The 55,082-nt window shown below is 47.0% G+C and carries 28 protein-coding genes and 2 pseudogenes; 15 read left to right on the forward strand and 15 right to left on the reverse strand.

Annotation, left to right across the window (positions count from 1 at the left end):
- Positions 1 to 301 precede the first annotated feature (301 nt).
- The 3 genes from H6F98_RS31905 to H6F98_RS31915 all read right to left on the reverse strand — a co-directional run bounded on the left by H6F98_RS31905 (position 302) and on the right by H6F98_RS31915 (position 4,703).
- A complete protein-coding gene (locus tag H6F98_RS31905) occupies positions 302 to 4,201 on the reverse strand; it encodes a filamentous hemagglutinin N-terminal domain-containing protein (protein WP_313929980.1) in 3,900 nt (1,299 codons plus the stop codon).
- 199 nt (positions 4,202 to 4,400) lie between these two features.
- The gene (locus H6F98_RS31910) at positions 4,401 to 4,562 is read right to left on the reverse strand and encodes a hypothetical protein (protein WP_192222768.1); all 162 of its coding nucleotides are present in this window, start codon (positions 4,560 to 4,562) and stop codon (positions 4,401 to 4,403) included.
- On the reverse strand, positions 4,563 to 4,703 hold the full coding sequence (locus tag H6F98_RS31915; protein WP_192222769.1) for a hypothetical protein: 141 nt from the start codon (positions 4,701 to 4,703) through the stop codon (positions 4,563 to 4,565).
- A 314-nt stretch (positions 4,704 to 5,017) separates the two neighbouring features.
- Here H6F98_RS31915 and H6F98_RS31920 point away from each other — a divergent pair, with 314 nt between their 5' ends.
- Positions 5,018 to 5,503: a DUF1622 domain-containing protein gene (locus tag H6F98_RS31920; protein WP_192222770.1), complete on the forward strand. Its 486-nt coding sequence runs from the start codon at positions 5,018 to 5,020 to the stop codon at positions 5,501 to 5,503.
- A gap of 251 nt (positions 5,504 to 5,754) precedes the next feature.
- Here the strand turns inward: H6F98_RS31920 and H6F98_RS31925 are convergent, their stop codons facing one another.
- The 7 genes from H6F98_RS31925 to H6F98_RS31955 all read right to left on the reverse strand — a co-directional run bounded on the left by H6F98_RS31925 (position 5,755) and on the right by H6F98_RS31955 (position 23,492).
- Positions 5,755 to 6,897 carry an IS4 family transposase gene (locus H6F98_RS31925; protein WP_192222793.1) on the reverse strand — a complete coding sequence of 381 codons (1,143 nt, stop codon included), beginning with the start codon at positions 6,895 to 6,897 and terminating at the stop codon, positions 5,755 to 5,757.
- Between the two features lie 402 nt (positions 6,898 to 7,299).
- Complete coding sequence (locus H6F98_RS31930; RefSeq protein ID WP_192222771.1) at positions 7,300 to 7,929, reverse strand: response regulator; 630 nt, start codon at positions 7,927 to 7,929, stop codon at positions 7,300 to 7,302.
- A 6-nt stretch (positions 7,930 to 7,935) separates the two neighbouring features.
- Positions 7,936 to 9,357 carry a response regulator gene (locus H6F98_RS33840; protein ID WP_192222772.1) on the reverse strand — a complete coding sequence of 474 codons (1,422 nt, stop codon included), beginning with the start codon at positions 9,355 to 9,357 and terminating at the stop codon, positions 7,936 to 7,938.
- Entirely contained in the window at positions 9,354 to 15,347 is a 5,994-nt protein-coding gene (locus H6F98_RS31940) for a hybrid sensor histidine kinase/response regulator (protein ID WP_192222773.1), read from the reverse strand. The genes H6F98_RS33840 and H6F98_RS31940 overlap by 4 nt, the downstream gene beginning before the upstream one ends.
- Positions 15,348 to 15,449: 102 nt before the next feature.
- On the reverse strand, positions 15,450 to 16,088 hold the full coding sequence (locus H6F98_RS31945) for a response regulator transcription factor (RefSeq protein WP_192222774.1): 639 nt from the start codon (positions 16,086 to 16,088) through the stop codon (positions 15,450 to 15,452).
- A 16-nt stretch (positions 16,089 to 16,104) separates the two neighbouring features.
- On the reverse strand, positions 16,105 to 17,595 hold the full coding sequence (locus H6F98_RS31950) for a response regulator (RefSeq protein WP_192222775.1): 1,491 nt from the start codon (positions 17,593 to 17,595) through the stop codon (positions 16,105 to 16,107).
- 2 nt (positions 17,596 to 17,597) lie between these two features.
- Positions 17,598 to 23,492, reverse strand: coding sequence for an AAA family ATPase (locus H6F98_RS31955; protein ID WP_192222776.1), 5,895 nt, complete (start codon positions 23,490 to 23,492; stop codon positions 17,598 to 17,600).
- Between the two features lie 475 nt (positions 23,493 to 23,967).
- Between H6F98_RS31955 and H6F98_RS31960 the strand changes: the two are divergent.
- From H6F98_RS31960 to H6F98_RS31975, 4 genes and pseudogenes are all read left to right on the forward strand, one after another.
- A pseudogene (locus tag H6F98_RS31960) lies at positions 23,968 to 24,924 on the forward strand (IS630 family transposase).
- A gap of 394 nt (positions 24,925 to 25,318) precedes the next feature.
- Positions 25,319 to 25,864, forward strand: coding sequence for a DsbA family protein (locus H6F98_RS31965; RefSeq protein ID WP_192222777.1), 546 nt, complete (start codon positions 25,319 to 25,321; stop codon positions 25,862 to 25,864).
- A gap of 195 nt (positions 25,865 to 26,059) precedes the next feature.
- The gene (locus tag H6F98_RS31970; RefSeq protein ID WP_192222778.1) at positions 26,060 to 26,503 is read left to right on the forward strand and encodes a hypothetical protein; all 444 of its coding nucleotides are present in this window, start codon (positions 26,060 to 26,062) and stop codon (positions 26,501 to 26,503) included.
- A gap of 146 nt (positions 26,504 to 26,649) precedes the next feature.
- A complete protein-coding gene (locus H6F98_RS31975) occupies positions 26,650 to 28,659 on the forward strand; it encodes an amylo-alpha-1,6-glucosidase (RefSeq protein ID WP_192222779.1) in 2,010 nt (669 codons plus the stop codon).
- Positions 28,660 to 28,807: 148 nt separating this feature from the next.
- Here the strand turns inward: H6F98_RS31975 and H6F98_RS31980 are convergent, their stop codons facing one another.
- On the reverse strand, positions 28,808 to 31,180 hold the full coding sequence (locus H6F98_RS31980; protein ID WP_192222780.1) for an NB-ARC domain-containing protein: 2,373 nt from the start codon (positions 31,178 to 31,180) through the stop codon (positions 28,808 to 28,810).
- A 255-nt stretch (positions 31,181 to 31,435) separates the two neighbouring features.
- Between H6F98_RS31980 and H6F98_RS31985 the strand changes: the two genes are divergently transcribed.
- The 6 genes from H6F98_RS31985 (at position 31,436) to H6F98_RS32010 (ending at position 45,084) form a co-directional block, all read left to right on the forward strand.
- The gene (locus H6F98_RS31985) at positions 31,436 to 32,950 is read left to right on the forward strand and encodes an NB-ARC domain-containing protein (RefSeq protein WP_192222781.1); all 1,515 of its coding nucleotides are present in this window, start codon (positions 31,436 to 31,438) and stop codon (positions 32,948 to 32,950) included.
- A gap of 189 nt (positions 32,951 to 33,139) precedes the next feature.
- Positions 33,140 to 36,988 carry a filamentous hemagglutinin N-terminal domain-containing protein gene (locus H6F98_RS31990; protein WP_192222782.1) on the forward strand — a complete coding sequence of 1,283 codons (3,849 nt, stop codon included), beginning with the start codon at positions 33,140 to 33,142 and terminating at the stop codon, positions 36,986 to 36,988.
- Between the two features lie 27 nt (positions 36,989 to 37,015).
- The gene (locus tag H6F98_RS31995) at positions 37,016 to 39,808 is read left to right on the forward strand and encodes a CHAT domain-containing protein (RefSeq protein ID WP_199349147.1); all 2,793 of its coding nucleotides are present in this window, start codon (positions 37,016 to 37,018) and stop codon (positions 39,806 to 39,808) included.
- 124 nt (positions 39,809 to 39,932) lie between these two features.
- Positions 39,933 to 40,736 (forward strand): DUF928 domain-containing protein, encoded by an 804-nt coding sequence (locus tag H6F98_RS32000; RefSeq protein ID WP_192222783.1) that lies wholly within the window; start codon positions 39,933 to 39,935, stop codon positions 40,734 to 40,736.
- A 74-nt stretch (positions 40,737 to 40,810) separates the two neighbouring features.
- Positions 40,811 to 43,597 carry a CHASE2 domain-containing protein gene (locus H6F98_RS33845; RefSeq protein WP_242058794.1) on the forward strand — a complete coding sequence of 929 codons (2,787 nt, stop codon included), beginning with the start codon at positions 40,811 to 40,813 and terminating at the stop codon, positions 43,595 to 43,597.
- 89 nt (positions 43,598 to 43,686) lie between these two features.
- A complete protein-coding gene (locus H6F98_RS32010; protein ID WP_192222784.1) occupies positions 43,687 to 45,084 on the forward strand; it encodes an ATP-binding protein in 1,398 nt (465 codons plus the stop codon).
- Between the two features lie 57 nt (positions 45,085 to 45,141).
- Here the strand turns inward: H6F98_RS32010 and H6F98_RS32015 are convergent.
- A pseudogene (locus H6F98_RS32015) lies at positions 45,142 to 46,202 on the reverse strand (IS630 family transposase).
- A gap of 532 nt (positions 46,203 to 46,734) precedes the next feature.
- Here H6F98_RS32015 and H6F98_RS32020 point away from each other — a divergent pair.
- Positions 46,735 to 47,106: a hypothetical protein gene (locus H6F98_RS32020; protein WP_192222785.1), complete on the forward strand. Its 372-nt coding sequence runs from the start codon at positions 46,735 to 46,737 to the stop codon at positions 47,104 to 47,106.
- A gap of 663 nt (positions 47,107 to 47,769) precedes the next feature.
- On the opposite strand, the gene H6F98_RS32025 is transcribed toward H6F98_RS32020, so the two are convergent.
- A complete protein-coding gene (locus H6F98_RS32025) occupies positions 47,770 to 51,234 on the reverse strand; it encodes a hypothetical protein (RefSeq protein ID WP_192222786.1) in 3,465 nt (1,154 codons plus the stop codon).
- A 557-nt stretch (positions 51,235 to 51,791) separates the two neighbouring features.
- Here H6F98_RS32025 and H6F98_RS32030 point away from each other — a divergent pair.
- Positions 51,792 to 52,061, forward strand: a complete 270-nt coding sequence (locus H6F98_RS32030) for a hypothetical protein (protein ID WP_192222787.1) — start codon at positions 51,792 to 51,794, stop codon at positions 52,059 to 52,061.
- Here H6F98_RS32030 and H6F98_RS32035 read toward each other — a convergent pair.
- Positions 52,047 to 53,672: a helix-turn-helix domain-containing protein gene (locus H6F98_RS32035; RefSeq protein ID WP_192222788.1), complete on the reverse strand. Its 1,626-nt coding sequence runs from the start codon at positions 53,670 to 53,672 to the stop codon at positions 52,047 to 52,049. The two genes, H6F98_RS32030 and H6F98_RS32035, sit on opposite strands and share 15 nt — an antisense overlap.
- A gap of 174 nt (positions 53,673 to 53,846) precedes the next feature.
- Here H6F98_RS32035 and H6F98_RS32040 point away from each other — a divergent pair, with 174 nt between their 5' ends.
- Positions 53,847 to 54,236, forward strand: a complete 390-nt coding sequence (locus H6F98_RS32040; RefSeq protein WP_192222789.1) for a helix-turn-helix domain-containing protein — start codon at positions 53,847 to 53,849, stop codon at positions 54,234 to 54,236.
- Between the two features lie 21 nt (positions 54,237 to 54,257).
- On the opposite strand, the gene H6F98_RS32045 is transcribed toward H6F98_RS32040, so the two are convergent.
- Positions 54,258 to 54,659, reverse strand: a complete 402-nt coding sequence (locus tag H6F98_RS32045) for a helix-turn-helix transcriptional regulator (RefSeq protein ID WP_192222790.1) — start codon at positions 54,657 to 54,659, stop codon at positions 54,258 to 54,260.
- A 109-nt stretch (positions 54,660 to 54,768) separates the two neighbouring features.
- On the opposite strand from H6F98_RS32045, the gene H6F98_RS32050 reads away from it, so the two are divergent.
- Positions 54,769 to 54,975 (forward strand): DNA cytosine methyltransferase, encoded by a 207-nt coding sequence (locus H6F98_RS32050; protein ID WP_192222791.1) that lies wholly within the window; start codon positions 54,769 to 54,771, stop codon positions 54,973 to 54,975.
- Positions 54,976 to 55,082 lie beyond the last annotated feature (107 nt).

The raw sequence follows: 55,082 nt of genomic DNA on the forward strand, positions 1-55,082 counted from the left end.
GAGTTCAACAGCTCATTCTCAACAATCCTGTCAATAAGCTGACATCTTGGCGTAGGTTAATGGGGTAGAAATCTTGACTTATCAAGCTTCCAGCTTACTCGTCACCCCTTCAGGGCTATATTTCTTGAGATCGATTGTGGTGTTCCTGGGAGAGGAACCCCTGTGATTACTTGTTTAATTCTTCAACCAACTGCACTGCCGATGAGCGAATAACGAGGCGAGCGCTTTCCCCATCGCTTTGTTGGTCTGATACCTTTTCATTACCGACTTTGCCAGACAGACTCGCTAAAACAAGGGAAGTTTACGAACCATCGCAATTAACTGGCTGTCCCCAGTGATTGGAGGATGTCACATTAGCCGCACTTGCCGTGAGAATGACCTGACCATCAGGTAAGGTCACCCACCCAGTCGCTTCCACTAATGCTGATTTAGTGCTGGCTGGGTTAGCTGAAGGCGGTAAGGTTCCATACTGAGGAGTATTCGGCTGGCGGCTAACTCCAGCCGGAGTGCGCCAGTCACGCCAACGTGGGTCATCGCCTAAGGCTTGTTGAGGAGTAGGTGGCAACCCCCCACGACCCGTGACTATGAAAGAACTGCCTTGAACATCTCGACAGCCAGTAGAGATCGCACCCGTTGCATCGACTACCTCTGTCGGCAATTCGGCTAGCCCTCTTGAGGGGTCAATCCCTGGTGTGATGATGGCGACTGTGCCACTAAACTCCGAAGTGATTCCCGTGGCAGTAATGTCGCTCAAGGGAGTCAGTTGCTCTTGAAACTCGATGCCAAAGATGCCATCCGCTCTCACAGTTACATTACCGCCCCGGAAGTTAGCGGAATTGGCGCTGATGTCACTATTTTCCGAAGGCACAGCAACCAAGTTGTCTGTATAGATGCTGATGTCGCCACCGGGAATGTTGCTGCCAGTGGCGTTGGTCGTGATGCTACTGCCATTTCGTAAGAGTATTAGGGACGAGCGTAAATTGATATCTCCCCCACCTCCCGAAGTGTCTGCCCGAATTTTGCCCCCGTTGTCGAGATAGATTTGATTAGCATCCACGAATAAGGAACCAGCACTGCCTGCGCCGGAACTGCTGACTGTCACTTGTGCCTGGTTTTGAATGTTCAGGATTCCGGTTTGTAGATTTAAGTTTCCACCCATACCACTGCCACCCGTCTCGGCGGCAATAACGGAACCATTACCTGTGAGAGTAATGGACTCTGGAGCAGTAATCGTTAGCTCTCCACCATTACCACCGGCCTCTGTAGAGGCAGAAATTTGTGCCCCATCCTGAAGGTTTACCCTCACACTTTGCCCGTTTCCGAGTGGCTGAATGGTCAAGTTGCCTGCATTGGCATCACTGGTGGTTTCGGCAAATAGACCACTGGTTGCCCCTGATAGCTGTAGGTCGGGAGTATTCACTGTGATGTCACCAGCACGACTGCCACTCGAAGTCGTGGTCAGCAGTCGTCCGCCACTGCTCAAACCCACTGTGTCGGCACTGACGGTAATATTGCCCGCGTCTCCCTCTCCAGAGGTGGAACCCGACAGTTGAGCGTTATTGAGGAGTGAGAGAGATCGCGCTGTGATTTCAATATCGCCGCCCTTGCCGACTCCCGTTGTCGAGAGCGTGCTAGTCGCTTCTGCGCCATCAAACGAGACGCTATCACTTGCCTGAATCTGGATATTCCCTGCCTCGCCTTGTCCTTGAGCGGTCGTGTTGATTCTCCCAGAGTCGAAAACCGAGAGAGAGCCTGTGGTGATGATTACATCCCCCCCGCTTCCGACCGAGCTTGACTCCGCAGAGGTAGTCACCCCACTAGGCAGCCTATTAATAACTTCACCCAAGCCATTGATATAACTAGAGGCTGTTCCACTAATTTGTATAGAGTCACGAGCATTAATGGTGACGCGACCGGCATTTCCCTGCCCTTGGGTGGAGGTATTCACGGCTCCCCCGTTAGTCAGAGACAGCGAGCCAGTTGTAATATTAACATCTCCTCCTTGACCAACAGTGCTTGCACCAAACACTCGTGTAAAGATAGTGCTGGGGTTATAGCTGAAACGGGTAGGGATAGGGGATGTACCGTCTAGGGAAACGCGATCGCGAGCATTGATATTCACACTGCCTGCATTTCCCTGTCGAAAGGTGTCGGAATACAGGCTAGAGCCATTGGTGAGGGAAAGCGATCCTGTAGTGATGTTGATACCGCCTGTGAGATTGATTACATTACTGTTATCCAAAGAAATGGTATTGTAGGCATTAATGTTCACACTGCCTGCATTCCCCTGCTCCAGCGTGTAGGAAGACAGTTGAGAATTCGTGAGCGAAACGATATCGCGGGCATTAATGTTCACACTGCCTGCATTCCCCTGCTCCAGCGTGTAGGAAGACAGTTCAACATTGCTGAGCGAAAGAGCCCCCGTGGTGATGTTGATGTTGCCAGCGTTACCGATGCCCCCTCTATATACGAGACTGCGTATCTCACTACCACTGCTAGGAAAAGTACCGCTGCTATCCAAAGAAATGGTATCGCGGGCATTAATATTCACGCTGCCTGCATTTCCTTGTCCATACGTGTCGGCATATATGCGAGAAATAAGACCCGTGAGAAAAAGAGAACCCGTGGTGATGTTAATATCACCAGCATTACCGACACCCGTTGAACCTACAATATTGGCTACAAAACTGTCATCCAAAGAAACGAGATCGCCCGCTGTTAGGTTGATGCTGCCGAGACTTCCCTGTCCAAATAATATGTTTCGCAAGATGCTATTATCGCTGATTGTGATAGAGCCAGTTGCATTCAGCTCCAGATCTTCCGAACGGGTACCAGGTAATCTCGAAGGGCTGGGAATTGCCATCTCAAGTACACTTCTGGAGATATCAATGTTTCGAGCCAACATTTTAATACTGCCATTAGCTCCTATAGCGTAAATACCACTACCATTCCTCAAGGAGACATCGGCTCGCGCTAGCTGCTCGGAAAAACTCAAAGCTATGTTGTTGCCATCGACATTCAGCCCAACCATTCCTGACCCGGCTACTCCTCCTAACTCGACTCGACCACCCAGAGCCTGCAAATTTGACTCTTGGATAGTGACATTACCGCCCACAAGCGCTAGAGTTTTGCCCGGTTGAACCTGAAGCGGGGCTTGGGGAGCGAGAGTAATCGTATAAGTACCGCTGCCAGAGCCGTTATTCGCATCCCACTCACTCAAGGGTAACCCTGAACCGGGTCCCTTAGCCCCTGATGCGTCAAAGATGGAACCCTGTGGACTACGGGGGTTGTTATAGTAACTGGAAATGCCTAAGTAATAGGTACCAGAGACAGCTGGCGTGAAGGGTGTGATCGAGGGTGAGGGTACAGTAGATTGCCGACTGAGGAGACGGGCGCCGTTGGCGGAAACAGTGTCATCGTTACTCTCTAAGCCCAAACTACTGTCATCAAACAAGAACAACTGGGTATCCACATTGGAGCCATTCACTGTACTCGCCCTGAAAGGCACACCTTCTGTTAGGAACAGTTGGTACAGGTCAATATCATTGGCATTGTCCAAATTACCAGATATAGCGTTAAAGCTTGTTCCATCAGTCGCGCTGTTGACAGCTTGGGCTGTATCGGGCAGCTGACCGGCATCGCCCACTTCAGTAAACGCCTTCTCAGTAACAGGAGTCTGCACAACGATATCTCCTTGCGTACCATTGAACTGCAAGCCTATCGGTACACTGATGGTCAGCAGGGGAGGAGCCGAGGGATTTGTTGCACTAAACTCTGTACCATCAGCGAACTTGATGCTACTGGCTGTACTCGCCACAAATGAGCCACCAAGCTCCAATCTGGCATTGAGTCCAAAGATAATCCCATTCGGGTTAATCAGAAAGAGGTTGGCATTGCCGCCAGTGCTACCGAGCGTTCCCAGGATGTTGGACGGGTTAGCTCCCGTCACCCGCGTTAGGATATTCACTATCCCCACGGGGTTAGTGAAATAAACTGAGCGTCCACTACCAATGTTGAATTCCTGAAAACTGTGGAAGAGATTAGCGCCCCTGGTTGCTCCACCATCAATCTGGTCAATTGTCGGAGTCAGCGGTGTGACTGTAGAATTTTCACTCCCTAATGTTGTGTCCGGGACAAGCTGGGCAAAAGCACTTTCTCCCAAGGAGCCAATGAGCGCTGCTCCCATCACCAGAGAACTCACCCGTATAAGCTGGCATCTTACTTGTATCAAAATAGAAGTCACGTTGGTTTACTTCTTGAAAAATGTAGCACTATAAAACCCACGTTTCATCGGTGATAACATCGAAGGTTTTGCCGAAGTTAAGAACTTTAAACAGAAAAATTACGACGGCACTGGTCAAAGCCAAAGCTCACTCATATTGAGCGCACACTAGCATCTGCTAACGCCTGTTGTAATAGGCGAATATCACTAAAGTTTTGTACTCTTGGTAGCTCAAGACAAAGCCAGCATCAAGGCTTACCTGTCCATCGCGTGCATTGCCTAACTCAATTCGCCCTTGCTCTGCCGTCAGCGTGCCACCATCAATGTCTATATCCTCCAATCAAGTCAAGGCAAAGGTCTGACCTACTGGTACCCGCAAGCCTGCTGAACTACCACGCCTTGCACCTCCGTCAATCTGAAAATTGAGATTGCCCGTGACTTGCGATCGCACTCTGGGATTTTTGTTTGCATTGGGATGCACTACTCTTAAATTGCATCTTAACTTGAAAAACTTGACTGTTCTAAATCAAATGAAAGTTGAAGAATAAAGACAACTGATTTAAAGCCTTGTGAACTACATAGGCAACTCATCAGACCATCAAGAAGAATAATTAAAAACTCTCCTGAGTCGGGATGTAAGTTAACTCTATACTCTTCAACTGTCCACAATCCGAATGCTCTTAATGTGCCAAGGGTAAGGAACAAAAATGTGCCAAAGTCCTGACTGACACAGAACATGGGTCAGAGTGTCTGATGAAATTTGAGTCTGTTGTTAGATAGAAGTCATAACTACCAATGAAACAAGAGCGTTTCCTCGAATCACTCGTTGACCTGTTGCTACCTCTGGGACTGATTTTTGGACTGGTACTTCTGTTAAGTCTTAATGTTGGAGCAGGTACGTCAGGAGAAAATGTAGCTAGTCTTTTGGAACCATCGCTCAAACTGATCGCAGGTTATTTGTCAGCAGGAGCAGAAATTGCAGCGGCAGTTGTGATTGGGATGGGTGTGATTCGGGGAATCTGGGACTACCTGCGGCAATTATTATCGCGTTCCAGACACCATGTAGATGCGACTGAAGATATTCGTCTGAAACTAGGACGAGTGCTGTCATTGGGGCTGGAATTTACAGTAGCCAGCGATATCCTCCGCACCGCAGTTGCACCAACCCGCCAGGAGATTTTGAATTTAGGAGCGATCGTAATGCTGCGAACACTGTTGAACTATTTCTTAGAGCGTGAAATCAGGCAGGGAGAGCTGCTGGCTCATTACAGTAAGCGATAACCCAGGCACTGTGATCGCTCCCGCTCCTTCTCTATTTTCCTGAAGGGGTGACGAATAAACTGAAGGCTTAATGAAGCAAGCTTTCTACCGCCTTGACCTTCAAAAAGATATCAGCTTATTGACAGGGTTATTGAGAATGAGCGATTGCACTCCCTGTTCTTGATAATGATAATCATCGCCAAGGAGAGGGTGGGCGAGGTATACCTCGCCCACCCTGAGAGACTTATTTTCCTCTTCAAAAAATCGGGGAATTAGAAAGCTGTTTGAATTAGAGCCATCGCCCTCAAACCTTTTTGAAAGAACGCTCGCTTATTCGGTCGAATCATCATCAAATCCCTCACCCAATCGCTACAAGATTCTAGGGCAGCAATCCACATCTGTCCGTACAAACCCACCCAGAAATTGCTGTGCCGTCGAGTAATTCTTTTCAATTCTTTCAGACGACCTATATATTTTTGCTGTCCTTTGGACTTAATTGATTGCCCTTGTAATCCAGCACAAGTATAAGCGAGTGCAATTAAAAGAACTAGGCTCGTCAACCGTTCAACAGAAGCCTTTGAATCTTCTAGATTGTAACCACCACTTTTACAATCCTTGAACATAGCTTCAATGCCACTCCGAGCTTGATAAACCTTTATTGCCACTTCTAAACTCTTCAGGTTAGTGAGGATATACCATCCCTCATGTGAACCTTGACCTCGATACGTTCGCTTCCAGTAGGCGGCAAGAGAAAACTGACCGAATCCCTTCTTTTTTGTAAAGTTGACTCCCGTCAAAAACAGCTTCATCCCTGGGGCTAAACCCAGCTCACTCAATTTTTGGTAGTCTTGACCCTTGCGCTTAATATAATTCCCCTGCTTTTGGCGTAGGGCAAAGTATACCTTCTTGTGATTGAGCCAATAAGCCAGCTCAACCGAGCGAAATTCTCTGTCCCCAACGACGACAATTTCATAATCCTTGAGCAAGCGTAACACGGGACGTAGTAGCGCTTGCTGAGTAGCTAAGTTGCTACTGCCTATGTGTGGGAGAAACTGCCAATAAATAGGCCAAGCTCGCTTATCCCAAATAATGCTGACAACAAATAAATTGTTTTGCTTCCATTGCGTTCTATCTACGGGAAGGATGACTTGAGTTCCCGGTTGAATTTGTGTTAAAAGAATACTCTTAATTAGAGGAAACCATAACAAGGGAATACTTAGCTGTGGTAAAGCTAGAAACCTTTGTACATGACGACGGCGGCTTTCATACAGAATGGGCAAAGGTAAACAGGCGGCTAATCTTTCAATTCGTACCTGTTTATGAAATTGCAACAGCCACACTAGCATTTCTAAGCTGAGCAGCTGAGATGCTGAAAGTTGAGACTTGAGACAGTCGAGATACAATTCGGGAAGCATTTTTTGTTGAGCGGTCTTGTTAAAAACAAAGAACCGCTCTTTTTTACCATGAAAGTTAAAGCGGCATTCTAAAAATATCCAGGGAGGGCGAGGTACACCTCGCCCTCCCACCCCCTCCGACATGATTATCATTATCAAGAACAGGGCGTTCAACAGCTCATTCGCAACAAGCCTGTCAATAAGCTGATATCTTTCCGTAGGTTAATGGGGTAGAAATCCTGATAAATCAAGCTTTCAGCTTGTTTGTCACCCCTTCAGGGGTGCGATCGCTCACCTATCAAGCACCAACACCCATTTTTATCAGAGGCGAACCTAATACCTCAAGTCCATCAGAAATTAAAAGAGGCAATTGCTTCTTTCCAAGAAGCTTTCATCTGAATTTTTTCTCGCTTGCTCTCCTCACTAGATACTAACTATCCCTCGCTTCAGCGCCACGACGATTGCTTGGGTGCGATCGCTAACTCCCAATTTACTCAAGATATTGTTGATATGGTACTTGACGGTACTCTCAGCAATACACAAAGCAGCACCAATCTCTTGAGTACTCTTGCCAGCTACCATCAGACGGACGACTTCCAACTCGCGATCGCTTAACTGGGGGTTGCTCAATCGCTCCGCCAGCTTGGCTCCTATATCAGGCGGGATGTATTTTTTACCACTGTGAACCGTGCGAATCGCTACCAGAAGTTCGTCAGGTTCAGCATCCTTGAGCAGATAACCCTTTGCGCCTGCCCGAAGCCCCCGATAAATGTCTTCATCACTATCGTAGGTGGTCAGCACGATAATCCGAGCATCGTCAAATTCAGTGCAGATAGCAGTAATAGCAGCAACACCATCCATTTGAGGCATCCGCAAATCCATTAACGTTACATCGGGCTGATGTTGGTGGAACAGTTCCACGGCTTGGCACCCATCATGGGCTTGTCCGACAACAGTAATATCTGCCTCGCATTCGAGCAACGCCACCAACCCCTGCGCTACGACGGGATGATCGTCGGCAACCAAGGCGCGAATGATATTTGACTGATTCACCTTCCCCTACTCCCTGTTGATCGATAGGACAACTTCCGTTCCTCGTCCGGGTTGACTTTGGATTGTTAGCTTTGCGCCGATGCGATCGGCACGTTCTGTCATTCCCATTAGACCAAAACCGTTTTCGACAGAAAAACTGTCGATTTCAAACCCCTGCCCATTGTCTTTGATTCGCAAAATAAACTGCGTTGTCTCATACACCAGTTCAATTCGGATTTCACTAGCTCTGGCGTACTTAAAGGCATTGGTCAATGCTTCTTGTCCAATTCGGAGTACATTATTTTCTACCTCTTGAGGCAGGGGATATGCCTCGCCCACCACTTCGCAGATGGTGTGCGTACTGGAATGGGAAAACATCTGTGATGACAGGCGACGCAGAGCGCTGCATAAGTCACCATCCTCCAACAACTTCGGACGCAGTGCTTCCACTGAACGGCGGGCTTCGGTGAGTCCAGAGCGAGCTAAATCGCGCCCCACCTTTATATGTTCTTGTGCTACTACCGGATCTACCGTAATTTTGCGTGAGGCGGTTCCCAAGTGAACGATGATGCCTGTGAAGGCTTGCGCTAGGGTGTCGTGAATCTCTTGTGCAATGCGGTTGCGTTCTTCTAGCAAAGATGCTTCTTGTGCCTGTTTGCGGTCGCGTAGCGCAGCAGCAAGCCGTTCGCTGATGTCCTGACCAATCCCAATACTCATACCATTAGAAAGCCGAATATTTGCCCAAGATGTGTCCAGATGACTTCCATCGCGAATCCTGGCTTTCAAGTCTTTCCATTTCCCAGTAGCGGGAAACATATGTTCCAAAACTGAGGCACGATACTCTGGGTCAGGAAACCATTCTGCTACCAGATCGATGTTTTCTAGTTCTGCATGAGACCATCCCGATACACGTTCTAACTCTCGATTGACCCATCGAACCCGCCCGTTGGCATCATAAAGAGTTACCATTACCGGAATATGGTCAAAGATCGTTTGCAAGAGTTCTTTCTGCTCAGTTAACCGTGCATTTTGCTCTAAAAGTTGCTTAGAGAGCCGACTAATCCGCAATTGAGTCTCGATACGAGCCAACACTTCTTTGGCTTCAAAAGGTTTTGTGATGTAATCTACTCCACCCAAGGAAAATGCTTTCACTTTGTCGAACACTTCATGCACGGCGCTGACGAAGATAACTGGAATATCTCTAGTTCGTTCATCGGCTTTTAGCTTTTCACAGACTTGATAGCCATCCATTTCTGGCATCAGAATGTCCAGCAAAATCAGGTCAGGCAAGGTTGATTGAACAGACATCAAAGCCAGTTGACCGTCCGGTATGAGGCGTACTTTATACCCTTGCTCAGACAAAATTCCGCTTAAAAGATCCAAATTTGCAGGGTTATCATCAACGATTAAAATATTCCCTTTTAGAGAAGGATTTTGAGGATTACTCATTTTAAATCGGCGGCAGATTGAGTTAAATGTAACAACTGCTTGTATCGGAAATTGTTAACCAATGCAGCGAGGGCATTAGCTAGAGGTTTATTTGAAGAGCGGATTTGGTCGATGAGAGTCAACATTAAATCTTTATCACCATCGATTATGGCTTGGTAGAGATTAGCTACTAGAGCGGGAGGCAAGGCAGCTATGGCATCGGGAGTTATAGCATCCGTATCGTTTTGGGTTGAAGTGGGTGGGGCGGCGGGTTCATCGTAGATAAAGCTCACTCCGAGATGTTTTCGTAGGGCATCAAAGATATCGGCGTCTCTAAAGGGTTTGCGGATAAAATCATCACAACCCGTGGAAAGGATAATCGCTCGTTGTTCCTCGAAGCTACTAGCCGTCACAGCAACTATTGCTGTAGCTTGACCTTTAGTTGTGGCTTTAATGCATTTGGTTGCTTCATAGCCATCCATCACAGGCATCCGCATATCCATTAAGATGATGTGCGGTGAGCAGTTTTCCCAAATTTCCATCCCCTGTTGACCGTTAGTCGCTTCGAGTAGTTCAAAGCCGAGGGGGGAAAGCAGCCTGATTAGCAGTTGTCGATTGTCCCAGCGATCATCCACAATCAGAATGCGATAGGTTGGCTGGTTGGGTTCGAGACCAACGACGCGGCGGGTCGGTTGCTGGTTGTTGCTCTGAGCTGTTTCAACTACGCTAACAGTAATGTCAAATTTGAAAAGGCTACCATGCCCGACTTGGGAGCTAACCGTCATTTCACCTCCCATCAGTTGCACGAACGAGCGTGCGATCGGCAATCCTAAACCCGTCCCTTCTTGCGATTGTTGACCTGTTGTTGTTTGCATGAAGGCTTCAAACAAGCTATCTAGCTCTTCTTTTGCAATACCAGCTCCGCTATCCTCTACTTCAAACTGCAATTGGTATTTGGCATTTGGTAATTGGTCATTGGAGCTATCTTCCCCATTACCGATTACTGACCTTACCCTTACTGATACGCCCCCTTCACAGGTAAACTTAATCGCATTATTGAGCAGGTTAATTAATACTTGACGCAACTTGACTTCATCCGTGCGTACAAATTGGGGTACGTCTGGAGTCCGCTCAAACAGCAACTGTAACCCCTGATCCTCAGCCTTGAGTTGGAACATATCTTCCAAATCATCTAAGAGGCGATGGAGGTCGAAAGATGTTTCGTTGAGCGTCGTGCGTCCAGCCTCGATTTTGGATAAATCTAAGACTTGGTTAATCAGGCTGAGCAGGTGTTCTCCACTGCGGGTGATGATACCCAGGTTTTCTTGGTGTTCGGAGGGTAAGCTTCGCGAGCGACTGATTAATTGAGAAAAGCCCAGAATTGCATTGAGAGGAGTACGCAGTTCGTGGCTCATGTTTGCTAGGAAAGTACTTTTGGCTTGGTTTGCTGCCTCCGCTAGTCGAGTGGCTTCGGAAAGTTCGGCAGTACGTTGAGATACCTTTTGTTCCAACGAACGGCTGTATTCCCCTAACTGGGTATAGAGGTTGGCATTTTCAATTGAAATGGCGGCTTGTGAAGATAACAGATTCAAGACTTCCAATCGCTCTGGTGTAAAGGCTCTAGCACTCAGATTATTTTCCAAGTAAAAAAGTCCGACCAGTTTGCCTTGATTGAGTAGTGGCGCACACAAGATAGATTTGGTTTGATGCTCTTTAATGTAAGGCTCATCAGTAAAGCTGCCTTCACGGGTGGCATCATTCAAGACTAAACTTTCTTTCGTGCGAACGACATAGTTAATGATTGATGCGGGTAGGTGGTTGTCAATCGGAATTGACTGCAAAACTTTGGTGGTATAGTCATCTACACTTGCTGAAGAATCCACCTCACTCCTAGCTTCAATCACCCATTCGCCGTCTTTGTGCAAAATTAAACAGCCTGTTTGCGCCCCAGCATTCTCGATTAGTATCTGGATTAATGAACTGAGTAACTGCTCTAGCACAATTTCACCAGAAATCGCTTGGGAAGCTTTCATCACCGTCGCTAAATCCAAGGCGTCTCCCGAACTATTACCAGTGGTCGTTCTAGGATTGGTCGTGCGCGTGGAAGTTGTGCGAGTCAGACTCGGAGATTGAGTCATTAACTGCGGGTATTTGGTTTCTAAATCTTTGACCTTTGCCGTCGCTCCCCAGCGTTCATAGCAATAGTGAGCTTCCTTCATGTAAGTTTGGGCAATCTTTTCTCTACCCCGAAATAAGTAAAATTTGGCAGCTAATTCATAGGCTAAGGCTTCTTCTTGAAGATACTCATTGTCTTTTGCACCAAGAATTGCTTGTTCGTAGAATTCTTCTGCCTCAAAAAAATTACCTAAAATTCGCGCTTTTTCAGCTTCCACTAAATCATATTTGTGTTGAAAATTAGTTGGAGCATGGCATGACCATTTCTGCATCTTTTCCTGGTTGCTTATTATTCTTAGCAGCAGACAATCTCGTTCTGAGGAAGAAACAGACTGACATGATTGCATCTGAACTAAAGAGTCGTAGAAATAGAATACAGGTACTGAAAAAGCTCCTACTACTCCATCTAAATAAAGTTCAGCTTGAGAAGCATACTTTACGGCTTGTGAGCCATCTTCAAATAAATAACTTAAAATAAGCTTGTATAAGTATACATAATAGAGATGAGATCTATCATTCGCTTTAATATGAATTGGTATAAATTGGTCTTCATTATAATAGCTACCAAGTAAACAATCTGGATCTTCAACCTGCTCTATTAAATTGCAGATAAATTGCTGCAATCTAAAAAGATAATTCAGAATATTTTGCTGTTTAATTTGAGTCAGAATATCAGTGTAAAGTTTTACTTCTGATTCAAGTTCAGTTAATTCTAAACCAGCAAAATGTGAAAACAGACACTTAAACACTATAGAATATACACCCCATTCTAAATCGCCGGTTTCCAGCCCAGTCTCAAATGCCTCCTGTAGTAAGGGTAAGGTTTGTCTAACATGATCTTTACAATGCACGATAAACGCTCCAAGTATCTCTAAGACCTTACACTTGAGTTCTTGACTATCTAACCGCTCAATCAAGCTAAGTGCTAGTTTTCCAAATTGATAAGCTCCTTCAAAATCTCGCATTAATCCATTGAGAATTAGCCCACCATAAGCAGCATAGGCAAAAGTTGAGAAGGAAGTATTTCCATATCGGACAGATAAATTTAGCTGTTCTAACACAATCAGCGGTAGCAATGTAGGAGCGGCTTGAAAGGTAGCTCCAACTAAGCTTGATAAGATTTGCATAGCAGCTAGTTTATCTGGCTCTCTCATCAATGGCAACTCCAGCAACTCTTCTATATTGATGCCACTAAAGTATTGTGCTGTTTCTTCTAATTGCCTTTGAACATCAATTTCTGTTGGTGTTTCTGGCAGAGCTATCCCCAGCAACTCTAAAACTTCTAAGCCAATTTTAATTGCCTCTTTTTGCCTGCCTTGCGCCATGCAAGTTTGAATTTTAGTTTCATAAACTTTTATTTTATCCAGAACAGTTGTTGCATATTTTAGAACAACAATCGCCCATGGCTCCACTTGTTTAAAGTCTCCAGACAAGTATGCTGCTTCTGTTGCTTCCTCGTGCAGTGTCAAGGTTAGAGCATACTGAAAATGCCAGCTATTGGCAGCTAGTAATTCTATTCCTATAGTTAAATATTGTAGCGCAGCACTAGGAGCTGATGCTTTTTTAGCTTTTTGACCTGCGATTAGATTCAGCCTGGCTACTTTATCTCGCTCCTGTTGCTCCGTGATTAGATTACGACCTAGATTAAGGTGATCGACTACCTTAAATAAGTTATGAGGTAGGGTTTCAGGTTCGCCACTTTGCAGTAAGAGATAACCAATTTGTAAATGGACAGGTTGTTGTTGCTCCTCTGCAATTAGCGCATAAGCCGCTTGCTGCACTCGGTCGTGGAGGAATTTATAATCCTGAACTACTAGCTGTTCATCCAATTCGGATATAGTCAATATCAAGCCAGACTGCACTGCTACCACTAGCTCAGAAAAAACTTCTTCTGGTGTTTTTTTACTAATAATAGAGAGAGTATTTAAGTCAAATTCAGCCCCAATACAAGCGGCTAGTTTTAAAATTTTCTGCGTGAAATATGGGAGATCTTTCAATTTCCCAATCATCAACTCCACCACATTTTCAGTGATATTTTTGTCCTCAATTTGAGTGATATCCCATCCCCAGCTTAGAAGTTCAAAATCAAAAGTCAGTAAGTTTTCGGTGTACAGTGTTTTGAGAAACTCATTAACAAAAAAGGGATTCCCTCCGGTTTTACGAAGTACCAATTCTGCCAAGGGTTTGACCGTACTGATTTCACTGTGCAATGTGTCGGCAATCAGTTGTGCGATCGCCCCTAGCCCTAGAGGTGCTAACGTAATCCGACTAATTGTTGCTCCCTCTTTTGTTAGTCCCTCCAGCATCATCATCAAGGGATGCGATGGGTTAACCTCGTTATCCCGATACGCTCCAATCACAAATAGGTATTGCGTATCTGCATCTGTCATCATCAACTCGATCAACTTTAGTGTTGCCGAGTCTGCCCACTGTAAATCATCGAGAAAGATAACTAAGGGATGTTCTTTTGAACAGAACACCCTGATGAACTTTTGAAAAACTCGATTAAAACGATTGAGAGCTTCAGTTGCTCCCACTTCTGGTACAGGTGGCTGCTTACCAATAATCAGTTCTACTTCCGGTATGACATTGATAATAATCTGCCCATTCGTTCCCAAGGCTGTTAGGAGTTTGTTGTGCCATTGTTGGAGTTGGTCTTCCGGTTCGCTCAAGAGTTGCCGTACTAATCCGGCAAAGGCATTGACGACAGCCGAGTAGGGAATATTGCGCTGGAATTGGTCAAATTTACCAGCAATGAAATAACCGCGCTTTTGGGTAATCGGTTTATAAATTTCTTGGACTAGTGCTGACTTGCCGATACCGGAATAGCCGGCAACCAACAGCAATTCTGCTTGCTTTGCCTCTCCTGTAGCTATTCGCTCAAATGCAGTTATTAACGTCTCAACTTCTGCTTCTCGTCCATACAGTCTTTGCGGGATTTGAAACTTGTCAGCGATATCTTGATTACCCAATCCAAACGTGGCAATCTGGCCCGTTGTTTCTAACTGCCGTAAACATTCCGACAAATCCGCTTTGAGTCCCCAAGCACTCTGATAACGCTGTTCGGCATTCTTTGCCATCAACTTCATGATGAGGTCTGAAACGACTCGTGGTATGTCTGCATTTACCTGATGCGGTGGAATCGGCTGTTTGGCAATATGACAATGCACCAATTCCAGAATATCCGTTGTCGTAAACGGCAGTTGTCCTGTGAGCAGTTCGTAGAAGGTGACACCCAGAGAGTAAAAGTCCGTGCGATAATCCAGGGTTCGGTTCATCCTTCCGGTTTGCTCGGGCGACATATAGGCTAAGGTGCCTTCTAAAACATTGGGATTCTTAAATGTCGGGTTGGTGCGAGTTAATTGGGTGGAAATGCCAAAGTCAATGATTTTGACAATCCCAGTTTCTTCTTTGAGGACGATATTGCCTGGGTTAATGTCTTTGTGGATGACGTTGACAGCATGAATCCTCCCCAGAATCTCTGTAATCTTGTTCGCGAGGCTCAAGAATTGGGCTAAGGGAACAGGACAATACACTTGGGGTGATTCCTGCATCCATTTGGCTAAGGACTCCCCGCCAAAGTCCTCTAACAGCATCACTAGACTTCGCTGATAATTTTGTTGACTGTAAACCTTAATGGCTCCTTCTATGTTGAGCGAGCGCGTAATTTCATATTCCTGCTTGTAGCGGGTGAGTTCGGTTGGGCTAGGATAATCTTCTTTGAGTATCTTGAGGATGACAGGTGTGCGATCGCCTTCTCGTATCCCTCGATAAACCAGCGAATTAGCGCTTTCGTAGATTTTGGCTTTTACAGCAACTTGAGGTAGGGAAATCATTCGTATCACTGTGTAAGTGGGCAAGGGGAACTTTCGATATCTTGCTGGCAACTGAGAATCACTACTTCGGCGTTTCTCTAACTTGTAATCGAGTTGTATCTCCTACGGCAGAGTGACAATCCCTCGCTTCAGGGCTGTGATTACTGCCTGTGCGCGATCATTAACATTTAACTTGCTGAAGATATTGTTGATGTGAGACTTGACTGTACCCTCTGCAATAGTTAGCGCTTCACCAATTTCCAGATTACTCATGCCAGCCGTCATTAGCTGTAGAATTTCGCTCTCTCGTTTACTGAGTTCTGGGCTGTTCATCCGCTCTGCTAGTCTGGCACCTACTTCCATTGGAATGAACGATCGCCCTGCATGGACAGCCTGAATGCAAGCTAGCAGTTCCTCACGGGGTGTATCTTTGAGCAAATAGGCTTTAGCACCGGCTTGCAGTCCTCGATAAATATCCTCATCGCGATCGTAGGTTGTTAACACGATCAGGCGAGCAGTAGGAAACTTTTTGCGAATTGCTACGATCGCTGTTACACCATCCATCTGGGGCATCTGCAAGTCCATTAAGGTAATATCAGGTTGGAGTTGGGCAAACAGTTCAACCGCCTCACACCCGTTGTTTGCCTGACCCACAGCGGTGATGTTCGCCTTGGGATCGATTTCAAGCATGGCAGCGATTCCAGCTCGTACAATGGGATGGTCATCTGCAATCAAGATGCGAATCGGTTGTTTCTGGCTCATGATGCATCTTATTATCTTATTCTCTACTGATTGTTTGGTAGGGCATATCAATCGCAAGAGGCACAATAGCTATCACCTCTGTCCCTTGTCCCGGTTGGCTAGCGATCGTTAACTGACCACCCAGACTCTGGATGCGCTCGTGCATTCCTAAGAGACCAAAGCCTTTCCCGCTTTGCAGTTCAGGATTAAAACCCTGACCATCGTCCCGCACGCATAGACTGACGGCTTGAGAACCGAACGTTAATTCAACTTGAACAGCATTGGCATGGGCGTGTTTGAGGGCATTGACGAACGCTTCCTGAGCAATACGCAGCAGATTAATTTCTACGTCGGAAGGTAGCGGGTATGGTGTCTCCTCAATAGTACACTCACCTTTAATCGATGTACCTGCGGTTAATCCGTGAACTAAACTTTCCAGCGCCTGCGAGAGGCTACCTTGTTCTAGCACCTGAGGGCGTAGCGCCCAAACTGATCGCCGTGCCTCTGCCAAACCATCACGGGCTAAGTTGTGTGCCTGGATAAGGTGGTTTCGTGCCTTCGAGTCCTCTGGTACGACGACTTTAGCGACTTCTATGTGTACGATGACACCCGTTAATGCCTGGGCGAGGGTGTCGTGGATCTCGCGAGCCATACGGTTGCGTTCTTCCAGAATTGATGCTTCTTCGGCGCGTTTGCGATCACTGATATCCCGTGCCAACCACATGACTAAATCTTGCGAGATAGGCGAAATGCGGGCAGCAAACCAAATTTCTCGCCCTCCCATAGTCAGGCTGTACTCAACATTAAGTATTTGTTGGGTACTGAGAGCTTGTTGGATGTAGCAAAGAAAGATACCGGCTTGCGGTTGCTCGAAAATCTCGTGCAACGTCCTACCAATTTGCTCGTCAGCAGGTTTGTATAATTGCTCCGGCGCAAGCGGTACAAGCTTTAAAACACGTCCTACCGAATTAATGACGAAGAGAGGATCGGGTATTGCTGCAAAGAGCGCCCGGAGTTCCGCTTCGGAGGCTTGCAGCGCTTCTTGTGCCTGTTTCCGCTCATGTTCTATTCGCTTGCGCTCTTCAATCTCTTTACTAAGCTGTGCATTTTGCTCCAAAAGTTGTTTAGAGAACTGACTGAGGCGTAATTGGTTCTCTACACGCGCTAAAACCTCTCGAACCTCAAAGGGTTTGGTAATGTAGTCTACTCCACCCACAGAAAAGGCTTTCACCTTATCGAACACTTCATGCAAGGCGCTGATAAAAATAACTGGAATGTCCTGAGTCGCTGGAGACATTTTTAGCTCTTTGCAGACTTCATAGCCATCCATATCTGGCATCAGGATATCCAACAAAATCAAATCAGGTGGATTTGACTGGACAAATTGAAGAGCCAGTTGACCGTCTGGTGCAAGGCGCACAATATACCCTTGGTCTGATAACATCCCGGCTAAAAGCTGCAAATTTTCAGGAATATCATCAACAATTAAAATAGTTTCTTTTGAGGCAGAGTTTTGAGCATTACTCATATTTAATCAGTTGCGGGTTGCATGAAAGCCAATAACTGCTTGTACTTAAACCCTTTGGTTAAAAGTGCGATCGCTCCTGCCACAGGGGCATTGAGTTCCCGGATTTGAGTAATGCAGGTTTCAATCCGCTCGATATCGAGTGCGAGGATGGCTTGGTGGAGGTTAGCCACTAAATCAGGGGGCAATGCAGCAAGAGCAGCAGGTGTCAAGACATCGGCACTCGAAAGGCGATCGCTCTGCGGGCTTGGTTCTGGGGCAAGCGCTCTGCTGGTTAGTTGTTGGCTATTAATATCAACAGTTTCAATCCTGCTAACAGCAATATCAAACTTGAAGACTGTCCCCTTGCCAACCTGGGAATTGACACTGATATCTCCTCCCATCAGTTGCACAAAGGAACGGGCAATGGTTAACCCTAGACCCGTCCCTTCCTGGAACTTGCGATCAGCTTTGGCTTGCACGAAGGCTTTAAAGATGCTGTCTAACTCCTCAGGGACAATCCCAACTCCGGTATCTTCAATTTCAAAATGTAATTGGTAATTGGTAATTGGTAATTGATGATTGGTACTTTCTTGCCCATTACCCTCTACCAATGACCCATTGTCCATTACTGAAATTACTCTTACCAAGACTCTGCCTGCTGTTGTAAATTTAATGGCATTAGAAAGTAGATTAATTAGCACTTGCCGCAGCTTGACCTCATCAGTACGGACATATTGAGGCACTTCTACAGTCCGCTCAAAGAGCAAGTGTAACCCCTTATTGTTCGCCTTAAGTTGAAACAAATTTTCTAAGTCGTTTAGAAGGCGATAGAGGTCAAAGTTTGCTTCGTTGAGCGTCATCCGTCCTGCTTCAATTTTGGATAAATCTAAGACTTGGTTAATTAAGGTGAGCAGGTGTTCTCCGCTACGGGCAATAACGTTCAGATTTTCTTGGTGTTCTGGAGGGAGATAAGACGAGTTACCCATCAGTTGGGCAAAGCCAAGAATGGCGTTGAGAGGAGTTCGCAATTCGTGGCTCATCTGTGCTATGAACGTACTTTTGGCTATTTCCGCTTGCCTGCGTTTCGTGATGTCAGTAAAAGCAGCGATCGCATAAGCAATGTTACCGTTTTCATCAAAGATTGGAGTACCACGACTCTCAATCGGGATAATTTTGTTGCCTTGATGAATTTCCATATCATCCACGGCTGAGCGATCACCCTGCAAAGCTCGCAGCAGGGGAATTTGTTCTTTTGGGTACGGTTGATTGGTTCCCGCTCGATGGAGTTGATAAACTTCTGATAACTGCTCTGTTGTCGCAGACGGAACAATGCTTTCACCGAAAAGCTGTTGGGCAACAAGATTGGCGTAGCAATGTTTACCATTGGCATTGAGGATTGTCACACCCACTGGCATCGCCTCTAGGAATTGAGTTAGCCTACTTTCGTTAGCACTCACTTCAGCGTAGAGTTTAGCAAGATCAATGGAGATTGCAGCTTGGGAGGATAAGAGCTTTAACACTTCCAAGCGAGCGGGTGTAAAGGCTCCTGTGGTGAGATTATTTTCTAGATATACGATACTAACGAGTTTGCCTTGATTGATAAGCGGCGCACAGAGAATTGATTTGGGTTGATGCACTTGAATGTAAGGGTCATTGATAAATTTTCCCTCTCTACTTGCATTATTTAAAACGACACTTTCCTTGGTTCGAGCAACATAATTGGCGATCGCTGTAGAAACATCTCCGCTATCAATAGGTATTGACTGCAATACCGCAACCTGATCTTGCTCCACTGTGCCTGAGGCTTCAATCAAAAGTCTGCCTTGCGTTTCCAAAATCAGAAATCCTTTTTGCGCCCCAGCATTCTCGATGAGAATTTTCATCAACGATACCAGTAACTTATCCAGGACAATTTTGCTAGAAATTGCCTGAGACGCTTTCATCACGGTTGCTAAATCCAACGATGAGCCTAAGCTATTGCCAGTAGTGGTTGTAGAATTGTTCTTATCCGTATCTGTCGTGTGAGTCACAGTCTGAGATTGAGTCAGTAACTGCGGATATCTAGCTTCCAAATCTGCAACCTTAGCTAAAGCTCCCCAACGTCCATAGCAATAGTGCGCCTCTTTCATGTAGGTTTGGGCAAACTTTTCCCTATCCCGAAATAGGTGAAATTTAGCGGCTAATTCATAGGCTAATGCCTCTTCTTGAAGATAGCCATTGTCACTTGCACCAGATATGGCTCGTTCATAAAAATCCTCGGCTTCCAGAACTTGCCCTAAAACTCGTGCTTTCTCAGCCTCGACTAGATAAAATTTGTGCAGATAATTCATGGGGGCATGATCCGCCCATTTCTGTATCTTCTCTTGGTTGATGTCAACGCGATTTAGCAAAGCCTCTTTTTCGGAGTTTGAAGCATTACCCAATACGCTCAAAAGCACCAGAGAATCATAGAAATGGAATAGGGGTACAGAAATCAATGCTGTTACCCCATCTAAATACTGCTCTGCTCTAGTAGCCGTTTGTGCAGCTTGATGATACTCCCCAAACAGATAACATAAGATAAGCTTATTCAGATAAAAGTGGTGAATTCCAGTTCCGTCTTTTACTGCAATAGCACGCGATAGCGCTTGCTCTTCATTGTATACACAACCAATTAAACGACTCGGATTTTCAGACCGACCTAGCAAGTTAAGGATTGTCTGTCGCAATACTGCAAGCCAATTAAAGGGGTTTTCCCGTCTAATTTGACTGGCAGCCTTACTGTAGAGCGCCGTTTTTTGTTCCAGTTCCGTAAGTTCCTGACCGACAAAGTATGAGTGATAACACAGGTTAAATGCACAATAAGCAGCAAACTCAAAGTCTCCGGTTTCCACTCCACTTTGATAACCATCAGTCAGAATTGGTAGTGTTTCTCTGAGATGTTCTTTCCAGTGCATGACGTGAGAACCCAATACCAAGAATGCCTTAGCATTAGCTTTCTTGTCATTTAATCGCTCCACCAAACTTAAAGCCAATTTGCCAAATTTATAACCAAGTTCAATGTCTTGCACTACTCCACACTGAATCAGTCCATAGGCGGCATAGCCAAGGGGTGACCAGGTCGCATTACCATCCTTGAGCGATAAATTCACCATTTTGCACATAATCAGCACCATCAATACTGGTGACACCATAAAAGCAGCACCACCAATACTCGCCAGGATATAAATTGCTGCCAGCGGTTCTGGTTCGGTCATCTCCGGCAGATCAATCAAGTCTTCGACTTCCCGTCCAGCTAATAGTGAAGCCGTTTCCTCCAATCCTCTTTGAACATCCAACTGGCTGGGAGTTTCTACTACGATTACTTCCAAGAGTTTCAGCACTTCCAGCCCGATTGGAAGTGCCTCTTTGGGATTGCCCTGTGACAAACACGCTTGAATTCTGCTATCGTAAGCTTTCACTTTGTCAAGCACTGTAGAGGCATGGTTTAGTACCACATCTACTAATTGCTCCATCTCACCGAAGTGACCACTGAGGTACGCTGCCCCTGCTGCTTCTGAGTACAAAGCTAAGGTTAAGTCATACTCACTCTGCCAACTCTCTGCACTAAGGAGTTTTAGCCCCGCATTGAAATACTTGAGAGCCGCTTCATAAGCCGTTGCTGCCAAAGCTTTCTGACCTGCCATCAAATTCAATTTGACAATTTCATCTCGTTCTTGTTGATAGGTGACAAGTTCAATACCAAGATTGAGATGATCGACGATTTCAAATATCTCCTCTAATACCAACTCTGATGGAGTATTTTGCAATAGCAGGCGACCTATTTGTAAATGAACCAACTGCTTTTGTGATTCATCGATCAATGCATAAGCCGCTTGTTGAACTCGGTCATGTAGGAATTTATAATCCTGAACCAATAGTTGTTCATCTAACTCAGATGTAGGCACAACTAGACCAGACTGAACTGCTGCCACTAGATTTGGGAAAATTGCGCTATGGGAGCTTTCACAGATGATAGAGAGGGTGCTTAAGTCAAAATCAGCGCCTACACAAGCGGCGAATCGTAGAACCTGTTGTGTCGCTGGAGGCAGCTTTTTCAGTTTGCCAAGCATCAACTCCACCACATTATCAGTGATGCCCTCGCCTTCAATATGAGTGATATCCCATCGCCAACTGAGATGCTCAAAATCAAAAGTCACTAAGTTTTCGATGTACAACGTTTTAAGAAATTCATTGGCGAAGAAGGGATTCCCGCCTGTTTTGTGCAGCACTAATTCTGCCAATGGGCTGACTGTACTGATGTCACTGTGCAATGTGTCGGCAATCAGTTGTGCGATCGCTTTGGGTCTTAGAGATGCTAACGTAATCCGATTGATTGTTGCTCCCTCTTTTGTTAGTCCCTCCAGCGTCATCATCAAGGGATGCGATGAGTTAACCTCGTTATCTCGATATGCCCCAATCACAAACAGGTATTGCGTATCTGCATCCGTCATCATCAACTCGATCAACTTTAGGGTTGCCAAGTCTGCCCACTGTAGATCGTCGAGAAAGATAACTAAGGGATGTTCTTGTGAACAGAACACCCTGATGAACTTTTGAAAGACTAGATTAAAACGATTTTGAGCCTCAGTTGCTCCAACTTCTGGTACGGGTGCCTGCTTGCCAATAATCAGTTCTATTTCGGGAATCACATCAACTATGACCTGACCATTAATTCCCAGCGCGGCTAAAAGTTTGTCTCCCCATTGTTGTAGTTGGTGTTCCGGTTCGCTCAAGAGTTGCCGCACTAATCCGATAAAGGCGCTGACGACAGCCGAGTAGGGAATATTGCGCCCAAACTGGTCAAATTTACCAGAGATAAAATAGCCCCGTTTCTCAGTAATCGGTTTATAAATCTCTTGCACCAAGACTGACTTCCCGATGCCGGAATAGCCTGCAACCAACAGCAATTCTGCTTGCTTTGCCTCTCCTGCGGCTATTCGCTCAAATGCAGTTAGTAACGTCTCAACTTCCGCTTCCCGTCCATACAGCCTTTGCGGGATTTGAAACTTGTTAGAGATATCTCGATTACCTAATCCAAACGTGGCAATCTCACCCGTTGTTTCTAACTGTCGTAAACATTCGGACAAATCAGCTTTGAGTCCCCAGGCACTCTGATAGCGCTGTTCGGCATTCTTTGCCATCAACTTCATGATGATGTCTGAAACAACCTTTGGTATGTCTGCATTCACCTCATGTGGTGCAATAGGCTGTTTGGCAATATGACAATGCACCAGTTCTAGAATATCCGTCGTCGTAAACGGCAACTTCCCAGTGAGCAGTTCGTAGAAGGTGACACCTAGGGAATAAAAGTCTGTTCGGTAATCTAGGAAGCGATTCATCCTTCCGGTTTGCTCCGGTGATATGTAGGCTAGAGTACCTTCTAAGACATTGGGATTTCTAAACGTAGGATTTGTGTGACTTAAGCGGGTAGCAATGCCAAAGTCGATGAGTTTGATTATCCCAGTGTTTGGATTCAGGACAATATTGCCTGGGTTAATGTCTTTATGAATGATATTGCTGCTGTGAATCCTCCCCAGAATCTCTGTAATCTTGATCGCGAGGCTCAAGAATTGGGCTAAGGGAACAGGACAATACGCTTGGGGTGATTCCTGCATCCATTTGGCTAAGGACTCCCCGCCAAAATCCTCTAAGAGCATCATGAGCGATCGCTGATAATCTTTTTGACTGTAAGCCTTAATGACTCCTTCTATGTTGAGCGATCGCGTAATTTCATATTCCTGCTTGTAGCGGGTAAGTTCGGCTGGGGTAGGATAATCTTCTTTGAGTACCTTGAGAATGACTGGGGTGCGATCACCTTCTCGTATCCCTCGATAAACCAGCGAATTAGCGCTTTCGTAGATTTTGGCTGTGACAGCAACCTGAGGCAGGTTCATCATAGATATCACTCTGTAAGTGGGCAAGGAGAACTTCCGATGTTTTGCTGGCAACCGAGAATCGCTACTTTGGTATTTCTATAACTTGCAATCGAGATCTGCAATCAAGATGCGAATCAGTTGTTTCTGGCTAATGATGCATCTTTTTCTACAACAGTTGTTTTGGAGAGCATATCAAGCGCAAGAGGCACACGGAGCTGTCACTTCTATTCCTTGTCCGGGTTGGGTAGCTATTATTAACTGGTGCAAAGGCTCTGGATACGTTCATGCATTCCTACAATACCAAAGCCGTTCCCGCTTTGCAGTTCAGGATTAAAACACCGGTCACCGTCATAAATCAGCTTGCTCGGCATTCAAGTTGCATCCTTAAGTACTCGGTATAATTTACAAATAAAATCTCAAGAAAATTCTACAGCCTTTTTCAGGCTAGTGAGGTACAGATGCTATGATTTTGATATTCAATTCTATGTGAATTAGGATGCAACCCTACTCGCTGGATTTTCGCCAGAAGATAATCGATACTTACGCTGAGGAAAATATATCACAACGCAAGCTGGCTCAAAGATTTCGAGTTGCCCCTAGCTTCGTTCAAAAGATACTCAAGCAATATCGAGAAACAGGTAGTATTGAACCTAAACAACGGTTAGAGCAAACACCAACAAAACTTAACTCAGCACAGCTAGATATCCTGAAAAACACCGTAGCAGCTAATAATGATGCCACCCTAGCTGAACTGTGTGACCTCCTTCTTCAGGAGACCAATATTCGTGTTGGAGTGTCTACGATGTTTCGTATGTTAGAGAAGCAAGACTTGACTCTAAAAAAAAACACTTCATCCGAGGGAGAAAGAAACTGAAAAAGTCCAAATACAACGCTGTGAATTCTTCTCAATAATGCAAGCCTTATTGGCTCAAAACCTAGTATTCCTTGATGAGACAGGAGTCGATTTGTCCTTGACTCGCTTACGTGCACGCTCACCTAGAGGCTCAAGAGCACGCGGTAAACGTCCGAGTAAACGAGGTCAACGTGTTTCTATCATTAGTGCCATTAATATATAAGGAAGTGATGACGCATTGTCAGCTCGTCGGTACAACAGATGGGCTAACATTTGAAGCTTTTATCTCTCAAAGACTTGTCCCAAAGCTTTGGAAGGGTGCCTGTGTCATTATGGATAACTGTTCCATCCACAAGGGTAAAGAAATTAAAGCTCTATCTTGTTGCAGCCGGAGCAATCTTGAGCTACTTACCTCCCTATTCACCGGACTTCTCACCGATAGAAAACTGTTTTTCAAAAATTAAAAATACACTCTGTTCAATCGGTGCCCGCACTTATCCCGACTTAGTAAAAGCAATTGAAAAAGCCTTCTCTCAAGTATCTTTAGAAGATCTAAAAGGCTGGTTCACTCATTGCTGTTATTGTACCTCACTAGCCTAGAAAACGCTGTAGCTCTTATAGTATTAACGTTCAGAGCGCATATCCCAATAGACTTCATAGAAAAGACTACTGCGGTAGACCAAGAGTATTACCTAATACCTATCCGCAAGTTAGAGTCATTCCTTCATCCCAGAGTTGACTCGATGCCGACCATTTTTACGGGTAAAACAACTAACTTCAATCTGGCGACAACGACAGGCAACTTCTCTAAAGTGATACCTAGTGCAAGAAGGCAAAAGGCAGGGGGCAGAAGGCAGAAGGTCAAAAGCTTGTACTTTTTACTTTTGGCTCTGTTGTTAACTGGTCACTCATTTCCGCCATGCTGTACTAGGCTGAATTAAGTAGGAGGTTTTATGACAATTTCTCGTCGTTGTGGTGAATCATTTTTACTTCAATGAGTCAGGCAAATGGACGTAATAAGCTATCTGTCCCTCCCTCAGAACTTGATCGCATCCAAGGATCGCTCGACGCCCCAGTAGTACTAGTAAAGTACGGCGACTACCAGTCTCCTGATTGCGGCGAGTCTCACAGGATCATCAAAGCAATTCAGCAACAACTCGGCAATCGTCTAGGCTTAGTCTTCCGTCACTTTCCCCAGGTGTCGATCCATCCCCAGGCTCAAAAAGCAGCGGAAGCTGCTGAAGCCGCAGCCGCGCAAGGTCAGTTTTGGCAGATGCACGACACGCTGTTTGAGCATCAGCAGGCATTGGATAACGGTTATCTCGTTGAGTATGCCAACGATCTAGGACTCGATATAACCCAGTTCCTGCAAGCTATGTGGAGGCACGTTTATGTCGATCGCGTTACCGAAGACGTTGAAAGTGGCTTACGTAACGGTATCACCACTACTCCAACGTTATTCATCAACGGTATTCGTTACAACGATGCCTGGAACGTTGAGAGCTTATTGGCTGCGATCGCCAGAATAGAGAACTCCTAAATAAGTCAAAAGTCAGAGCGCTACTTAAGCTGGGAGGTCTCCTCCCAGCCTCGCGCCCCAAAAGTCAAAAAATGAAACCTCAGGATGGCTCAGTATTTGAGCTGTTGCTCGCATACAAGTTAAATGCAGACTAGCTGAGCAGATGTAACTGGACACCGCAAGATTACCGAATCACCGTTCAAGAGGATATGACCGATGATGAGTTACAAACAATTGGCTGTAAACTATAGTTTCCTAAAGAAGCTTCAAACCCTCGATTGGCAAACCATCCGTCATCACCTGCTCAACTCTGACGAGGGTCGAGACTTCACTCGAACGCAAGCAGCGCGTGCTATCTGGCAGTACGGTTTGTTTCTATTTCTAGCACGGCAATATCCGGGTATGCGACTGGTACCCACCGAAGAAATTGATGCAGTCCTGCACGCTCATATTGCCACCGATCAACAATATCAGGACGATTGCCAAACTCTATTTGGTGGCTGTGTACATCACTCTGCGGGACTGGGAACGCGAGGCGATCGCGCAGAATGGCTTGAGGCGTTCGAGCGCACGAAACAACTGTTTGAAAAAACGTTTGGTCGAGGTGCGATGGGTTATTCAACCCCTGCTGCGTGTGACATACTCCTAGCATTCAATTAAAAATCATGAGTACTCAATGCTCTTTAACCAGGGTAAGCACGCAATGGTTAGAGGAGTTTTTAGCACTACCAAAGTCAGTTACTTCTGCCAAGATGCACTAGTCAAAAAGCCAGCCTCTATTCATTACCTTTACTCAGTAAACTCTCATGATTATTGACTTTGGACGTGAAATCTGTGGCAATCTTAATTCAGCAGAAGCACGGGAGTGGTTAGTAACCAATGGTATCGGCGGTTATGCCTCTGGTACAGTTGCAGGTCTACTGACACGAGGTTATCACGGATTACTGATAGCAGCACTCAAGCCACCTCTAGATCGCAAATTACTGCTCACAAAGATTGACGAGTTCGTGGGGTATGATACTGGCGAGTATCGGCTGGGAACAAACCGTTGGCAAGGCGGTCTTGTCGAGTCACAGGGCTACTGGCACATCGAAAGCTTCCACCTAGAAGGAACAATACCTGTGTGGACGTTTGCATGTGGGGATGCACTCTTGGAGAAACGCTTATGGATGCAGCCAAGAGCCAACACAACATACATTCACTACCACCTACGACGGGCAACTCAATCGCTGAATATTTCACTCAAAGCACTTGTCAACTATCGCCCGTGGGCCGATAGAACACAGGCAGGAGGTTGGCGAATGAACGTGGAACCTGTCCCACAGGGAATCTGCGTGACCGCTTATTCTGGAGCTGTGCCGTTCTACCTGTTAACTGATAGTGCTAAAGCTTCACCTCAACACGAGTGGTACCGCAACTATGAATTAGCCACAGAACGTGAGCGCGGAGATGGTTCTCTCGACGATAATCTATACGCCGCACTCTTTGAGACTACCCTTGAGGTTGGAAAGTCCCTCACCTTTGCTGCCAGCACACAAACTAATCCAGATTTGAATGGCGCAGCCGCCTTAGATTTCCGCCGTGCCTACGAGCAACAGTTGATAAAAATCTGGCAAGCAACCCAACCCGCAGACGCTCCTGCGGTTCCTGATTGGGTACAACACTTAATACTCGCGGCTGACCAGTTCATTGTTAACCGCCCACTGCCTGGTGACCCAAATGGAAAAACCGTTATCGCTGGATACCACTGGTTTACGGATTGGGGTCGTGACACCATGATTAGCCTACCCGGTCTAACTCTTGCTACTGGTCGTCCAGAAATAGCAGGCTCCATTCTTCGCACCTTCAGTAAATATGTTGATCGAGGGATGTTGCCCAATGTTTTTCCTGGTGATGGCTCACCCCCCAAAGAAGATCAATACAACACCATTGATGCCACGCTTTGGTACTTTGAAGCCATTCGCACCTACCATGCTGTCACGGGGGATGATAAGCTGTTGGGTGAACTGTTTCCTGTCTTGGTAGACATTATTGATTGGCACCGTCAAGGAACACGCTACAACATCAAACTCGATCCAAACGATGGGTTGCTTTATGGTGGACAGGAAGGTTGGCAACTCACCTGGATGGATGCCAAATATAGTGGCAGCGTATTTACCCCTCGTATTGGCAAACCGATAGAAATCAATGCCCTTTGGTATAACGCCTTGCGGACAATGTCGAAGTTCGCTCAACACTTAGGAAAGTCTCATGAAGAGTACGGTGTGATGGCTGAGGCAACATTAAAGGGGTTCAATCGTTTCTGGCATCAGACTAAGGGTGATGGAGGTTATTGCTTCGATGTTCTGGACGGCCCTAATGGTAACGACGACTCCCTGCGACCCAACCAGTTGTTTGCTGTATCTTTACCAGAAAGCCCGCTTACACCAGAGCAACAGCGGAGTGTAGTTGAGATTTGTGGGCGAGTCCTTCTCACCTCTCATGGTCTACGCAGCCTCACTCCTGACGATAAGCAGCAATATAAAGGTCATTACGGTGGAGCACAGCAGTACCGCGACGAAGCGTATCACCAGGGAACAGTCTGGGGATGGCTGATTGGTCCGTTTGTCTTAGCTCACTTGCGTGTCTTCAATGATCCAGTAAAAGCCCGCGAGTTTCTTAAGCCGATGAAGCATCACTTACGCGCCGCAGGGTTAGGAACTATCAGTGAAATTTTCGATGGGGATGTACCAATGGAACCTAAAGGTTGCATTGCCCAAGCTTGGTCAGTTGCGGAAGTTCTACGCGCTTGGCTGGCGACAGAGAAGAAAAACTAAATCAATACCAACAATACAACACAAGGAGAAAAATTATGACAAAGATTCAAATACTGAAGACGCAAAAAGATTAGCTGAAGACCGAAAAAGCGGCGAAAGCAAAGATAAAACTAAAACTAAATAGATGAATTTATATTATTCCAGGCTGTTAACTACCTCTTGAGAGATCTGTATCGAAAGTGAGGACTAAGGTGCGTGCCTCTTCTGCTTCTGGTAGCATTCCTAAAACCTCAAAATTGTTAAACGCTTCAATTGCCCACTGCCGCGCCTCAGCCAGATTTCCGTGCGCTCTGGCTAGACTCGCTAATGAATGTTGACAGAATGCAATGCGAACCTTATCTTGGTTGACTTGGGCAACATATAATCCTTCCGTCAGGAGTTTGTGGGCATTCTCCAGTTCTCCTTGCACGATTGCAATGTCAGCCAACCAATTTTGAATAGAAAAGATGGCTCGCCGCCAATCAATTGTTTGAGCATAGTTAAGTGCTTCTGCAAACAGTAGTTTGGCTTGCTTGTAGGCTTCTTGCTTAAAGCAAATCTCGGCTTGGTAGTAACAGATTTGTGTCAACCATCGCAGTCGTTGTTCCTCTGGTAGTTCAATGTTCGTTAAGAACTCCAATGTTTGGTTGAGCCACGACTGAGCCTCGTCAAATCGTTGTTGTTGAATCCGGAGAATCGCCAGATGTTTAGACAAATTCAACTCAAAGCATCGATCTTGATACTGCCGTAGCTCCCAAGCTTTCATGAACAGCGAATCGGCTTCTTCCAACTGAGCGGGTTTTCCCATTGCCGTGAGCGTCTCGCCTCGATCCACTACAATCTCTGCAAGGATTGACCAATCGCCTCGTTGTTGAGCTGTTTGAATCAGCGATGCCGTCCAAATCAAGCGATCGTCCCAATGCCCTAAGCGACTTTTCCGGCTACCCATGATATGAGTGTATGCCTTTGTGTTCCGCCACAGATCGAGCAGAGCGGTACAGCGTCCTTCAACCACACAAAAATCAATGACAGCTTGTAAATTCAACCATTCCTCTTCTAATCCCTCAAACTGAGCATGCCATTCCTGGGCATCTTGTCCTCTATACTTTTGGGAAAAGTTTAAGTACCAGCCAATCCAGCGAGCCCGTGCCTCGCGCTCAAAGTCGGGGTAAGCAGCCAATTCAGCAAGTGCATACTCTTTGGTAAGGGGTAAGATACCATAACGGTTTTCTTCATGCCTTACCAATGAAAGCCCCCGCAATCTAGCTAAGGCGTTCTTGACGACATCAGGTTCAGCGTCTGGTACTGCCACTTGGACAAGGGCTTCTCGTAATGCAGGGATGGGAAATAGGGCAAGTGCCATCAGGAGCTTGTGCGCGGCTTGCCCTCGCAGGGGTTTCACTGAACTCTCAAAGCAGAAGCGAGCAACATCTCCTGTGGTTTCAGACATCCGTTCCAGCACTTCCTCAATTGGGAAGCCATTCGCCAACTGTCCAATGGCATAACTGATGGCGACTGGGACACCTCCAGTTCCTTTGTAGAGAGCCAGAGAATCTTCTGGATTCAGGGTTACTCCTTTCTCTTGCGCTTCATACTGAATCAAGTGGAGAGCATCTGGCTGGGGCAATGAGGTCAAACGGACAGGGACAAACATAATTTGTTCGCGGGTAGTGATGACTGTTTTCACCGTAGGTGGCAGTTCGTACAGAAATGCCAGGACATCCTGCTGGTTTTCGACCGTCTCCAGGTTGTCCACAATCATGAGAGTGTGCTGGTGGGACAGAGATTCTTTAATCAGGTCTACTTGCTCTACAAAACTGGCTCCGGTGATGTCTAAGTCGTCGAGAGTACGAGCAATCTGTCGGAAAAGGTCATTGAGCGTGCGTCGAGGAGCAAGGCTTTTCAACACACCAAAGGGAGTCAAGTAGGATTCTTTGGCAGAGGTAAAGATAATCGCCTCAAAGGTGGGTACGCCGAGGAAAGCCCCATCACCGTAACTAGCACGCAGGCAACGATAAGCGGCTTCCACAGCTAAGGTTGTTTTCCCTACACCACCGATACCATCAATACTGATCAAGTGGGCGGCGTGGTTGGGTGAAAGCAGTTCCATCAATCGAGCAACCTCCTCTTTGCGACCAATGAAGGTTGTACAGCTCGGAGCGGGTAAGTTGTTCAGCACCCGTTTTGAAGGCTTTATAGAAGGTGGAGAGGATAAAGGAGGAGCTAAAAATGCAGAAGAAGTGTCTTCTTTCTTTAGACTGTCTGGGTTTGACTCCTTCAGCAGTTTCTGTAGCACGAGTTGAACAGTATTGACCCTTACTTTCTGCCCTGTAACGTCTGACAGTAGCTCCCAAAGTTCAGGGCAGAAGACCCTCTGGATGGTGCTGTCAGCGTACCCAATCACGCGAATATCCTTGAGTTTGCTTCCTTGCAGGGCTTGTTCGAGAATGCACGCTTGGATATCCCCTAAGGTCTTACCCGTTTTAGCAAGAATTTGATTGTTCGCTACTCCGATCAGTTGTGATATTTCTTCAGTACTCATCAGCCAGCCAGAAATGGGTGTTGTATCGAGCGTACCCTGGATGATCTTCAGGAGTCACCCACGTTGAATAAATTGAAGAATTAAGTTGTAAATCCTGAAAATTTTGAAGGGGATGGTTGAAGATATGGCTGAATTTTGAGACACAAAATGAATTTGCTCTCAATTATTGTTCAAGTAATCGTTGTTTACTGTTTCAAAACTACACAGTTCTCATTTTTTTAGCTCTACAGCCGTTATCAATTAGGACAGTAAGATATGTATGCTCTTTCCTCTGTAGAAAATCTCTCTTTAGAAACGTCAAATCGTCGCTCGACGACTTCCAAATCCTCCTCTAAATCCAGACGTAGTCGGGGGGTTATCCTCACCTTTCACGGCTGGGACAAGTTCCAAGCTGCCAAAGCTCAAGCCGAGTTTGATGAAAACTATGGAAACCGCTTCACTCTTGAAGACCTAAGTGATCGCGCGAGTTTGGCTTTGCACACCATTACCAAGGTGCTAAGACGCACAGAGCCTGTAGACAAGCAGTCATTGCAGTATGCCTTCCGAGCCTTTGGGCTGGAGTTGAGCAAGAGTGACTATACTCACCCTACGTCCTCGTTTGAGGCGTTGCAAACTCGCCAGGAGAACCCACAACAGGACTGGGGGGAAGCAGCAGATGTGTCGGAGTTTTATGGGCGAGAGGAGGAATTGTTCCAGCTTCGGCAGTGGAGCGTAGAAGAGCATTGCAGATTAGTGGCACTGCTGGGGATTGGCGGAATTGGCAAAAGTACGCTGGCAGTGAAGCTGGCGCTACAAATTCAGACCGACTTTGAGATAGTGGTGTGGCGAAGTCTCCGCAACGCACTACCATTGGAGGAGTTGCTGGAGAGTATACTGTTATTTGTGCTACGGGTGCGGGGAGAAGAACCAGTGATACCTAGTAGCCTCGATGGGAGACTATCCAAGTTGATGGAATGCCTGCGCTCCTCGCGCTGTCTGTTAATCCTAGACAATGCCGAGACGATTTTGAGCAGTGGCGAACGGGCAGGGCAGTGTCGAGACGGGTATGAGGGATACTCTCAACTGCTCCAAACTGTTGGGGAAGTGCCGCATCAGAGTTGCTTACTGCTGACGACGCGGGAAAAGCCCAGCGCGATCGCGTTGCTCGAAGGTGAGAAGTCAAAAGTGCGAGCGCTATCCTTGAAGGGACTCAAAGCCGAAGAAGGACGAGAGTTGTTCCAGCAAAAAGGGCAATTTACTGGTTCAGAGGCAGAGTGGAGCCTACTAAGCAAACACTATGGCGGCAATCCTCTAGCATTGAAGCTGGTGGCAGCAGCAACCCAAGAGCTTTTCAATAGCACAATTGCGGAGGTATTGAAGTATGCACAGCAGGGAGTTCTAGTCTTTGAACACATCTGCAAACTCTTGGAGGGGCAGTTCGATCGCTTGTCTGCGGTGGAGCAGGAAGTGATGTATTGGATGGCGATTACTCAAGAACCCGTATCCCTTGCTGAGTTAGAGAAGGGCATCGTCACAGTCGCCTCTAAGCGCAAGCTGCTAGAAGCAATGAATTCCCTATTGATACGGTCGTTAATTGAGAAGGACGGAGAGTACTTCTGGGTGCAACCTGTCGTAATGGAATACGTCACCCAGCGATTGGGTGAGCAGGGCTGTAGCGAGATTGAGACGCAACAGATAGAACACTTGAGGAGTCATACGTTGGTCAACACGCAGGCGAAGGACTATGTGCGGGAGTTGCAAGAGATTCGATTATGGCGGGCATTTGCTTAAATACGGGAGAGACAAAAAACGGATAGAAAGTCCGACGCTAAACTTTAGAGGTTTCACCCCTTCAGGGTTTCACTACAACCAAACCTGGACAACTGACAAGGTCAGATATTGCTAACGATTAGCAATTCCAAAGGATTTATGTATCCGTCAAATGGTAGAGTCTAGCTACTTCCTCAGGGAGAATTTGAGATGAAAGGGTGTTATCTAGAAAAATGGCTCTTGGTTTGCAGTGTTTTCTATGCGCTCTTCAGCTCTAACCAAAGTGTTGCACAAGTGGTTGGAGATACAACACTGCCTACGGGAGAGCGATCACAAGTCACAGGCAATCCCAATTTTCAGATTGACGGAGGTGCAACACGAGGTGGCAATCTGTTCCACAGCTTTAGCGAGTTTTCAGTGCCGACGGGTGGTTCTGCCTTCTTTAACAATGCCGCAGATGTGCAGAACATCCTAACGCGAGTCACAGGTGGGACGATTTCTAATATTGATGGATTAATCCAAGCCAACGGCACAGCCAACCTGTTTGTGATTAACCCGAATGGGATTATCTTTGGACTCAATTCCCGATTGGATGTTGGTGGCTCATTTGTTGCAAGTACAGCGAGTAGCATCAAGTTCGCCGATGGTACAGAGTTTAATGCAGTAAATCCCTCGGCTCCTCCCCTGCTGACCATCAGTGTGCCGATCGGCTTGCAGTTCAATGGTACGGAAGGAGATATTGTTGTGCAGGGTAGCAATCAGACCCCTGCTCCTGATAATCCGTTTACTGAAGTTGGTGATGCTGGTCAGCTACCCGATACAGCCCAAGCTGTCAACAGCGCGACTGATGGAACAAGCTTTAACGCTATCTCTGGCAATTTGAACAATAGCAACGATGTTGACCTGTACCAACTGTTCCTAACACAAGGACAGCTATTCACAGCGAGTACGGTGGATGGCACTACGGTGGATACCCAGTTGTTCTTGTTCGATGGCAGTGGATTAGGCTTGTCCAGTAACGATGACAGTGCTAACACCTTACAATCTACGGTACCCTTGAACGAACCCTTCATACCTGCTGCCTCTGGCACCTATTACCTAGGCATTTCCAGCTACGATAACGACCCCCGCAGTCCACAGGGTTACATCTTTGGCGCATCGGGTGAGCCTAACGATCCAGGCTCAGGGTTACCAGTGAGCGAGTGGGTTGCGACTAACAGCCCTAGCAGCGGCACTTATACGATTACGCTCAATCCTCAACCCGATACTCCGACTCTAAGTCCTCCTAGGGAAGGTCTTCAGGTTCAACCGGGCAAAACTTTAGCGCTTGTGGGCGGCAATGTCACTATCCAAGGGGAAAATTTGCAGGCTCCGGGTGGTCGAGTCGAGTTGGGAGGAGTCGCCGGGTCGGGAACGGTAGGGCTGAATGTTGATGGCAACAATATCGGTTTGAGTTTTCCCGATGGCGTAGTACTCTCAGATGTTTCCCTCAGTAACAGCGCTCTTATAGACGTGCGTGCGGGGGGTAGCGGGAGTATTGCCGTCACGGCTGGGAACTTAACCCTAAACCAAGGAAGTCTACTTCGAGCGGGCATCAACATAGGGTTGGGCTTTGCCGGCGCGCAAGCGGGGGACATTCAGCTCGATGCAACAGAAGCACTCAACCTAGCTGACGGCAGCGGAATCAACAACGAAGTGAGTGTTGGAGGTACGGGCAATGCAGGTAACATCAACATCACGACAGGGTCGCTTTCTCTCACAGGAAGCGCTTTTCTACTTACCACCACTCGTGGACAGGGAAATACAGGCAGCGTGAATATTAATGCCCGCGATACTGTCTCTTTGGATGGCATCAACACTGCTATATTCAACAGCGTGTACGAAACTGGTGTCGGTAACGCTGGCGATATCAACATCACGACGGGGTCGCTTTCTCTCACAAGGGGCGCTTCTCTGGCTTCCGGAATTTCTGGACAGGGAGATATAGGTCGTGTAAATATTAATGCCCGCGATACGGTTTCCCTAGATGGAGAGAATGCTGATGTATTGCCCAGTGCGATATTCAGCATTGTATTGTCTGGAGGCGTTGGCAATGCTGGTGGCATTAACATTCAAGCCCAACAGCTCATCTTGAGATCAAATGCCGCACTGATTGGGGATGTAGAGCCGGCCGGCCGGGGACGAGGAGGAGACATCAATCTAAATATCAGCGGCACCATCTTACTTCTTGGCGGAACAACTGCTGACACAGGAGAATCCGCCAGGATAACCTTGGGAGTGCAGCCAGACGGAGTTGGATCTGGGGCAAACCTTCGCATCAGAGCGGGGTCTTTAGTGCTACAAGATGGCGGTCTCATCAAAGCCAGTACGCAAGGACAAGGAGACGCAGGTAATATCGACATCAGGGCAGATGTGGTTGATATCTCTGGCAGCGTTCCAACCAGTGGCTTGCCCAGTGGTTTGTTTACCAGTAGCGATACTGCTGGCAATGCAGGCGATATTACCATTCATACTCAGACCTTTCGGATTGCAGACGGAGCCACCTTGAGTGCCCGTAGCCGAGGCGATGGGCAGGGGGGAGATATCACCGTCAATGCCGTCCGCACCTTTGAGGCAGTCAACGGCGGACAACTGATTACCACCACCTTCGGGCAGGGACGGGCTGGGAATATCACGGTTAATGCAGGAGAGCAGATCACAATCGCAGGGAGCGACCCTAATTACACCGCTCGCCTTGCCAAATTTCCCAATCCCGTCGAGCCATATGTTGCCAACGCCATCAGTGAAACAGGTTCTGCTAGCGGTTTATTTGCCAATACCGAGCCTAACTCAGTAGGGCGCGGAGGGGATATCCAAATTGCGACTGGGCGGTTAATCGTTCAAGAGGGTGCCCGAATGATTACCAGCACCGCTGGGAGCGAACGGGCGGGAGACATCACGGTCAGTGCTTCAGATATCCAACTCTCTAGTGCTGCCAGTGGGCTATTCGCTCAAACCACTACTTCTGCCAATGCCGGCAACCTCACCATTCAACCTCGCAGCAACGGGCAAAGTGTGCGGGTGAACCTGCAAGACGGGGCACAAATCTCTGCCTCCACCTCTAGCAGTGGTAATGGGGGACAATTGACCCTTACCGCTCCTGAGTCCATTACTCTCACAGGAAATGGTTCGATTATTGCCGCCGAGACGGGTGGCAGTGGTACGGGTGGAAACTTAAATCTACAAACTGGAACCCTAAACATTCAAAACCAGGCACAAGTGACAGTCAGCAGTTCCGGCGCAGGCAGTGCTGGTTCCTTGTTCGTGGATGCTAATCAAATCTATCTCGACAACGGGGGCAAAATTCGGGCAGACACTTCTGGAGGTGGGGGAGATATCAATTTGCGCTCGTCCCTGATACTCTTGCGAAATGGCAGTAGCATCACGACCAACGCGACTGGTAGCAACATTCTCGGTGGCGACATCAACATCGATACAGACAATTTGGTTGCCGCGCCGAAGGAAAATAGTGACATCAGCGCTAATTCCGCTAACTTCCGGGGCGGTAATGTAACCGTGAGAGCGGATGGCATCTTTGGCATCGAGTTTCAAGAGCAACTGACTCCCTTGAGCGACATCACCGCCACCGGAGTCACTTCAGAGTTTAGTGGCACAGTAAACCTGCTCACGCCAGGGATTGACCCCTCAAGAGGGCTAGCCGAATTGCCGACAGAGGTAGTCGATGCAACAGGTGCGATCTCTACTGGCTGTCGAGGTGTTCAAGGCAGTTCTTTCGTAGTCACGGGTCGTGGGGGTTTGCCACCTACCCCTCAACAAGCCTTGGGCGATGACCCACGTTGGCGAGACTGGCGTACTCCGGATGGAGTTAGCCGTCAGCCAAACGCGGCTGGGAATGGAACCTTACCGCCTTCAGCTAACCTACCGAGCACTAAATCAGCGCTAGTAGAAGCGACTGGGTGGGTAATTGAACCTGATGGTAAGGTTATCCTCACGGCAAGTGTCCCTAATGTGACCTCCCCCAATCGCTGGGGAGAGCCAGTTAATTGCGATGGGTCTTGACACTCCAAAAATTTTGGTAAACTTCCTATGTTTAAGCCAGTCCGTCAGGCAAAGTTCTTCTTGAAGCGTAGCCCGTTCCAGAAGCAAGGATGGTTTGTGTTCATCTTATTAGCTCTGGTAGGAGCGATCGCAATGGTCAGCCTGCACACCACAATTGCGTCAGCGTCGTCAAATCGCCAAGTTGGTAGTGTAGTCCGCGCAGACGGACTTGGTTTGTATAGCCGCGAATTCCATGCGGGGCTTAGTTTGACTGCTAAACAATCTGAATCTAACTCCCCTAGCCCCCGACTCCTAGCTCCTAACCTATCTGACCGAATTCAACAGGGCAAAGAACTCTACCAAGCCGGACAATTCTCAGAAGCAGTAACGGCTTGGCAAAAGGGAGCAGCGATGTTTGAAGCTCAAAGGGATGTACTGAACCAAGCTCTAACCTTAAGCTTTCTCACGTCTGCCTTCGAGCAGCTCGGACAATGGACTGAAGCAACCGAAGCCATAACCCAGAGTCTGCGACTTCTGGCAAACAACAAACAACAAACAAGCGAGCATCAACTCATTCTCGCCCAAGTCCTCAACACTCACGGGAATTTGCAATTAACTCAAGGTCAAGAGTCCGATGCTCTTGCTACCTGGCAACGAGCTGAAGCCGCCTACAAGAAAGCGGGTGATGAAGTCGGGATACTCGGTAGCCAAATTAACCAAGCTAGAGTCTTGCAAGCACTGGGGTTATACAGACGAGCCACCATCATCTTGGAGCAGGTGGAACAGACTCTCCAAAAGCAACCCGATTCGGCGCTTAAAGTAGCTGGATTGCGTAACCTTGGCAATACCCTACGTCTTGTCGGCGATCTAGATCGAACCCGCATTGTCTTGCAGCAAAGTTTAGCAATTGCTGAACGATTGCGCGAAGAGTCGCACTCATCCTTAGATGAATCAGCTTCAGATATTAGTGGCATCCTTATGAGCTTGGGCAACACCGTTCGCGCTCAGGGGGAGACTGACACAGCCCTGAAGTTTTATCGTCAAGCAGCAGAAATTGCTCCCTTGGCTACCATCAAAATTCAAGCTCAAGTCATTCAACTAAACCTCTTAATCCAGGCAGAGCGATGGGCAGAGGCTCAAACCCTATGGACTCAAATCCAACCCCAACTTGCTGAACTACCTCCCAGTCGTTTAGCTGTTTATACCCAAATTGACATTGCCCAGAGCTTGATGAAGATAGGGAGAGACGGAGCAGGGGGAGAATCTGAATTTATACTCGCCTCTGCTCGACTGTTAGCGAATGCCCTCCAGCAAGCGAGAAGTTTGAACGATGCCCGGACAGAATCTTACGCTCTTGGCACTCTTGGTACTTTGTACGAACAGACTCGGCAGTGGGACAACGCTCAAGAGCTAACTCAAAAAGCGTTAATCCTAGCTCAGACTATTAATGCACCAGACATTGCCTACCAGTGGCAGTGGCATTTAGGACGGGTATTGAAAGCTCAGGGAGACATTGATGACTCGAAGTCAGAGGCGGTAGGTTCTTCCCGCAAACACAAAGCAGCGATCGCAGCTTACACGGAAGCTGTCAACACCCTCAGCTACCTACGCAATGATTTAGTAAGCATCCATACCGATATGCAGTTCTCCTTCCGGGAGAGTGTGGAACCCATTTACAGAGAGTTAGTTGAACTGCTTCTACAATCCCCCCAAGGAGGTGAACCCAGTCAGCAAAACCTTAAACAAGCTCGTGAAGTCATTGAATCCCTACAATTGGCAGAACTGGACAACTTCTTTCAGGAAGCCTGTTTGACGGCTCAACCCGTACAGGTTGACCAAATTAATCCTCAGACGGCGATCATCTACCCGATTATTCTGCCAAATCGATTAGCCGTTATCCTTTCCTTTCCCAACCAACCCTTGAGCTACTACGAAACTTCTTTACCACAGAGTGAAGTAGAGCGCATCTTAGACCAGATGCAACAATCCCTAAGACCCACGTCCTTTACACAAGAGCGTTTGCCCATTGCTAAACAAGTGTATGACTTGCTACTGCGATCAGCGGAAGATAAGCTAGCCGCAAGTGGCATCACAACCCTGGTATTTGTGCTGGATGGCTCCTTACGAAACCTGCCAATGGCAGCTCTCTACGACGGTCAAAAGTATCTAATAGAGAAGTACAGCATTGCTCTCGCTCCAGGTCTACAATTGCTCCAGCCCCAACCATTAGAACGCCAACAGCTTAAAGGATTATTGGGCGGACTGAGCAAAGCACGTCAAGGCTTTTCAGCTTTACCATCTGTAGCACTTGAAGTTAATCAGATCGAGTCTCAGATACCCGCTCAAGTACTTCTGGATCAAACGTTTACCAGCACAACCCTCCAAAGTCAGCTCAATTCAGTGCCATTTCCCGTAATTCACCTGGCAACCCACGGTCGGTTTAGTTCCAAGGCTGAAGATACATTTATTCTTACTTGGGACGATCGCATCAATGTCAAACAATTGGACACCTTGCTCCGATCTAGAGAACAAGGCGATCTAAACCCAATTGAATTACTGGTTCTAAGTGCCTGCCAGACGGCAACTGGCGATCGACGGGCAGCTTTGGGACTAGCTGGATTAGCTGTACGCTCTGGAGCACGCAGTACCCTCGCAACGTTATGGTCAGTGAATGACCGCTCCACTGCGTCCCTCATGGTAGAGTTTTACCGAGAGCTAGGTCAGCCAGGAGTGACCAAAGCCCAAGCTGTTCGTAGAGCTCAGCTAGCACTATTGAAACAGCCCCAATACGAGCATCCTTATTATTGGGCACCTTTCATTCTCTTGGGAAATTGGCTTTGATGATTGTTATGATGTATGACGCACCTACCGAATCTTGAAGCTAGTAGCAAGAAACAAAAGTAGCCGCTGCACCTCCTAGTTTTGTCTAGGAGTTTGTAATTAGGGGATAGGGGAGAGCTCACTCATGGTTCGGATAAAATTCCTGTTGCCTCTTGCATCCCTTTGGGTTGCCCTGACTTTAGAACTTGTTATTGCTCCTAGTGTCTTAGCAAGGATACAGACGCGATTAGCTTCGCTACCGGGCAAAACCCGATCACACCCCAAAATCTCAAACTATAACAGCCATAATCAGAGGCAAATCAACGCTCAATTACCACCACCACCGCCAAATAATCCTGACGAGACGACGGGGGGGGGTACGCGAGACGGAGGCAGATGCCCCCAAGATGCAATAACTTTAGAGCCACCTCTCACCACCTTAAGCCCAGTTACTGAGCCGGGGTTAACGGTAGCAGAGCGTCCGACATTTCTAGTCTATGTTCCACAAACTACTGCCCAAACCGCAGAATTTAGTCTATTCGATCAAAACAATCAGGGTATTTACCAGACGACCTTTGCTCTAACTAATACTCCTGGGATTGTCAGCTTCAGCCTACCGCCTAATGCACCGCTCTTGGAGATTGGTAAGAATTATACGTGGTCGGTTGCCATGATTTGTGACCCTAAAAACCGACTACAAGACCAATTTGTTCGTGGCAGAATTCGACGAACTGAACTCGATCCAGCCCTAATGAATCAAATCGAGAAGGCAGCACCCAAAGAGCGTGTTTCTCTATATAGAACTGCTGATATTTGGTACGAAGCAGTCTTCACCCTGTTTGAGCTACAACGCTCCCAACCCGACGATCCGAGCGTCAGTGCAGCGTGGAAAGAATTGCTCAACTCAGACGGACTGAATTCTATAGCTGCACAGCCCCTTAAAAAATAGTAGTCTGTCAATCGAGGAAGGGGACAAGGAGGTGCCCAAAGAGTCCTTTAAAAGTCATAAAGATTTGGCAATATATGTGGACAACGCTGAAACAGCGAATCTGGCAATGGCGTGGGGTATTGATAACGGCTCCTAGTGTAGCTGGAGTATTAGTTGCTCTACGTTTGGCAGGATCACTACAACTATTGGAGTTAGTGGCACTTGATCAATTTTTTCGCCTGCGTCCTCTAGAGCCTGCTGACCCTCGAATTGTTATTGTCACGATTGATGAGTCAGACATTAAGAAATTGGGACAGTGGCCGATGTCAGATGCTGTAATGGCTCGCTTGCTCTTAAGACTCAAACAACAGAATCCGAGAGCAATTGGTCTAGATCTCTATCGAAATTTACCAGTAGAACCTGGTCATCAGGAATTGGTTAAGGTTTTTGCCTCTACACCCAACTTGATTGGTATTAAGAAAGTGGTAAAAAAAGCTGACAGTAATGCTGTTGAAGCACCACCAACGCTGCTCCAGCTTAGTCAAGTTAGCGCAAGCGATATGGTATTGGATGCTGATGGCAAGCTCCGTCGCAGTTTGCTGTATCTAAGAACCCAGGACAATCAACCAATATTAACTCTGGGGGCAAAGCTGGCTTTTGCTTACCTTGCAACTGAAGGCATTACTCCCCAAGAAGTTGACGCTAGCAAGAGCCAGTTTAGATTGGGTCGAGCCGTATTTACTCCCTTGAAAGCAAATGACGGGGGCTATATCCGTGCTGATGTCGGGGGGTATCAGATATTGTCAAATTTTCGCAGACTACAGCATGGCTTCCGTACTATCTCGATGACTGCTGTTTTAGAGGGTCAGATACCAGCGAATTTAGTACGCGATCGCATTGTCTTGATTGGTGCAACGGCAGAGAGTGTCAACGATCGCTTTTACACCTCCTATAGTACGACCCTGGGTACTGCACCGGCTGGCGTTGAGATTCATGCCCATTTGACTAGCCAACTGTTGAGTGCAGCACTAGACGGGCGACCTTTACTCCAAGTTACTTCTGAGCCGTTAGAAGGCTTATGGATTTTAGTTTGGTCGGGGATTGGGGCAATATTAGGCTGGACATCGACATCTCTTCGGCGGACAGTTATTGCCGTCTTGTTTTTCGGGATTACTCTTTTGGGCAGCGCGTACCTGCTGTTTTTGGCAGGCTGGTGGCTGATTGCGATTTCCCCACTAATAGCTCTGGTTGGGGCTGCCACTATCAGTAACGGCTACATACTCGCTCGAAACCTGAAACTCTCCCATAAGCAATTGGAAGATTATGCACGGACGCTGGAACAAAAAGTCAAGGAGCGTACCCTGGCACTAGAGCGGGAAACTACCCGTGCGAAACAAGCCGAAGATGCTGCAACTGCGGCTAACCAAGCCAAAAGCACTTTCCTAGCGAATATGAGCCACGAACTGCGTACCCCCCTCAACGTGATTCTTGGCTTTTCCCAATTGATGGGTCGCTCGCCTGATCTACCCTCGGAACAGCAAGAACACCTGGGTATCATAACTCGCAGCGGGGAACACCTGCTCACTCTGATTAACCAACTCTTAGATTTATCCAAAATCGAAGCAGGTCACGCTACGCTCAACGAAACACCTTTCAACCTCTATTATCTCCTAGACGATTTGCAATGTATGTTTCGGCTTAAGGCTGATAGTAAAGGGTTGCAGTTGCTGTTTAACTGGACTCCAGATGTTCCCCAATATGTACGCACCGATGAAGTCAAATTGCGTCAAGTGTTAATTAATCTGCTCTCTAACGCAATTAAGTTTACAGAAGCAGGCAGTGTATCTCTAAAAGTCAAAACTAAGTCCGAACAACAAACAACGAACAACATAGACGCGCAAGCGGCTTCCCCCAGAGTACAACAAACAACAATTACCTTTGAAATTGAAGATACTGGTTCTGGCATTGCCAAAGAGGACTTAGACAAGCTTTTTCAACCCTTTGTACAAACGAAAACAGGTCAACAATTGCAGGAAGGGACAGGATTAGGGTTGACTATAGCACGCTCGTTCGTGCAACTGATGGGCGGGGAAATAACCGTTAGTTCCTTGGAGGACAAGGGTTCTGTCTTCAAGTTTGACATAAAACTTAGCGTGGTTGGAACTGCTGACATCAAAATCCGACAACCAACCCGTCGAGTACTTGCCCTAGAAGCCAATCAACTGAGCTATCGTATTCTGATTGCGGACGACGCCCTTGAAAATCGCCAACTACTAACAAAGCTGCTTTCTCCCCTTGGATTTGAACTTTGGGAAGCTAGTAATGGTATTGAGGCAATTGAAATTTGGGAAAAATACTGCCCGCACTTAATCTTTATGGATATGCGAATGCCTATGATGGATGGGTATGAAGCAACCAAACAGATCAGATTTTGGGAAAGAAATAGGAAAGATTTCCCAGCCAAATTCCAAACGGGTCAAGCTACAGCAATTGTTGCAGTGAGTGCTTATAGCTTAGAGAAAGAGCGAACCACTGCATTTAGAGTCGGTTGCGATGACTTTATCCACAAACCCTTCCGAGAGGCTGACATCTTTGACGCCCTGTACAAACATATTGGGGTGCGCTTCGTGTATGCTGAATCCACTGCCGCCTCTACTGAAACTAAGGTAGAAATTGTGACTCCAGAGGCAATCGCTGCCTTACCTACCAATTTAGTTGCTAACCTCCGCCAAGCCATCTACAATCTTGATGTCGAGTTGATACAGACTTTGATTGCTCAAATCAGTGAGCTAAACCAACCCTTAGCAAATGCGATCGCTTCTTTGGCTAAAGATTTTAAGTATCGGCAGTTATTGGATTTGACACAACCGATAACCTATTAAAAATCAGTGGTATCGACTTCCTTGAGTTAAGCACTGAGTTAAGGCGATCAGCTTAGCTGGTGCCGTAGGCAATCGCTAAGGAGATTCCTATGCTATGTGTTGAAGACTTGGTAAACCTAGACCCGTTTCAACAGCTTCCCCAAGAGCGATTAGAGTGGGTCTGCGAACACGCTCAAACCGTCGAACTGGGTGCCGGAGAGTTCCTGGTGCATGAAGGAGATCCGGCGTGTGGCTTATTTATCCTGATTGCCGGCAAAATGAGCCTTACCCGCCGCAGTGAAGGGATTGACATTCCCATTGGACAACATGAAGGTCCATCATTCTTTGGTGAGTTTTCTGTCCTCACGGATGAACCTGTACCCGTAACAATGCGAGCCGCGACGGAGTGTAAACTCTACGAGATTTCGGCAGACGACTTTCTCAAACTACTGCATGAATGTCGCAATTTTGAGCGAACGGTATTCCGTATCGTGCTGAGTCGGGCTCGTGGGCTAGAGTCCTTCATTCGCGGACGTGAGAAGATGGCAGCGTTAGGAACCCTTGCCGCCGGATTAGCCCATGAACTCAACAATCCCGCCGCCGCCCTGGTTCGTGGCTTGCGGGAAATGCCAACGGCTGTTCTCGAACTTCAACGGATGAACTTAGTTTATGGACAACGCCAAGTTGAACAAGCGCATACTCAGCACTGGTTTCAGGTGCGGGATGACGGCTATGAGGCAATTCTCAACGAGCACGTAGACTTCGTAACTTTGAGCGATCGCGAAACCCTTCTGCTGGACTGGTTAGAAGACTATGGGGTGAAGCAGGCTTGGAAACTAGCAGAACCGTTAGCGGAAGGTGGCGTTGAGGTCAATACACTGAATCAGCTCATGGAGCGTTGGCGCAACGACTCCACGGAAATGCGGGAAATGGGATTGCACTGGCTAGCACTCTCGTTTGAAGTGATGTCGATGATTAAACATGGTTTACGGGGAGCGGAACGAATTTCCGAACTGGTGCAGGCAATGAAGTCGTACTCTTACCTGGATCAGGGCATTCAGCAAGAGGTCAATCTGCATCAAGGGTTGGAAGATACCTTGCGGTTGTTTGCTCACAAACTCAAGTGCGGCATCCAGGTTCAACGTCATTACGACCAACAGATTCCGAAAATCCTTGCCTTAGGCAGCGAACTCAATCAAGTGTGGACAAACTTGATTGATAATGCGATTGATGCGATGGATGGCAAGGGAGTGCTTGAAATTACGACTCATCAGTGCGAGCGCTTTGTCTTTGTGGACATCACTGATTCGGGATGCGGCATTGCGCCTGAGATTCAAACGCGCATTTTTGAACCCTTCTTCACCACCAAATCAGTCGGACAGGGTTCTGGGCTAGGGTTGGAAACAGCGCGGCGGATTGTGGAGAATCGCCACCAGGGAACGCTCTCGTTTGAAACAAAACCGGGCAGAACCTGTTTCACCATTTGCTTACCCTTACCAAATTCCTAAGTGAGCGCTAAGTAGGTGGACAGGAAAAAACTAAGCTATGTAACACGATGTTAAGAGTTAGCTAGACTTGAACTTGAAACGTTGTGTAGTCCGTCCTTCAACTCGACTTCTAGCTTCTACGCCATCCATCACGGCATAAGCTAGGTCTAACTCGTCTTCAAACATCTGCCCCGCGAGTTCATAGGTTTTGAGTTGATGCCATTCCGACTCAATGCGGTTCATTTCCGAGCAATAGGCTGGTAGAAAGAATAGGTAAAGACCCTGAGCTTCCCATTGTGACCACTGCTGCTGCACTTGAGAACTAGTATGAATCGATCCGTTGTCTTGAACGATGACACGAATCCGTCCAGTTTTGGCAAACTCAAGTGCTGCAAGGTGTGCTTGCTCATCCATCATTTTGATGTAGCTAGAACTGGTAAAAGAGCCAATAGCCAAGCCATAGACAAAGCTAACCAAGGGTTGTAGAAGCCCTAAAATACTCAACCGCCTGCCACGTCGTGGGGTTTGTTCAAGCCGTTTTTGTTGTCCCCGAAAAAAGTAGCTGTAGCTTGCTGGACTCCATAAGCTAAACCCCGACTCATCAAGGTAGAACAGGTCAATCTCACCGACAGCGGCAGCCAACTCCAGCATGTCCAAGTCGGCTTGCTTGATGGCACGTCGTTTTGGGTCTTGTTTGTCCCGATGACTCACACGGCTACGTTTCCAAACTACCCCCTTTTTTTGAGTACCCGTCGCAGGTGGTCGGGACTCAACTTGACTTGCCGCTCTTGAACCAGTTTTTGTGCCAGTTGCTGACTGTTGTAGGTGCAATTCTCTTGCCGCAGACACGTTTCCAAGTACTCAATATCATCGGCTTGCCAACGAGTTTTGCCTCCACGTCCGGACTCTTCCCACAACCCTCCGAGTCCCTTCGTTTCCCACCGATGTATCGTCTCGCGCACCGTTTGCGGGTGCCAGTTGAAGTAGTTGGCGATTTTCTCCACGTACCACCCTTGTGCATTGAGTCGTAGCACTTCGGCTCGATCCTTTACCCTTTGCGGCACCGTCGTCGCTGTTCTCATCTCAAACAACGTTCGGTCTTCTTCTGGCTTGAGGAAAATTCTCAGCCTTGCACCCATGACTCACCACCTAGACAGAACAGCTTCTTTAGTTTACCTAGCTTTACATAGTTTAGGATTTTCATCCCGACCTACTTACCTGTGGCATCAATACTCAGCCCATCTTCGTGAGTGAGGTCATCAAAATCTCTTGGGATTGAAATCTGTCTAAGCTCCGTTAAGTTGAAATTAAGTTAGTACTTTAGTGATCTTTCTTGAGTGTTCTCAACCTCACTCAAAGCTAGATACTAAGCTTAGTCGCTCAGTTACTCATGAGAACTCAACCCTAGCTGTTATTGCTTTTAAAAGCCCCATTCGCCAACCTTAACAGAAATTGAGGAATTGAAAAAACAGATAGAAGGTGATGTTCCTACACGCTCTTGACGATTCTAAGAGGTATTTTGCCTACTGTGTCTTTCCGGATTTCTTTCTCTGAATCAGGCTCTCCAAAGTTCGGTTGGCATCTAGAAGTCAATCATTCACTTTCATACAACAAGGAGATTAACAAGACTCCTTCTCTTCCAGAACACCCTAATAGAGAGAATAATCTACCATGAACTTATTTCTAAAAAGCTCGGCATTGGCGACTCTGTTCACTCTTGCCTTAGTGACCAATGCAAAAGCCGCTGAACCCGTTGAGTCTAATGAATTTAAGACTCGTCAAGCCCAGTCCCAGCCACTCCTGATTGCAGAAGATACTGGAGAAATTGATGCCAAGCAATTTGAGGAGCTGCGCTCACTCAATCGAATGCTCATACAACAAATGGAGATGATGGATGCCGCTTTACCCTTACTGGAATCGGATAATCCTGAAATTAGAAGAATGGCAATGGAGATGCTTACAAATAGCCATGAAATGAATGAGCGAATGATGACCATGCGTAGGGAGAGGCTCAACTTGAGAATCCGAGACGGACGCAATTAGAAACAGTAGACCTATCTTGAAAATAGAGGCTAAGGAGTAAAAACTGGAGACGAGAGACTTAGTTTAAGGCTAACTTGGTAACCAAGTTCTCAATTTGTTGACACAGGCGCTTGAGAGTTTTGTTGGGTCGAGAACAGGTTAGATAATTAGCTCTCAAGTCTCGCTAAGCTTCTTGCTTGGACAAGATGTGCTGAAAGCCTGATCCATCAAGTTTTCTCTCCCTTAACCGACGAAAAGATGTCAGCTTATTGACAGAATTATTGAGAATAGGTGTCTGCGGTTCATTCCCGATAATGATAATCCTAGAAAGGGGGTGGGCGAGGTACACCTCGCCCACCCAGATTAACTTATTGTCCTCTTGAAAAAATAGAGGAATTGAAATCGGGTTAAGTCGCGTAACTCTCTTTGGGGTAAAGTCGGGATCAAACTACCTCTGAGCAAACTGTGACGTAGCAATAACTTAATTTCAACTTAAGTATTTTCAGTAGACCGAAAACTTTTGCGATTGTCTATGGCACCCGCGATCAGCTTCGCGGTCCGGCACACTCTTCGTACTGGTCTGCAATGGCTGATTTTACGTTTGTTAGCTGTATATTAAATACTGTTTTCTTTTAATCAGAATACTCCGCGTCAGTTCTGGCGGCTAGCTCCCCGTCAATATCGCTATGTTGTGGTGGATTCAGAAGGGACGCTACTAGTTGAGGAGAAAACGTTTAGACCCAATACAGTAGCGCTGGTCAATTGCCTCAAGGAGTCCATTGGTAAAGTTAGCACCAACTTCGCTAGGATAGCAATCTGCGTCAATGCCGATGTCGCTTCAAAAATCCACTCAAAATTACTTCTCCCGTAGACCGATAAGAGAGTAGCCAGCTCTTGAAGCATCTCGAACTCAGGTAATGAAGCAACTAGTGGTAAGTATTCCCTCACCAGCCATTGAGCCTCCTGTGGCTTTTGTGTTGTTTTACTCATTTGACTATTAGGAGACTCAATCAGCATTTTGAGTAAATCTCGGAAGCGGCTGATGTGTTGTTGAGAGTAACCAGTGATGAGTGCGATCGCCGTAGTCGTAATTTTCTGCCCATTCGCTTGAAGTTGCTCTACAGCCGCCTTAATTGCCAATTCAACCCGTTCGGTTTTATCGGCAGCTTCTGCTGTAATGTCACTAGCTCGTACCAGAGTCACTGGAATATCCAACGGGTAGTCCCCCAAAAAATAAACGATTAGCTTCTCGCCAGGTCTTCTGTGCGCCCTCAATCGTCCGATGGCTTGATGAATGTCAGCTAAAATGCGACGGCGCACGAAGGCTCTAAACTCCAAATCAGCCGATGCCTCCATCTCGAAGTAAGGTTGAATATCCTCCGGTATCACTCCTTTTACCTGAATGGGATATTTCACCTTAAGTGTTCCAGTAGAGGGTGCGCGTCCAGTGCGGGTGATAAACTCGCTTTCCAGAGCGCCGAGGTCGCGGCAGGGTGTACCAATCAAGATTAGGGTTGTTACCTGCTCAAAATCATTCATTCCACGAGTTTCAACCCACCATTTGAGAACCGTCTCAATTCCTGCATCCTGGTATGGCTCGCCAAACTTCTTAAAATCAGCGACAGCCGCCTTGGGGTCTATATTGTTTTGGATGTGATCAACCACTGCCTCAACTCGCCTGATTTGAGAGTTGCCGCGATTCATTCCCAAACGTCCCAAGCTGGCAACTTGAATCAGTTCAAGGTTATCGGTATTGGGTTGCTCCTGCCTGATACACAGCAGTTGTTGAGTGCTAATTCCTAACAAAGCTGCTAACTCAGCGCGATCACCAGTAGCATCTAGGAAGATATTCGCTTTAGCTGCACGAGCAATTCTCACAAGGCGTTGATCTGGGAGAGTAACGGTCAACAACCCGTTACGAATCCTCAACGCTCCTGGATTGCCCTGCAAAATACCGACAAACGGCACAATCCATTGCTTGATTACCTCTTTTTCGACCCGTTGTGCTGTAGTTTCGTCACCACAGGTAAGCTTCTTTCTAGCGCTAGCTGGGAGGTCGGCTAAGGAAATACCGTATTCAAGAGTCGTGTTGATTAAACTCGGCTCAAAAGCGATTGCCTGCTCGATTTCCTCTAGATCTAAGAAATCTGGCAATGAGGGAAGATGCTCCAGGATAGCCGCATGACTCCATCCGTATTTACGATGCGGTGCCGGGATTTCCCCAGAAAGCAGCGCGGCTAGTATCATCAGCAGGGGCTTGAGTGCTTGGTACTGCCCTGAGGCACGCTCGTCCAACTTTAGCCGCATCTGGTTAATGTCATGCTGAGTAACTGTAAGCGTCTGTGTGACTCGTAGGTTTTCCGACCATTCATCCCAAATAATCGCGCTTTGTGAGTAATCGTAACCATTTGAGTTCATCGCATCGATGGGTTCTGGCAAACTTTCCGGGGAGGCGATAATTCGGGGAGACTTCAGTGCTTCCCGGCGCTGGGACAGATAGCCATAAACAGCTCCGGCGCGACAAGCTTCTAGGAAAGGACAGGTTTGGCAGATTAGTTCGGCACAGTCAGCTCCAGATACATTGAGTGAGCGTAGAGCATCGATGGTGTTGACTCGACTACAGTTAGGCGAGATGCTGTAGGATTCGCCGATTTTTACCCGTCGTCGTTTACCGAAGCGATCGCATTTTAATCCCCCATGTCTCGCCTCCAAGTGCGTCCATTCAGAGAGTGTGGAGGTGGCGGGATTTCGGTGTTCTTTGGTGGCGAAGATGATTTGACGGCAATCTAATTGTTCAGTATGCAGCCGACCTGAGTCAAAGGATTTGCCAGTACCCGTAGCCGAGGAGTCGCAGAGGAATTTAGCGCCACTTTTGATGGCTTGGCTCCAAACCGTCAGGCGATCGAGAGCTTGATACTGGAGAGTCTCTTGTGGGGCTAGTGAGGAGGTTTCTAGTTCAATTGAACCCTTTTTCCCAAAACCCCAAGCTTTTAGCCGTCCCCTTGCTTTTTGGAGCTGATGCTTAATTCCAGATAGTAAGCTAGCCATAGCATCGAAGCTATGAGCGGTTTTCTCCACTCCTGCTAGATAGTCTGGCGCGTGAATCAGTTGAACTTCGTCACCTCGAAAAGCCGCTAAGAGTTCATCAAAGTCAGGTTGTGACTTATCTTCTAACTGTCCCCACTCGCCGACTGTGACGTGATAGCCCCACTGCACGAGCCATTCTAGGGTTTGTTGGTTGGCAGCGGCGATATGTCGATTAGCTCTGGCTCCTGCGTCGGGCATTAACCGGATATCATTAGCTCCTAATCGCTTGAGATAATCCGAGAGGGTTTTTTCGCCATACCTAGCCGCACTAGCTGTGCCGATGACAGCGATGTCGTGTTGTCCAGTTCGCCATAACAAGAGGGCAACGAGCATTGATTTTAGCGCTCCCTCACACAGGATTACCGTTTTGATTTGCGGAGTATTGGGGTGCTTCCAGCAAAATAGGGGTAATTCACCGTTTGGCAGTTGTGGTCCGTTCCCTCCTAATGGAGCGCTACTGAGCCAGATATACTTAGGGTCATCCAGCAACGTGGCAATTTGCATCCCAGTAATGTGATCGTCTGGATCGAGGGCAGCGATGGTAAATCCTGGTCTTCCCAGGAGGAAACCATCAGGGGAAATGCCAGGGAGGTTTTCCTTGATGCCGACTGGGGCTTTTATTCCCGGTTCCCAAGTTCTTACCCGGCCTAGGGAGACTAGCCAGTTAATTTCATCTGTTGTTAGCTGTCGCTTTTCAATTAGATGTGAGACGTGTCGGGGAGTTAGGGTTGTTGCTTTCCATTGAAGCACCAAACGGAACTGGTGATCGCGCTCTGGGATACTCAGGCAGTGCGTAAAGCGTGAAACCTGCCGTTCTTTCTTTGTACGTCGGTACTCTCGTTGAAATTCTAACGAGGCGGAGTAACCAATCTCGGCTCCCGTATCCGGTGCCCACATATTGAAACCGAGTACATCTTGTCCAACAAACTTCAGCCCTGGAACTGAACTAACCTCATCACAACGGCAGTGAATCAGTCCTGTACTGGTGTTTTCCCTACAATCTCTGCGTACCCCATTACAGACGGGGCAATTTCTTTTCAGGTAGCGCCACGTATATGCCATCAGCCCATATTTATTAACTCACAAAGAGCCAACGCGAGCAACAGTCGCCATATGAGCTTTCTTTCAAACCTAGTTCGGTAAGTCTGAGTGCTTACTCAGGTCGAACTGAGGATAAAAGTTTGGTTTGGGTGTGAACGTGAAGCTTCTGTTTGCAAGCCACGTTGAGTACCTCATCGCTTAGCACGGCAACTGTGTTTTTGTTGGCTGACCTAGATTAGCGCCCTCGTTTTTTGGTACTGGTGAGTGCCAACGGATCAGAATGATCAGAATAATCAGATTTGTGAACAAAAATGGAATTACTGCTGTGTAAAGGCTTCAGGCGAGGAAAAGTTTTTTTTGGTTAGGGTGAAAGATATTTTTGGTTAGGGTGAAAGATATTTTTGGTTAGGGTGAAAGATATTTTTTGTTCACAAGCGACAAGTCAATACTGGAGAGCGTTTCAGCCTTTTGGTTAAGGTGAAGGATATTTTCGTTCACAGATATCCAATAAGGCTGAAATCAAAGCCTGTCAAAGGTTAGAACTGTTTTCGGGGATAGCTAATCTCCCCGTTCACAAATTGACCATTGCCGCTGAGCGCGACTTCAGTTCTGCCATTGATGCACGAATTAGTGAGCGATTACCTCAGCACTCAAAAGTAGGAAAATTTCCTACTTTTATGGCATATGGCAGTAACAGTGCTCACGAACAGTTCTGCTCTGCCATTGATGCACGAATTAATAAAACGATTGCCTCAGCACTCAAAGTAGGAAAATTTCCTACTTCTATGGCAGTAACAGCGATCGCAGACAGTTCCGCGTACTTCTCGCAAGACTCAGGTGTCGTGTGACTGTCTAAGGGCGGGAAGTGACAATCCCAATGCTTGCTTGAGACGCTTCTGGGTTTTAGGAGTTATAGACCTTTTGCCAGTTTCGATCATTGAAACTGTAGATTTACCCATTTCCGCAAGTTCCGCTAGTTGAGTTACGCTCAGACCTCTTGCTATCCTTAGCTCTCTAACTCGCTCACCTGTCAGTTTCGTGCAGTCTTGCTGCTGATTAAATGGGGCTGTGACATTGCGAGGAGCAGATTTGACAGGCGCTTTTTGCCGACGTTTTTGAGTAGGATGCGGTTTTTTGGGCTTGTCAATCTCATCCAGTTTCTCAGCAATCTCTGCTGGAGGGTGTACCCAAAGCCTACCCCCTAGCAGCCGTTCAAAACTACCGCGTGTACGCTTTGTGATATCAGTTAAGCGTGTCCCCTCACCTGATGCTGCATCCAATGCCCAGAACTCAGCCGCTTCTTCAGGAGCATCAGGAATGTCCATGAGCGGGCTGACATTAACCATTTCCGGCCAATATTGTGGTGGATAAGTTTCGGGGTCAGGTTGAATGTTCCACCCCCTTTCTATTAAAACTTTGAGCGTAGTTTCCCAACGCCTGACGAGCTTCTTCCGCTCTTTTGAAGACGCAATAGCAGCGTCAAGCATTTTCTCCCCGAAGGCAACTTTCATCAACATTTCCACAGTTAGTGGACTGTTTCGATTGACCCTAGTTTTGAATAACAGCCATGTCATCAGACGTGCTGCCCCTTCATGGTGATGCCAAAGGCTCATCAAGTCGCGTAGTACTCCCGATGACACGATTCCGTACTCGTAATAACCCGATTTGTTCCGGCGTTTTTCCTCATTGAGAAAGTATTGTGCCCAGTTGCCGCATCGGACTTTGAGGGTGAATCCCACAAGTAACTTCTCACCGATAGGATTTCCCTGCTCGTCATGAAAACAATTTTGGTAGTGCAAAATTGGTTCTGCTATCTCCCACAACCAAGTCCGGCTGACGCTAAATGCTCCGACTGTTCCTTTCTCTGGCCAAGAAACATACATTAAGAGAGAACAAGGCTGCTTCGCCAAAGCCAATAGCAGGTTTAATTTCTCCTGTTTGTTTTTTAAATTCCTGTTTTGCTCTAGACCTAGATACCGTTCTAGCTGTGTATCGCTTAGAACAAACTGCTGTTCCCAAGGGCGGTCGAGCTGTGTAGCGTGAGCGGCATAGATTAAGTGAATGCAGGCGGCACGAATATCAAATTGGTCAATTAAGGCTAGAGCTACTTCCCCCTCCAACACCGCAGGATTTAGCCCGTGCAAATCATCACTAACCCAGAAAGATACGTAGCCCTGACCTTTGGCGACTGGACTTTGGTAGCAAAGTGAACCTTTCTCTGAGTCAACCCAACCAAGGTTTTTGGCTTGTGTGAGGATGTTGCACCCTTCCCAGATTAATTTGTTCGATGCCATGCGATTGGTTTTGCCATCGGGGAATAGATCGGGACTTGTCGGTAGTCGTTTGATACAACGATAGCGCCCCTTGCGCTTGGGGGTGCTAACACTACTGATTTGAGGAACCTCTAACCCAGTAATTTCAATCTGCTGTGATGCCCCTAGTTGAGGGTTAGTATCCATACTATTATCGTCTACTGTTCAAGGCTCTTGGCATCGGAGCGATCGCATGGGGTACAAAACCTGATGTTGATTAACTAGTCAAACAGTTATGTTTAAACCGTCAGTCACTAAGCCTCTAACTTACCACATCCCAAAAACAGAAAGATGTAAAATGAAAAATATAAAATGAAAAACATGGACTCTAAAAGCAAGCGACTAGCCACTCTCATCCAAGAACTACGAGGTAGTCAGAGTCAACGCCAGTTTGCTAAGCGACTGGGCGTAAGTCCCTCATCGGTTAACTTTTGGGAGTCTCGTATAGCTTGGCCTGAAACAGAGAATTTAGAAAAACTGGCAGCTTTGAAAGGGTGGACTCTCTCTCACCTACAAACGTATTTGGTAGAAGGAGAGCTTCCCTCGGAAGACCCTTTAGAACAGGTACTAAAGACGGTACGTTCATTACCGTTGGAGGCATTAGCTAAAGTAGCTACTGTGGCAGTGGAAACGCTAGCAGCTAGAAGTACTGCCTCCACTCAGACCTCCGCAAAGCCGATTTACGAAACCGCAGACTCCAAAGCGAGTTGATTGCTATCTTCTTGATCTCGATCAAGTCTTTTCACGCAAAGCACTTGCACTGAAAATGATAATTTCTAGGATTTCCGACTGAGGAAGTTTGGCTATATCAGCTTTGATTTCCGAAACCCGACGACGCGACTCATCTTTGTCCTCGGCATACCTCCCTGTCTTCCGATACTGCTTGAAGGAAATTTTGCCATCCAGATAGTCCAAAAGCGACTCTGGCGTACCACCAGTCGATTTCGCTAAAGCCTTGAAGTTGTTAGAGCCAACATCAGGAAGGTTGATTCCGTTCAGCCATCGGTTAACAGTTGCTTGTGATACTCCAACTGACTTGGCAAAAGTTGTCTGATTCCATACGGAGTCTGACTCTAATAACTCCACCAACAACTCCACTAGCCGCTGTTGTCGCTCTGATGAAGTCGCTTCCATACCGAGTTAACCATTAACATTCTCCACCTATTTTGCCACCTAATCTATAACAAGTGTATTTTAAATTATACAGGTGTATAATTAGACTATACAGTTGTATAAGCTAAAAATGCTTCACTGCCAACAAAATCGAGATATAGTCGTTGTAGATTTATTTGCTGGCGCTGGTGGGCTCTCTCTAGGGCTGGAAGCAGCAGGATTTAAGGTAGCGGTAGCAGTGGAGAAAGATGCAATTAACTGCGAGGTCTACCAAAAAAACTTCCCGGATACCAAAGTAATTTGCACAGATATCTGTTCGCTCGAACCCGCCACCTGAAGGGGTGACGAGTAAGCTAAAAGCTTGATGAATCAAGGTTTCTCCTCCATTGCTCGACACAAAGATATCAGCTTATTGACAGGCTTGTTGAGAATAGATGTCTCGCC

It is taken from the genome of Microcoleus sp. FACHB-SPT15, assembly GCF_014849525.1.
Classification (GTDB): Bacteria; Cyanobacteriota; Cyanobacteriia; order Cyanobacteriales; family Coleofasciculaceae; genus Symplocastrum; species Symplocastrum torsivum.

Coding starts and splice junctions, on each gene's coding strand:
- H6F98_RS31920 (WP_192222770.1), top strand. CDS start 5,018: ATGAAACAAGAGCGTTTCCTCGAATCACTCGTTGACCTGTTGCTACCT.
- H6F98_RS31925 (WP_192222793.1), bottom strand. CDS start 6,897: ATGCTTCCCGAATTGTATCTCGACTGTCTCAAGTCTCAACTTTCAGCA.
- H6F98_RS33840 (WP_192222772.1), bottom strand. CDS start 9,357: ATGAGTAATCCTCAAAATCCTTCTCTAAAAGGGAATATTTTAATCGTT.
- H6F98_RS31940 (WP_192222773.1), bottom strand. CDS start 15,347: ATGATTTCCCTACCTCAAGTTGCTGTAAAAGCCAAAATCTACGAAAGC.
- H6F98_RS31945 (WP_192222774.1), bottom strand. CDS start 16,088: ATGAGCCAGAAACAACCGATTCGCATCTTGATTGCAGATGACCATCCC.
- H6F98_RS31950 (WP_192222775.1), bottom strand. CDS start 17,595: ATGAGTAATGCTCAAAACTCTGCCTCAAAAGAAACTATTTTAATTGTT.
- H6F98_RS31955 (WP_192222776.1), bottom strand. CDS start 23,492: ATGATGAACCTGCCTCAGGTTGCTGTCACAGCCAAAATCTACGAAAGC.
- H6F98_RS31965 (WP_192222777.1), top strand. CDS start 25,319: ATGAGTCAGGCAAATGGACGTAATAAGCTATCTGTCCCTCCCTCAGAA.
- H6F98_RS31970 (WP_192222778.1), top strand. CDS start 26,060: ATGATGAGTTACAAACAATTGGCTGTAAACTATAGTTTCCTAAAGAAG.
- H6F98_RS31975 (WP_192222779.1), top strand. CDS start 26,650: ATGATTATTGACTTTGGACGTGAAATCTGTGGCAATCTTAATTCAGCA.
- H6F98_RS31980 (WP_192222780.1), bottom strand. CDS start 31,180: ATGAGTACTGAAGAAATATCACAACTGATCGGAGTAGCGAACAATCAA.
- H6F98_RS31985 (WP_192222781.1), top strand. CDS start 31,436: ATGTATGCTCTTTCCTCTGTAGAAAATCTCTCTTTAGAAACGTCAAAT.
- H6F98_RS31990 (WP_192222782.1), top strand. CDS start 33,140: ATGAAAGGGTGTTATCTAGAAAAATGGCTCTTGGTTTGCAGTGTTTTC.
- H6F98_RS31995 (WP_199349147.1), top strand. CDS start 37,016: ATGTTTAAGCCAGTCCGTCAGGCAAAGTTCTTCTTGAAGCGTAGCCCG.
- H6F98_RS32000 (WP_192222783.1), top strand. CDS start 39,933: ATGGTTCGGATAAAATTCCTGTTGCCTCTTGCATCCCTTTGGGTTGCC.
- H6F98_RS33845 (WP_242058794.1), top strand. CDS start 40,811: ATGTGGACAACGCTGAAACAGCGAATCTGGCAATGGCGTGGGGTATTG.
- H6F98_RS32010 (WP_192222784.1), top strand. CDS start 43,687: ATGCTATGTGTTGAAGACTTGGTAAACCTAGACCCGTTTCAACAGCTT.
- H6F98_RS32020 (WP_192222785.1), top strand. CDS start 46,735: ATGAACTTATTTCTAAAAAGCTCGGCATTGGCGACTCTGTTCACTCTT.
- H6F98_RS32025 (WP_192222786.1), bottom strand. CDS start 51,234: ATGGCATATACGTGGCGCTACCTGAAAAGAAATTGCCCCGTCTGTAAT.
- H6F98_RS32035 (WP_192222788.1), bottom strand. CDS start 53,672: ATGGATACTAACCCTCAACTAGGGGCATCACAGCAGATTGAAATTACT.
- H6F98_RS32040 (WP_192222789.1), top strand. CDS start 53,847: ATGGACTCTAAAAGCAAGCGACTAGCCACTCTCATCCAAGAACTACGA.
- H6F98_RS32045 (WP_192222790.1), bottom strand. CDS start 54,659: ATGGAAGCGACTTCATCAGAGCGACAACAGCGGCTAGTGGAGTTGTTG.
- H6F98_RS32050 (WP_192222791.1), top strand. CDS start 54,769: ATGCTTCACTGCCAACAAAATCGAGATATAGTCGTTGTAGATTTATTT.